This window comes from Actinokineospora enzanensis DSM 44649 (genome assembly GCF_000374445.1).
Taxonomy (GTDB): domain Bacteria; phylum Actinomycetota; class Actinomycetes; order Mycobacteriales; family Pseudonocardiaceae; genus Actinokineospora; species Actinokineospora enzanensis.
This window is the reverse complement of the sequence record NZ_KB894429.1, coordinates 1-57,017: the sequence shown is the minus strand read 5'-3', so window position 1 is coordinate 57,017 and position 57,017 is coordinate 1. Positions and strand designations below refer to the sequence as shown.

55 protein-coding genes and 2 pseudogenes are annotated in these 57,017 nt (G+C 70.9%); 34 read left to right on the top strand and 23 right to left on the bottom strand.

Annotated features, from left to right (window positions below; translation table 11 throughout):
- The first annotated feature begins 55 nt into the window (after positions 1–55).
- The 4 genes from C503_RS0126540 (at position 56) to C503_RS0126525 (ending at position 3,650) form a co-directional block, all read left to right on the top strand.
- A complete protein-coding gene (locus C503_RS0126540) occupies positions 56–1,306 on the top strand; it encodes an MFS transporter (RefSeq protein ID WP_169514618.1) in 1,251 nt (416 codons plus the stop codon).
- Between the two features lie 29 nt (positions 1,307–1,335).
- Positions 1,336–1,821 carry a GNAT family N-acetyltransferase gene (locus C503_RS0126535; RefSeq protein ID WP_018685255.1) on the top strand — a complete coding sequence of 162 codons (486 nt, stop codon included), beginning with the start codon at positions 1,336–1,338 and terminating at the stop codon, positions 1,819–1,821.
- A gap of 69 nt (positions 1,822–1,890) precedes the next feature.
- Positions 1,891–2,808 carry a hypothetical protein gene (locus C503_RS0126530; RefSeq protein WP_018685254.1) on the top strand — a complete coding sequence of 306 codons (918 nt, stop codon included), beginning with the start codon at positions 1,891–1,893 and terminating at the stop codon, positions 2,806–2,808.
- 425 nt (positions 2,809–3,233) lie between these two features.
- Positions 3,234–3,650 (top strand): hypothetical protein, encoded by a 417-nt coding sequence (locus C503_RS0126525; RefSeq protein ID WP_156893506.1) that lies wholly within the window; start codon positions 3,234–3,236, stop codon positions 3,648–3,650.
- Here C503_RS0126525 and C503_RS40960 read toward each other — a convergent pair.
- Positions 3,589–4,749, bottom strand: a complete 1,161-nt coding sequence (locus tag C503_RS40960) for a cytochrome P450 (protein ID WP_084477335.1) — start codon at positions 4,747–4,749, stop codon at positions 3,589–3,591. The two genes, C503_RS0126525 and C503_RS40960, sit on opposite strands and share 62 nt — an antisense overlap.
- Before the next feature lie 44 nt (positions 4,750–4,793).
- Here C503_RS40960 and C503_RS0126515 point away from each other — a divergent pair, with 44 nt between their 5' ends.
- Positions 4,794–5,252: a GNAT family N-acetyltransferase gene (locus C503_RS0126515; protein ID WP_033401093.1), complete on the top strand. Its 459-nt coding sequence runs from the start codon at positions 4,794–4,796 to the stop codon at positions 5,250–5,252.
- A gap of 75 nt (positions 5,253–5,327) precedes the next feature.
- Positions 5,328–5,645 carry a divalent-cation tolerance protein CutA gene (gene cutA / locus C503_RS0126510; protein ID WP_018685250.1) on the top strand — a complete coding sequence of 106 codons (318 nt, stop codon included), beginning with the start codon at positions 5,328–5,330 and terminating at the stop codon, positions 5,643–5,645.
- Here cutA and C503_RS40955 read toward each other — a convergent pair.
- Entirely contained in the window at positions 5,642–6,043 is a 402-nt protein-coding gene (locus C503_RS40955) for a hypothetical protein (RefSeq protein ID WP_018685249.1), read from the bottom strand. The genes cutA and C503_RS40955 overlap by 4 nt on opposite strands.
- A 120-nt stretch (positions 6,044–6,163) precedes the next feature.
- Here C503_RS40955 and C503_RS0126500 point away from each other — a divergent pair, with 120 nt between their 5' ends.
- Both C503_RS0126500 and C503_RS0126495 read left to right on the top strand, forming a co-directional pair.
- Positions 6,164–6,883 (top strand): Type 1 glutamine amidotransferase-like domain-containing protein, encoded by a 720-nt coding sequence (locus C503_RS0126500; protein ID WP_018685248.1) that lies wholly within the window; start codon positions 6,164–6,166, stop codon positions 6,881–6,883.
- Positions 6,884–6,952: 69 nt separating this feature from the next.
- Positions 6,953–7,990 carry an amidohydrolase family protein gene (locus tag C503_RS0126495; protein ID WP_033401084.1) on the top strand — a complete coding sequence of 346 codons (1,038 nt, stop codon included), beginning with the start codon at positions 6,953–6,955 and terminating at the stop codon, positions 7,988–7,990.
- Here the strand turns inward: C503_RS0126495 and C503_RS0126490 are convergent.
- Entirely contained in the window at positions 7,980–9,395 is a 1,416-nt protein-coding gene (locus C503_RS0126490) for a DHA2 family efflux MFS transporter permease subunit (protein ID WP_018685246.1), read from the bottom strand. The genes C503_RS0126495 and C503_RS0126490 overlap by 11 nt on opposite strands.
- Positions 9,396–9,440: 45 nt before the next feature.
- Here C503_RS0126490 and C503_RS0126485 point away from each other — a divergent pair, with 45 nt between their 5' ends.
- Positions 9,441–9,878, top strand: a complete 438-nt coding sequence (locus tag C503_RS0126485) for a MerR family transcriptional regulator (protein WP_018685245.1) — start codon at positions 9,441–9,443, stop codon at positions 9,876–9,878.
- A gap of 131 nt (positions 9,879–10,009) precedes the next feature.
- Here the strand turns inward: C503_RS0126485 and C503_RS0126480 are convergent, their stop codons facing one another.
- Positions 10,010–12,268 carry a catalase gene (locus C503_RS0126480; RefSeq protein ID WP_018685244.1) on the bottom strand — a complete coding sequence of 753 codons (2,259 nt, stop codon included), beginning with the start codon at positions 12,266–12,268 and terminating at the stop codon, positions 10,010–10,012.
- Between the two features lie 119 nt (positions 12,269–12,387).
- Here C503_RS0126480 and C503_RS0126475 point away from each other — a divergent pair, with 119 nt between their 5' ends.
- The gene (locus C503_RS0126475; protein WP_018685243.1) at positions 12,388–12,945 is read left to right on the top strand and encodes a DinB family protein; all 558 of its coding nucleotides are present in this window, start codon (positions 12,388–12,390) and stop codon (positions 12,943–12,945) included.
- 75 nt (positions 12,946–13,020) lie between these two features.
- Here the strand turns inward: C503_RS0126475 and C503_RS0126470 are convergent, their stop codons facing one another.
- The 4 genes from C503_RS0126470 to C503_RS0126455 all read right to left on the bottom strand — a co-directional run bounded on the left by C503_RS0126470 (position 13,021) and on the right by C503_RS0126455 (position 16,643).
- Positions 13,021–13,854, bottom strand: a complete 834-nt coding sequence (locus C503_RS0126470; protein ID WP_156893504.1) for a hypothetical protein — start codon at positions 13,852–13,854, stop codon at positions 13,021–13,023.
- 113 nt (positions 13,855–13,967) lie between these two features.
- The gene (locus C503_RS0126465; protein ID WP_018685241.1) at positions 13,968–14,264 is read right to left on the bottom strand and encodes a DUF3040 domain-containing protein; all 297 of its coding nucleotides are present in this window, start codon (positions 14,262–14,264) and stop codon (positions 13,968–13,970) included.
- Entirely contained in the window at positions 14,261–15,166 is a 906-nt protein-coding gene (locus tag C503_RS0126460; protein WP_063710846.1) for a universal stress protein, read from the bottom strand. Before C503_RS0126460 ends, C503_RS0126465 begins: the two co-directional genes overlap by 4 nt.
- A gap of 139 nt (positions 15,167–15,305) precedes the next feature.
- On the bottom strand, positions 15,306–16,643 hold the full coding sequence (locus C503_RS0126455) for a PQQ-dependent sugar dehydrogenase (protein WP_026316724.1): 1,338 nt from the start codon (positions 16,641–16,643) through the stop codon (positions 15,306–15,308).
- Between the two features lie 229 nt (positions 16,644–16,872).
- Between C503_RS0126455 and C503_RS0126450 the strand changes: the two genes are divergently transcribed.
- Entirely contained in the window at positions 16,873–17,826 is a 954-nt protein-coding gene (locus tag C503_RS0126450) for an arsenic resistance protein (protein WP_018685238.1), read from the top strand.
- Between the two features lie 186 nt (positions 17,827–18,012).
- On the opposite strand, the pseudogene C503_RS48100 reads toward C503_RS0126450, so the two are convergent.
- Together C503_RS48100 and C503_RS0126435 are read right to left on the bottom strand one after the other, a co-directional pair.
- Positions 18,013–18,510: pseudogene (locus C503_RS48100) on the bottom strand (aquaporin); the annotation flags it as partial.
- Positions 18,507–18,824, bottom strand: a complete 318-nt coding sequence (locus C503_RS0126435; RefSeq protein ID WP_018685235.1) for an ArsR/SmtB family transcription factor — start codon at positions 18,822–18,824, stop codon at positions 18,507–18,509. The gene C503_RS0126435 and the pseudogene C503_RS48100, both read right to left, overlap by 4 nt.
- An 83-nt stretch (positions 18,825–18,907) precedes the next feature.
- Here C503_RS0126435 and arsM point away from each other — a divergent pair, with 83 nt between their 5' ends.
- Positions 18,908–19,747, top strand: a complete 840-nt coding sequence (arsM, locus tag C503_RS0126430) for an arsenite methyltransferase (RefSeq protein WP_018685234.1) — start codon at positions 18,908–18,910, stop codon at positions 19,745–19,747.
- Between the two features lie 213 nt (positions 19,748–19,960).
- Here the strand turns inward: arsM and C503_RS0126420 are convergent, their stop codons facing one another.
- Positions 19,961–21,160, bottom strand: coding sequence for a hypothetical protein (locus C503_RS0126420; protein ID WP_018685232.1), 1,200 nt, complete (start codon positions 21,158–21,160; stop codon positions 19,961–19,963).
- Between the two features lie 375 nt (positions 21,161–21,535).
- On the opposite strand from C503_RS0126420, the gene C503_RS0126415 reads away from it, so the two are divergent.
- Together C503_RS0126415 and C503_RS0126410 are read left to right on the top strand one after the other, a co-directional pair.
- Positions 21,536–21,847 (top strand): hypothetical protein, encoded by a 312-nt coding sequence (locus C503_RS0126415; RefSeq protein WP_018685231.1) that lies wholly within the window; start codon positions 21,536–21,538, stop codon positions 21,845–21,847.
- 83 nt (positions 21,848–21,930) lie between these two features.
- On the top strand, positions 21,931–22,155 hold the full coding sequence (locus C503_RS0126410) for a hypothetical protein (protein WP_018685230.1): 225 nt from the start codon (positions 21,931–21,933) through the stop codon (positions 22,153–22,155).
- Positions 22,156–22,200: 45 nt separating this feature from the next.
- On the opposite strand, the gene C503_RS0126405 is transcribed toward C503_RS0126410, so the two are convergent.
- Positions 22,201–22,929, bottom strand: a complete 729-nt coding sequence (locus tag C503_RS0126405) for a hypothetical protein (RefSeq protein ID WP_156893500.1) — start codon at positions 22,927–22,929, stop codon at positions 22,201–22,203.
- A gap of 141 nt (positions 22,930–23,070) precedes the next feature.
- Here C503_RS0126405 and C503_RS0126400 point away from each other — a divergent pair, with 141 nt between their 5' ends.
- The gene (locus C503_RS0126400) at positions 23,071–23,550 is read left to right on the top strand and encodes a hypothetical protein (protein WP_156893499.1); all 480 of its coding nucleotides are present in this window, start codon (positions 23,071–23,073) and stop codon (positions 23,548–23,550) included.
- Positions 23,551–23,860: 310 nt separating this feature from the next.
- Here the strand turns inward: C503_RS0126400 and C503_RS0126395 are convergent, their stop codons facing one another.
- The 5 genes from C503_RS0126395 to C503_RS0126375 all read right to left on the bottom strand — a co-directional run bounded on the left by C503_RS0126395 (position 23,861) and on the right by C503_RS0126375 (position 28,916).
- The gene (locus C503_RS0126395) at positions 23,861–25,144 is read right to left on the bottom strand and encodes a helix-turn-helix domain-containing protein (protein WP_245572591.1); all 1,284 of its coding nucleotides are present in this window, start codon (positions 25,142–25,144) and stop codon (positions 23,861–23,863) included.
- Between the two features lie 193 nt (positions 25,145–25,337).
- Entirely contained in the window at positions 25,338–26,438 is a 1,101-nt protein-coding gene (locus tag C503_RS40950) for a serine hydrolase domain-containing protein (RefSeq protein ID WP_018685226.1), read from the bottom strand.
- Between the two features lie 200 nt (positions 26,439–26,638).
- A complete protein-coding gene (locus C503_RS0126385) occupies positions 26,639–27,301 on the bottom strand; it encodes a maleylpyruvate isomerase family mycothiol-dependent enzyme (protein WP_018685225.1) in 663 nt (220 codons plus the stop codon).
- Positions 27,298–28,554 (bottom strand): RNA polymerase sigma factor, encoded by a 1,257-nt coding sequence (locus C503_RS0126380; RefSeq protein WP_018685224.1) that lies wholly within the window; start codon positions 28,552–28,554, stop codon positions 27,298–27,300. Before C503_RS0126380 ends, C503_RS0126385 begins: the two co-directional genes overlap by 4 nt.
- Positions 28,555–28,565: 11 nt before the next feature.
- Positions 28,566–28,916, bottom strand: a complete 351-nt coding sequence (locus C503_RS0126375; protein WP_018685223.1) for a YciI family protein — start codon at positions 28,914–28,916, stop codon at positions 28,566–28,568.
- 298 nt (positions 28,917–29,214) lie between these two features.
- Here C503_RS0126375 and C503_RS0126370 point away from each other — a divergent pair, with 298 nt between their 5' ends.
- The 4 genes from C503_RS0126370 to C503_RS0126355 all read left to right on the top strand — a co-directional run bounded on the left by C503_RS0126370 (position 29,215) and on the right by C503_RS0126355 (position 34,082).
- A complete protein-coding gene (locus C503_RS0126370; protein WP_018685222.1) occupies positions 29,215–29,751 on the top strand; it encodes a hypothetical protein in 537 nt (178 codons plus the stop codon).
- Positions 29,748–30,731 (top strand): histidine decarboxylase, pyruvoyl type, encoded by a 984-nt coding sequence (locus C503_RS40945; RefSeq protein WP_018685221.1) that lies wholly within the window; start codon positions 29,748–29,750, stop codon positions 30,729–30,731. The genes C503_RS0126370 and C503_RS40945 overlap by 4 nt, the downstream gene beginning before the upstream one ends.
- A gap of 40 nt (positions 30,732–30,771) precedes the next feature.
- Positions 30,772–32,766 carry an NAD-dependent DNA ligase LigA gene (ligA, locus tag C503_RS0126360; RefSeq protein WP_026316722.1) on the top strand — a complete coding sequence of 665 codons (1,995 nt, stop codon included), beginning with the start codon at positions 30,772–30,774 and terminating at the stop codon, positions 32,764–32,766.
- 110 nt (positions 32,767–32,876) lie between these two features.
- Positions 32,877–34,082 (top strand): glycosyltransferase, encoded by a 1,206-nt coding sequence (locus C503_RS0126355; RefSeq protein ID WP_018685219.1) that lies wholly within the window; start codon positions 32,877–32,879, stop codon positions 34,080–34,082.
- Here C503_RS0126355 and C503_RS48955 read toward each other — a convergent pair.
- Positions 34,064–34,150 (bottom strand): annotated as a pseudogene (locus C503_RS48955) (hypothetical protein); the annotation flags it as partial. The gene C503_RS0126355 and the pseudogene C503_RS48955 overlap by 19 nt on opposite strands.
- 55 nt (positions 34,151–34,205) lie before the next feature.
- Positions 34,206–34,616, bottom strand: coding sequence for a hypothetical protein (locus C503_RS0126350; protein WP_018685218.1), 411 nt, complete (start codon positions 34,614–34,616; stop codon positions 34,206–34,208).
- A 110-nt stretch (positions 34,617–34,726) separates the two neighbouring features.
- Between C503_RS0126350 and C503_RS0126345 the strand changes: the two genes are divergently transcribed.
- The gene (locus C503_RS0126345) at positions 34,727–35,524 is read left to right on the top strand and encodes a helix-turn-helix domain-containing protein (protein ID WP_018685217.1); all 798 of its coding nucleotides are present in this window, start codon (positions 34,727–34,729) and stop codon (positions 35,522–35,524) included.
- Here C503_RS0126345 and C503_RS0126340 read toward each other — a convergent pair.
- Entirely contained in the window at positions 35,514–36,716 is a 1,203-nt protein-coding gene (locus tag C503_RS0126340; protein WP_018685216.1) for a cytochrome P450, read from the bottom strand. The genes C503_RS0126345 and C503_RS0126340 overlap by 11 nt on opposite strands.
- Before the next feature lie 146 nt (positions 36,717–36,862).
- On the opposite strand from C503_RS0126340, the gene C503_RS0126335 reads away from it, so the two are divergent.
- Positions 36,863–39,988: an ATP-binding protein gene (locus C503_RS0126335; protein WP_026316721.1), complete on the top strand. Its 3,126-nt coding sequence runs from the start codon at positions 36,863–36,865 to the stop codon at positions 39,986–39,988.
- On the opposite strand, the gene C503_RS0126330 is transcribed toward C503_RS0126335, so the two are convergent.
- Both C503_RS0126330 and C503_RS0126325 read right to left on the bottom strand, forming a co-directional pair.
- The gene (locus C503_RS0126330) at positions 39,972–40,721 is read right to left on the bottom strand and encodes an ABC transporter permease (protein ID WP_018685214.1); all 750 of its coding nucleotides are present in this window, start codon (positions 40,719–40,721) and stop codon (positions 39,972–39,974) included. The genes C503_RS0126335 and C503_RS0126330 overlap by 17 nt on opposite strands.
- On the bottom strand, positions 40,718–41,662 hold the full coding sequence (locus C503_RS0126325) for a daunorubicin resistance protein DrrA family ABC transporter ATP-binding protein (RefSeq protein WP_026316720.1): 945 nt from the start codon (positions 41,660–41,662) through the stop codon (positions 40,718–40,720). The genes C503_RS0126330 and C503_RS0126325 overlap by 4 nt, the downstream gene beginning before the upstream one ends.
- Positions 41,663–41,849: 187 nt before the next feature.
- Between C503_RS0126325 and C503_RS46235 the strand changes: the two genes are divergently transcribed.
- Positions 41,850–42,017 (top strand): hypothetical protein, encoded by a 168-nt coding sequence (locus C503_RS46235; RefSeq protein ID WP_018685212.1) that lies wholly within the window; start codon positions 41,850–41,852, stop codon positions 42,015–42,017.
- A gap of 54 nt (positions 42,018–42,071) precedes the next feature.
- On the top strand, positions 42,072–42,797 hold the full coding sequence (locus C503_RS0126315; protein ID WP_018685211.1) for a CPBP family glutamic-type intramembrane protease: 726 nt from the start codon (positions 42,072–42,074) through the stop codon (positions 42,795–42,797).
- Positions 42,798–42,809: 12 nt separating this feature from the next.
- Here the strand turns inward: C503_RS0126315 and C503_RS0126310 are convergent, their stop codons facing one another.
- On the bottom strand, positions 42,810–44,693 hold the full coding sequence (locus C503_RS0126310; protein ID WP_018685210.1) for a potassium transporter Kup: 1,884 nt from the start codon (positions 44,691–44,693) through the stop codon (positions 42,810–42,812).
- A gap of 286 nt (positions 44,694–44,979) precedes the next feature.
- On the opposite strand from C503_RS0126310, the gene C503_RS40940 reads away from it, so the two are divergent.
- The 11 genes from C503_RS40940 to C503_RS0126255 all read left to right on the top strand — a co-directional run bounded on the left by C503_RS40940 (position 44,980) and on the right by C503_RS0126255 (position 56,999).
- Positions 44,980–45,771: an aminoglycoside phosphotransferase family protein gene (locus tag C503_RS40940; RefSeq protein ID WP_018685209.1), complete on the top strand. Its 792-nt coding sequence runs from the start codon at positions 44,980–44,982 to the stop codon at positions 45,769–45,771.
- Between the two features lie 477 nt (positions 45,772–46,248).
- Positions 46,249–47,247: an acetamidase/formamidase family protein gene (locus C503_RS0126300; RefSeq protein ID WP_018685208.1), complete on the top strand. Its 999-nt coding sequence runs from the start codon at positions 46,249–46,251 to the stop codon at positions 47,245–47,247.
- A 50-nt stretch (positions 47,248–47,297) separates the two neighbouring features.
- Positions 47,298–47,660 carry a cupin domain-containing protein gene (locus tag C503_RS0126295; RefSeq protein WP_018685207.1) on the top strand — a complete coding sequence of 121 codons (363 nt, stop codon included), beginning with the start codon at positions 47,298–47,300 and terminating at the stop codon, positions 47,658–47,660.
- A complete protein-coding gene (locus tag C503_RS0126290) occupies positions 47,657–49,219 on the top strand; it encodes a class I tRNA ligase family protein (protein ID WP_018685206.1) in 1,563 nt (520 codons plus the stop codon). The genes C503_RS0126295 and C503_RS0126290 overlap by 4 nt, the downstream gene beginning before the upstream one ends.
- Positions 49,220–49,263: 44 nt before the next feature.
- Positions 49,264–50,325, top strand: a complete 1,062-nt coding sequence (locus C503_RS0126285; protein WP_018685205.1) for an FAD-dependent oxidoreductase — start codon at positions 49,264–49,266, stop codon at positions 50,323–50,325.
- Complete coding sequence (locus tag C503_RS0126280) at positions 50,319–50,660, top strand: avidin-fold protein (protein WP_018685204.1); 342 nt, start codon at positions 50,319–50,321, stop codon at positions 50,658–50,660. The genes C503_RS0126285 and C503_RS0126280 overlap by 7 nt, the downstream gene beginning before the upstream one ends.
- A gap of 37 nt (positions 50,661–50,697) precedes the next feature.
- Positions 50,698–51,681 (top strand): TauD/TfdA family dioxygenase, encoded by a 984-nt coding sequence (locus tag C503_RS0126275; RefSeq protein WP_018685203.1) that lies wholly within the window; start codon positions 50,698–50,700, stop codon positions 51,679–51,681.
- A 27-nt stretch (positions 51,682–51,708) separates the two neighbouring features.
- A complete protein-coding gene (locus C503_RS0126270; RefSeq protein WP_018685202.1) occupies positions 51,709–53,043 on the top strand; it encodes a lysine N(6)-hydroxylase/L-ornithine N(5)-oxygenase family protein in 1,335 nt (444 codons plus the stop codon).
- Entirely contained in the window at positions 53,036–54,079 is a 1,044-nt protein-coding gene (locus tag C503_RS0126265) for an NAD(P)/FAD-dependent oxidoreductase (protein ID WP_018685201.1), read from the top strand. Before C503_RS0126270 ends, C503_RS0126265 begins: the two co-directional genes overlap by 8 nt.
- A gap of 1 nt (position 54,080) precedes the next feature.
- The gene (locus C503_RS0126260; protein WP_018685200.1) at positions 54,081–54,842 is read left to right on the top strand and encodes a sulfite exporter TauE/SafE family protein; all 762 of its coding nucleotides are present in this window, start codon (positions 54,081–54,083) and stop codon (positions 54,840–54,842) included.
- Positions 54,843–55,793: 951 nt separating this feature from the next.
- Positions 55,794–56,999, top strand: coding sequence for an IS110 family RNA-guided transposase (locus C503_RS0126255; RefSeq protein ID WP_018685199.1), 1,206 nt, complete (start codon positions 55,794–55,796; stop codon positions 56,997–56,999).
- The last annotated feature ends 18 nt before the right edge of the window (positions 57,000–57,017 follow it).

The following is a 57,017-nucleotide window of genomic DNA, read 5'->3' as shown; positions in this document are numbered from 1 at the left end:
ATCGAGGCGTGTGCTGCCGATACGGTGAGCAGGAGGTCGCGTCGAGAGGATCCCGGTGCCTCAAGCCATAGAGGAGCGATCCCGAGTCCTGCGAGATCCCGCTTTCCTGCGTCTCTGGACCGCGAACGGCTTTCGTGACGCGGCCGCGCAGGTCGCCGGTTTCTCCCTATCGGTCACCGCCGTCCTGGTGCTGCACGCGCAGCCGTTCCAGATGAGTCTGGTGTTCGTGTGCAGCCGGTTGGGCTACCTGCTCATCGGCCTCCCCGCAGGCGTCTGGGTCGACCGTCTCCCGAAGAAGCGGGTGCTGGTCGGCGCCGATATCGCGTACGCGGTCGCGTTCGGCAGTATCCCGGTGGCCTTCGCGCTGGGCGTGTTGACGATCTGGCAGCTGGTCCTCGTCGCGCTGGCGCTGAGCGTGGCGGGCGTGTTCTTCGATGTCGCCCACACCAGCATCCTGCCCGAGATACTGCCGAAACGAGCCATCTCGGACGCCAATGCCAGATTGCAGACGACCGACAACACCATTCAGGCCATATCGCCTGGTATCGCCGGAGTGGTGACGCAGGCCGTCGCGGCACCGTTGCTGTACACGTTCGCCGCGCTCGGCCACCTGTGTTCGGCCCTGATCGTCAACCGTATTCCGACAACCGCGCACCCCGCGACCGAACGGGACTTCCGCCGTGAAATCGGCGACGGACTACGTTTCCTGTTCGGCCACCCGCTACTCCGGTTGCTGCTGTCCCAGGCGGCACTCATCAACCTGGGCGCGGGTATCTTCCTCTCCGTTCTCCCCGTCTTCCTCCTCCACGACCTCGCCCTGCCGTCCTGGCTGTTCGGCCTGCTGTCGTCCGTCGGCGCCGTCGCGGGCGTGGCCGCGTCCCTGGTGTGCCCGCCGCTGCGCCGCAGGTTCGGTGAGATCCGGATGACCCTGCTGTTCTCCGCGTTGACACCGTTCGCCGTGGTGGCCGCGCCCCTCGCGGGGACGTTCCCGGCGGTCGCCGTGCCGCTCGTGGCCGCGGCCCAGGTCCTGGTCGTCTTCGTGGTCATCGGTCGCTCGGTCGCCGCCGCGGGCCTTCGCGCGCGGGTCACGCCGAGGGAGTTCATGGGTCGGGTGTCCGCCGCCAACAGTGTCGTGATGCAGGGCGCGACCCCGCTCGGCGGTCTGGTCGGCGGACTTGTCGCGGACACGTGGTCGATTCCGACGGCCCTCTGGCTGGGGGTCGTCGCGTCCCTGGTGTCGTTGGTGCTGATAGTGATCTCCCCATGGCGGTCCCGGCGATCACTGCCGCCGGAATGGGAAGTCTGACTGTCGTACCCCCGCGCCAGCGTGCGCCCGTGATCGAGATCCGACCCGCGCGCCCCGGCGACGCCGACGCCCTGGGCGAGGTGCACGCCGAGTCGTGGGCCGCCGCCTATGCCCCGTTCTACGCGGCCGAGTTCGCCGACGCGGGTGTCCGGGACCGCCGGACCCGGTGGCACGCGCGGATCGGCGGCGCGGGTGTGCTGCTGCTCGGCCTGCTCGACGACCGACCGTCGGCTCTCTCCTACACACTGCCCACGGAGTCCGGCGCCGAGATCCACAGCTTCTACACCCACCCGGACGGCTGGGGCTCCGGCGTCTCCCCCGCGCTCATGACCGCGACACTGGACCACTTGCGCGCCAACGGATTCACCCGTGTACACCTGTGGACGCTGCGCGACACCCCGCGAGCCCGTCGCTTCTACGCCAAGGCCGGTTTCGTCGAGACCGGGGCGACCCGCGCACACGACTTCGGCGACGGGACGCCCCTGCCGCAGGTGGAGTTCGCCCGCGAATGCTGATCACCCGCGTGCGGGCCTGCGGCACGACCACTAGAGTGCTCAGCCTCTCGACCAGCGAGGAGACGCCCGGTGATCACGGTGGCAGGACTGGTGGCCGATCTCAAGAGGCTGCGCCACGGGACCGGCCTGCACGCGGACGAACTGCCCGGCCGGATCTCGGACTCGCTGCGCGAGGTGTTCGACCTGCCGCAGGACGAGTGCCGGGTCCGGGCCGCGCTGCGGAAGGCGATCACGGACATCGCCGGGACGATGCAGGACGACCGACGGCTGGCGGTCCAGTACGCCTTCGGGTTGCTCGACGACTCCGGGTCGTCGTTGCTCACGGAGCGCAAGGTCCGGCTCGCGAAGCGGATCGAGCGGGACCCGCGCACCGCGACGCGGCGGATGGACGGGGCGATCAGGGTGCTCGCCGAGAACGCGCTGGCCCGCCACACGCACACACCCGAACCCGACGACTCGACGGCGCCGTGGCGGACGACCGCGCTGGAGACCTCGGTGGTGTTGGACAGCGGGGTACCGGAGATCTACGAACGACGCCGGATCACCACCCGGGGCGACCGGCTCGACGAGGTGGAACTGCAGTTCACCGCCGGGCGGGGGCCGCGGGTCGAGGTGGTGCACGGCGGCACCCTTGGCCTCCCCAGACGCCACTCGCGGACCCGGACCGGATACGTGCTGTCCCTGCCGCGGCCGCTCGACGCGCACGCGGAACACGAGTTCATGCTGCGGCTCCGGTTCGACGATCCGGGCGCGTTCGAGCCGTACTACGTGTGCACGCCACAGTTCCCGTGCAGGTCGTTCGACCTGCACCTGCGGTTCGGTCCGGTGCCCGCCGAGGTCTGGCGGATCGAGGGCGTGCCGGTCAACGAGGTGCTCGACCATTCCGCGCCCCGGGACCGGGTCGCGGTGGACTCGGCGGGCGAGGTGCACATGTCGTTCCAGGACCTGCGCGGCAACCTGTCGTGCGGGGCGGTCTGGTCGGTCTGACGGCGCACCCGGGCAGATAGGTATCCGGCCCGGTCGCGGTGACGATCTGGCGGATACTCGCTGGGGGAAGGGGCACCGACACAGCAGGCAACAACACAGCAGGCAACAACACAGCTGGTAGCAACAGCGCAGGCAACGACACCGAAGACCACGCCGCCACCGGCGAAAACGGCGATCACACCGGCCACGAGACCGGCGAACCTGGCGCAGACCACGCCACCGGCAGGAACGGCGCCGCGGGCGCGGGCCGGTGAGTCCTGGCCGGGTGGGGGCCGAGATCACCTTCGCTTCGTCCACCCCGGTAGTCTTGCCGCGTTTTTCTTCCGGGAGCGGCAAATCCACCTAGGATGACCCGGTTCCGGTTGTCTGAACATGGGGGCACGGTGATATACCGGCGCACGGGGTGGGCTGTCACGATCGCCTGGTTGGCCGCTGTCGTCACGGCGGCGGCGGTATTGGTGCTGCCGTGGTGGCCGGACGGTCTCTCGGATTCCACCCTCCTGGGATTCCGGGCCGCGCTGCTGCGCGACCACGACATGTCCGGCAGCTACGCGGGCACGAACAACGCGATCCCGTTGGCGTACTACAGATTCGGCTACCTCATCCAGGTCATCGCCGCCATCGTCGCCCCCGCGGTGCTCAACAACCGCGGGGAATGGCACTGGCTGACCCTGGGCGTGGCGTTCACGACGGTGTGGCAGTTCATCGCGGTAGTGCCGTTCGGCCTGCTGCACGTCACCATCGTGCCCTTCCTGCCGATGCTCGCGGGCCTCACCGCGATCATCTGCTGGGCGACCGCGCGGGCCCAGCACCGCGCTCGGCCCACTGTGGACCAGCACTGAACGCCACCGGCAGCTCGGCGACACCGTGCACGAACACGCTGTCCCGGCGTCGGAGCAGGTCGGGCGGGGTGGTGAGGCGGAGATCGTCGAGGCCGAGCACGGCCGTGACGGCGGTACGGGCGATGACGCGGCCGAGATGCGAGCCGGGGCAGTGATGCGGCCCGCGCCCGAACCCGAGGTGCGGGATGTGCCCACGATGCAGGTCGATCCGGTCCGGCCCGGGAAACCTGGTCTCATCGCGGTTGGCGACACCGATGCAGAGGATCACCTGCTCTCCCTTGGGAATCAGCACACCGCCGATCTCGATGTCGGTGGCGGTATACCGGGTCAGCCCCTCGACCGGGCCGCGGTATCGAATCAGCTCCTCGACCGCGTGGGGTACCAGGGCCGGGTTCGCCCTCAGCTCCGCCAACTGCTCCGGAAAGCACAGCAACGCAAGCAGACCATTCGCGATGACGGCCGCGGGCGCCTCGCTGCCCGCGAACAGCACGGCGGTGGCCAACTCGGTGATCTCGTTGTCCGAGAGTTCCTCGGTTCGAACCAGCTCACTGAGTAGATCGGCTTCCGGACGCGCGCGTCGACGCGGGATGAGTTCGGCCAGATAGTCGGCGGTCTCGGCAAGCACCCGGTTCATCGCCGCGAGCGCGTCCGCGTCGACAATGGGCGCGAGCGACGCGTCCAGCCAGGCCTGCACGCGGACGTGGTCGCCTTCCGGCACCCCGACGACCTCGCACATCGTGATGGTGGCGAGCGGCGCGGCGAACTCGGCGACAAGATCGGCCTGTCCCCTGCTCGCGAAGCGTGCCACCAGGTCGTCGGCTCGCTTCGCGATCTCCACGTCCCTGCGGCGGGACAGCGTGGGGATGATCGGAGCGCGCAACCGGGCATGCTCCGACGCGTCCGCCGTGAGAAGGCTCGCCCGCAGGTCCGGCCGGTCGACCGCCTCCGGCCCGAGCACCTCGGCGAGCACGGCCGCCCCGTGGCGCGGATCGCACCGCAACCCGCCGTGCCCGGCGAGGTCCAGGATTTCGTCATATCGGGTGACAAGCCAGGCAGGCACTCCCCCGGTGAGCACGGTCCGCCTCGGCGGTCGCGCCATCGTGCACCTCCCGACTGTCGTACCCGCGGCCCAGTATGGCCGCCATGCTGAAGATCAGCCTCCTGACCGAGCCCGACCACACCCGCTGGGAGCAACTCACCCGTGCCTTCCACACCCACTTCGGCAACGACCACGACGACGCCGCGTACGCCCGCACCTGGCAACGCATCCTCGACGGAGCCCCGACCCGGGGCATCGCGGCGTGGCTGAACGGCGAAATGGTCGGAATCGCCCACTACGTCTTCCACGCGAGCGTCTGGCACACGAGGGGGCGGTGCTATCTGGCGGACCTGTTCGTGGACCCGACGGTCCGCCGCCAGGGCATCGCCACCGCGATCCTCGAATGGGTGGCCTCGGACGCGGACGAACACGGCTTCCCCGGCCTGTACTGGAACACGCTGGAAGACGCCCCGGCCTGCGCGCTATACGACAAGCTCGCCAAACACAACCAGGGACTCATCGTCTACACCTACCGCCGCGACCGTGCCCGGTCCGACTCCTGACACCCGCCTACTGCCGAACCAGGACGGCACGAGCGGCGGCCCACCGCTGTTCGGACTCGGCTTGGGATCGAGAACATGGCTGCGGACTACTACCAGGTCGTCACGACGACCGACTCCCCGGACGAGGCGGACACGCTGGCGTCCGGGATCGTGGACAACCACCTCGGCGCCTGCGTGCACGTGATCCCGATGACCAGCGTGTACCGCTGGGAGGGCAAGGTCACCAGAGAGCCCGAACTGCGCCTGGTGGTCAAGACCGCGGCCGACCGGCTGGACCGGCTCATCGAGTACATCAAGAACAACCACAGCTACGACATCCCCCAGGTCGTCGTCACCGAGATCGGCGGGACCGACGAATACCTGAACTGGGTACGCGACGAGACCCGCCCCTAGGAAGTCCGGCCACCGGACGCGAGCGTGTCGGTCAGCCACTCTCGAAGCCGGAGCGGTCGACCGCCGCGGTCGTCAGGCAGCACTTCCACCAGATCCCACAACCTGTCGACCGCCAGGCTCGCCTCGGTGCGCACCGCGAGGGGGGCGGATTCGGCGACGAGATCGGCCGCCCGGTCCAGATCACCCTGGTTGACCGACGTCGCGGCCAAGTCGACGAGCACAAGCGCGCGGACCTTGTTCTCGGTGGGCGACAACGAGTCCAGCAGCGACTTGGCGGCAGTCTCGGTCTCCCGATAGCCGAGCCTGCCGTAGGTCGAGACGGTCAGGCTGCCCAGGCGACTGGCGGTGAAGAACGCGGTCCAGGTTCGTTCCGCACTCGGTTTCGCATAGTCGAACACCGTCAGAGCCCGATCGAGCGCCCGCAGCGAGTCGGCCTAGGACGACAACGAGCAAGCGACCACTGTCATGCACGGCGAAGACCATGCGGCTCGGTCGTATTCGGCTTACTGTCATGAGCCATGGTGGAGACCGCCGCCCACATTGTCGCGACCTGCATGGGCTTCAACCGGGCTCGCGACCCGTGGCGGCCTTCACCGGTTTTCCGCTACGCCTTCGACCTCGCCGGTACCCCCGCCCGGCCCCGCCTGTGCTTCATCCCCACGGCGAGCTCCGACGACACGGACAGCATCAACCGCTTTCACGCGGCCTTCGTGGACACGCCGGTCATCACCAGCCACTTGGCGCTGACCGCGACAAGCAGGCCCCGAGACCTGGCAGGCTACCTCCATGACCACACCCTCGTCTGGGTCGATCGCGGCAACCTGGCACACGCACTCACCATCTGGCGCGCCCACGGCCTCGACGAGGCGCTCCGCACGGTCGCACGACATGGAGTCATCCTGGGCGGCGAGTCCGCAGGCTCACTCTGCTGGTTCTCCGGCGGCGTCACCGATTCCTTCGGCGACACACAAGCACTTCGGGACGGACTGGGACTGCTGCCCTACGCCAACGCCGTCCACTACGCCGATCGACGCGACGTCTTCCACACTGCGCTACGAAACGGTTCACTACCGGACGAGGGCTATGCCATCGACGCGGGCGCGGGCCTGCATTTCCAAGACGGAGAACTGAAACAGGCAATCGGCGACCGGAGCGCCACAGGCGCCTACCACCTCACTGTCGAGCGCGGCAGAGTATGTGAGGAGAAGCTGCCCGTAACCCGCCTCAGCCGGTCGTAGCCCCACGTCGGTGTCGTCCTGGCCGGCCGACCGTGTCCGGCCAGAGTCGTTTCGTGCCAACATTGGGCGATGGAGCTGTGCGGGACAGTATTGCCTGAACGTGAGAAGAAGATCCTGCGAATCGAGGGCGACCGCCTCCACGTGAGTCCGGCGCCCGACACGGCCGAGAGTGACCTCTGGCTGCTCCCCGGCCTGGTCGACGTGCACACACATCCCGGCATGATCGAGCCCGGCGACCCCTACGACGAAGACCTGTTCCGTGCCCAGCAACTCGACCACGTGAACGCGGGTGTGCTGCTCATCCGCTCCCCCGGCACCCCCGAGCCGGACTCGCACCGCAAGCACGACGAGGTCGACCTCCCCCGGGTCGTCCCCGGCGGACAATGGCTGGCCACCCCCGGCCGCTTCTTCGACGGCTACGGCAGACATGTCGAGGAGCACGAGTTGGTGGCCGCGGCCGTCGAGGAGGCGACCGCCACCGGGGGCTGGTGCAAGATCATCGGGGACTGGTTGCCCGGTATCCCGGTCGTTCCCGGTGATCTGATGGCCGCGACGGTCGCCGCGGTGCACGCGATCGGCGGGCTGGTGGCCGTGCACGGGGTGTCGGCCGAGTGCACGCGTAATGCGGTGTCGGCGGGGGCGGACAGCATCGAACACGGTCTGTATCTGGAGCACGACCTGTTACCGCAGATGGCGCGGCAGGGAACCGTGCTGGTCCCGACGTTCAGTGCGTTCGCCCAGAACCTGGCACGGATGCGGGCGGCGGGCGCGCGGCCGGACATCGTGCGGTGGACCGCCGATGGGGTCGATCGGGCGCTTGGCACGGTGAAGGCCGCGCACGACGCGGGTGTCACCGTGCTCGCGGGTACGGACATCAAGCCGTGCGGTGAGATCGTCGGCGAGGTCGAATGGCTGCTCAAGGCCGGTCTCCCCGCCGAGGCCGCCATCGGCTCCGCCTCCTGGACCGCCCGTTCCTGGCTCGGCTTCCCCGGTCTCGTCGACGGCGCCCCGGCCGATGTCACCGCCTATCGCGCCGATCCGGTCGCGAACCCCTCGGTGCTCCGCGATCCGGCGCACATCATCCTGCGCGGTCAGGTCATCCGCTGAGGAGAGGATCAACGTCACGTGAGCGCTCCGGTGCGGCGTCCATGTCGTCGAACAGGGCGGCGGCTTCACGGGCGGTGCGATCGGCCCACTGGCCGGTGCCGAGGAAGGCGAGGACGACCACCGCGGCACCGAGGGCGAGGATCAGCCACCAGATCGTGTGGAAGCCCGACAGCGACGGACCGATGACCGTGCCCACGATGGCCACGCCCAGGGTCGTGCCGACCTGGCGGGCGGTGGCGGCGAGGGACGCGGCGACGCCGGTCATCGAGGTGGGCATGCCGGAGACGGCGGTGTTGGTGATCGGTGGGGCGCTGGTGCCGATGGCGACGCCGATGAGCAGGTAGGTCGGCAGCGGTTCGTCGAGACACAGCGCCGTGACGGCGGCCAGGGTGAGCGCGGTGCCGGAGGTCAGCAGGGGGATGCGCGGGCCACGGGTGGCGACAAAGCGGCCGGTCAGTGGGGCGAGGGTGGCGATCAGCGCGCCGACAGGGATCAGGCGCAGGCCCGCGGACAGGGCGGACATGCCCTGGACGTCCTGTAGGTAGAGCGAGGTCATGAACAGGAACGCGCCGAACGCGCACAGTGTCGACAGGGCCATCAGGATCGCGGAGGTGAACGGGACGCTGCGGAACAGGCGTAGTTCCAGCAGCGGGTCGGCGCGGCGTGGTTCGTGGATGACCAGGGCGATCGTGGCCAGGACGGTGATCGCGAGCAGGGCCAGGATCAGCGGGGACGTCCAGCCGTAGGCGTGCGACTCGATGATCGCGAAGACCAGGCAGCCCAGGGCCGACACCACCAGGACCTGGCCGACGGGGTCGGCCCGGCGGGGTCGGGGCGCGCGGGACTCGGGGACGAACAGCGTGGCGCACACCAGGGCGACGGCCACGATCGGCACGTTGACCCAGAACACCGCGCGCCAGCCGAGGCCGTCGACCAGGGCGCCGCCGAGCACCGGGCCAAGGCCGAGGGCGAGGCCCGCCGTCGCACCGAAGACGCCGATGGCGCGGGCGCGTTCGGCCCGGTCGGGGAAGGTGGCGGCGACGATGGCCATGGCGACCGGGTTGAGCATCGTGCCGCCGACGGCCTGCACCACGCGCGCGGCGATGAGCCAGCCGATGCCCGGGGCCAGCCCGCACAGCAGCGAGCCGAGGCCGAACACCGCGAGGCCTGCGCGGAAGACCCGGCGACGGCCGATCCGGTCGGCGGTGGACCCGGCGAGCACCAGGAACCCGGCCAGCACCAGGCTGTAGGCATCGACGATCCATTGTAGACCGGACAGTGGGGCGTCCAGTTCCGCCCGGATGTCCGGAAGTGCGACGTTGACGATGGAGATGTCCATCATCACGACCATCATGCTGGCACACGCGACGGCCAGCACCATCGGTCGGCGGCTCCGGTCGAGCACTCGGTCCTCCCCTCCATCGGATGGACCAACGCTAGGATTTAGAGCGTGCTCGAAGTCAACCCGCACGACCCGGTCCCCCCGGAGGGGCTCGGCATCGCCGAGGCCGCGCGCCGGACCGGCGTGAGCGTGCACACACTGCGCTACTACGAACGAGCGGGCCTGGTCATCACCGATGTCGACCGCACGACCGGCGGACGACGGCGCTACCGGCAGTCGGACCTGGACTGGATCAAGGTGTGCACGCGGTTGCGGGACACCGGGATGTCCATTCGGGACATCCGCCGCTACGCCGACCTCGTCGCGGGCGGACGGGGCAACGAGCACGAGCGGCTCGCCCTGCTGGCGGCCCACCGCACCGAGCTGGCGGAGCGGATGGACGAGCTGGCGCGGAGCCTGGCGATGATCGACCGCAAGATCGGCATCTATCGCGAGCGGATGGCGACGGGAGACGCGGACCGACTGTGGGCGCCGGAGACCCGCTAGGCGCCATATCGGTCCACTATGGATGCAAAGCGTTCCGACAGGAACGCAACTCCCCCGCGACGGGGCGTCCATCGACGGAACGGAAACCACCCTCCGCACCGGAGTGGCCCGGTGCGGAGGGTGTCGTCCAGTCAGTTCACCGCCGCCGGGAACCGCTCCCACACGCGATGCGCTCCCAGGAGCCGCTGGACCTCGGTGAACACCTCCGCCGGATCCTCCCCGGACACCACCCCGGCCCCATCCGGCAGGATCCCCGCGGCGGCCAGTGCCGAGGAACCACCACCCCAGACACCGATGACCTTGGCGTGCCGGTAGGTCTCCGCCAGCATCAGCACGACGCGCGGGTCGACGGCCCCCGCCTCCGCGTCACGGCCCGCGAGCACGTCCGGGGCCGGAGCGGGTGCGGCGGCGACCAGGATGGCGTCGAACTCCACGGAACGGGCGGTGAGGAATGTCCGCTGCGCCACCAGCCCGTCCGCCAGGTCCCCGCCGCGCGCCGCGATGAACAACGGGGTCATGTTCGCGGCGGCGATCGCCTGGCGCAGGCCGCGCAGGCCCTGGAAGCCGTCCGGGTCGTCCACGTCCACCACCACGCCGACCACCCGGCCGTCGATCGGCCACTCCCGGCCCAGCTGCGAGAGCGCCGAGCTGGGCATGGCGTCCGGCACGGTGACGGTCGGCTCCGGCGCGGGCAGACCGAGACCCGCCGCGACGCGCGCGCACAGTTCGGTGTCCACATTGGCCAGGACGCGCAGCTGCCGTTCCTTGATGACCTGCTCGTAGCACTTGCCCAGCTCGAAGATGAATGCCTGGATGATGTGCTCGCGCTCCACCGGGGTCAGGCTGCGGTAGAACAGGCGCGGCTGGCTGAAATGGTCCTCGAACGACGCCGGAGACTGCCGTTGTTTCACCGACGCCGCCACGGCCGCGGGCACCTCGACGAACGCGCCCATATCGGCGCCCGCCTGGAACGGACATCCGCCGTCGAGGCTGTTGGGCTTGTACGGGGCCACACCGCTGTGCACGGCGTGCTGGTGGAAGCCGTCGCGGAGCATGTCGTTGACCGGCGCGTGCGCGCGGTTGACCGGGATCTGGTTGAAGTTCGGCCCGCCCAGGCGGGTGAGCTGGGTGTCGACGTAGGAGAACAGCCGCGCGTGCAGCAGCGGGTCGTCGGTGACGTCGATGCCCGGCACGAGGTGCCCGACATGGAAGGCGACCTGCTCGGTCTCGGCGAAGAAGTCGGTGGTGTTGCGGTTGAGGGTGAGCATGCCGATCGGCTGCACCGGGGCCAGCTCCTCGGGCACCATCTTCGTCGGGTCGAGCAGGTCGATGCCGTCGAACACCTGCTCCGGGGTGTCCGGGAAGACCTGGATCCCCAGCTCCCACTGCGGGAACGCGCCGGACTCGATGGCGTCGAACAGGTCCCGCCGGTGGAAGTCGGGATCGAAGCCTGCGAGCAGCTGCGCCTCCTCCCAGACCAGCGAGTGCACGCCGAGCCTGGGCTTCCAGTGGAACTTCGCCAGCGACGTGCCGCCCTCGGCGTCCACCAGCCGGAACGTGTGCACGCCGAAGCCCTCCATGGTGCGGAGGGAGCGCGGGATGCCCCGGTCGGACAGGTGCCAGAACACGTGGTGGGTGGCCTCGGTGTGCAGGGAGACGAAGTCCCAGAACGTGTCGTGCGCGCTCTGCGCCTGCGGGATCTCCCGGTCCGGGTGCGGTTTGGCGGCGTGCACGACGTCGGGGAACTTGATGCCGTCCTGGATGAAGAACACCGGGATGTTGTTGCCCACCAGGTCGAAGTTGCCCTCGCCGGTATAGAACTTCGTGGCGAACCCGCGTGTGTCGCGCACGGTGTCGGCGGAGCCGCGGGACCCCACGACGGTGGAGAACCGCACGAACACCGGTGTGGTCACGCCTTCCCGGAGGAACGCGGCCCGACACACCTTGGCCGCGCTGCCGTAGCCGACGAACACGCCGTGCGCGCCCGCGCCGCGGGCGTGCACCACGCGCTCCGGGATGCGCTCGTGGTCGAAGTGCGTGATCTTCTCACGCAGGTGGTGGTCCTGCAGCAGCGTCGGCCCGCGCTCCCCCGCCTTGAGCGAGTGGTCGGTGTCGCGCAGGCGCGTGCCGGTCGAGGTCGTCAGGAAGGCACCCTGCTGCTCACGCACCTCGTGCCCGGCACCGGCTTCCGCCCCGGTGGCGGTCCGGGTGTCCGGCGACCCCTGGTCGGCCTTGCGCGGCAACGGATCCCGTGGCCGCGTGGGCTCCTCCAGCGAGGGCGGCTCGCTGCCCGGCACCCCGGGCACGTCGGGGGTGACCAGGTCCGCGACCTTCGCCACGGCCTTGTCCAGGGCCTCCTTGACCGCCTGCACGGGCTTACCGGCGTCCATATGCCTCTCCTCATCGTCGACCGCCCGCCGACTACCCGGCCGTGGACGCGTCTACACCCGTACGGCGTCGCCCGACCCCGACGGGAACCGGTACGCAGTGCATGGCAGGCTCGGGTTCCATGATCGACGACGTGGTGAAGGCCTACCTGCACGAAGACCTGCGCGAGCTGCGCGAGGCGGTGGTCGAGCGGCTGGACGGGCTCACCGAGTACGACATCCGACGTCCGCTGACCGCGACCGGGACCAACCTGCTCGGGCTGGTCAAGCACCTCGCACTCTGGGAGTCCCGCTACCTCGGCGAGGTGTTCGGCCGACCGTTCCCCGAGCCGCTCCCCCGCTGGGACGACGTCGAGCAGCGCGGCAACGACCTGTGGGCGACCGAGCACGAGACCCGGGCCGAGATCGTCGACCGCTACCACCGCGTGTGGGCACACGCGGACGCGACCATCGCCGCGCTCCCCCTCGACGCACCCGGCCACGTGCCGTGGTGGCCGCGACCGGACGTGCGGCTGTACGGGGTCCTGGCCCACCGGCTCACGGAGACCGCCAGGCACGCGGGCCACGCCGACATCCTCCGCGAACAACTCGACGGCACGACCGCCGCCCCCGCCCGCGACGCCGCCTACTGGGCGGACCGACACGCGGAGATCGAACGCGCCGCGCGGGCATACCCCTGACCGGGTGCCGTCCGACCTGGACTGTCGCATTCCGGACAGTTCGCCACCCTGCGGAATCGGCGAACTCATGACCGGTCAGGCTTGCAGGCAGCCGCCGTAGACGAGGTGGTCGCGGGGGCTGGTGGCGGTGGCGCAGGCGACGGTGCGGACGTCGCCGTCGAGCATCGGGGTGTGGTAGTTCGTGATGGGGACGGCGGTGAGTGAGCAGTCCAGTGGGAGGCAGACCGCGATGCCGCCCTTGCTGGGCAGGCTGACCACCAGGCGACCATAGGCGTTGCCGAACGCCTGCCCCCAGTCGCGGTTGCACGCCTTGGAGTGCCAGATGCGCACGCCCAGTAGCGGGTAGCCGCCGCCGTCACGCAGCGCGCCCTCGGCCATCACCTGCGCGTCACGGGCGCAGCCGCTGGTCACCGGGTCCGAACTCACCGGCTGCTCGGCGGCGACGGACGCGGGCGGCGGCTCGGACGTCGGCGGGGTGGCGGCGGTGATGTCACCGTCGGTGACGGTGATGAGGGTGGCCGCGTCGGTGATCACCAGGGTCGTGACGCGGTCGGTGAGGCGCAGGTCGAACACTCCGTCGAGGTGCACGTTCAGCGGCTTCTCGGTGTCCAGCCGGTAGGCGTCCTGCTGTTGCACGCCGTCCACCGGGTGCTGGATGAGCAGCACGGAGTGGTCCTCGTCGCCGCCCAGCTCGGACTTCCACTCCACGCCCGCGCTGATGCTCACCGGCCCCCAGTGCGCCTCCAGCCGCTTCGCCGCCCCGACCGAGATGTGCCCGCGACTGTCGATCTTGAACTCCAGAATCCCCAACCCTACCGTGACATCGGCGACCGGACCGTCCGCCACCAGGTCACACGCGGACACGCCGCAGAGCAACAATGCGGCCATCGCCAGGCGCGGAAACCTCACGAACATTCGGTCGCCGGGGAGATCACGACCGTTACCGGCGACAAACACACGAGCCTGGTTCGCATTGTCGCCACATTCCGCTCGAATACGGAATTCGAGGACGGGTCAGCAATTCACCACGGATAGGGCGAGTCGTCCGGGTCGTCGTCATCGGTCGGTGGGTGCTTCAGGCGTGGGGCGAGCAATGCGGCGGCGCTCGCGGCCATGCCGAGGAAGATCAGGAAGGGGAGGCTGCCGAGCAGGCCGACCAGGGCGGCGACGAGGCCGAGGCTCAGCACGCTCAGTCGGTGCAATGGGTTCGGCGGCTCGGGGTCCTTCTCCTTGAGCATCGACGCGAGTTCCGGCGCGTCCACGCCGAGCCGGGCCGCGATGGCGGCGAGCTGTTGCTGTTCCCGTCTGCTCAGGCTCATCCGGGCGCTCCCGCGATGATGGCCACCGGACAGGGTGCGTGGTGCACGACCGCGTGGCTCACCGAGCCGAGGGTGAGACGGGCGGCGAGGCCGCGGCCGTGACTGCCGACAACGAGCAGGCGCGCACCCGTCGCGGCCTCGACCAGCGCGTCGGCCGGTCGGTCCACTCGGTGCACTTTCTCGACCGCCAACCCGGGGTGAGCGCTCATCACCCCGGCCAATTGCTCCTCGACCAGGTGCTCGGCGGCGACCTCGGGGTGGTTGTCGCCCAAGCCCGCGAAGAAGCCCGCGACCATGTCGCTGATCGGGCGGTCCGACCACGCGTGCACCGCCACCAGGGTGGCCCGGTGACGCTCGGCGTAGTCGGCGGCGAACTCGACCGCCGCCTGACCGGTGTCCGAGCCGTCGATGCCCACGACGACCCGACCGGCGGTCGGTGCGACACCGCGCACGATCACGGTGGGGATCGCGGGGGAACGCAGCACACCTGACGTGGTCGATCCGAGGATTGTGCCGAGGAATGACCGTTCGCCTGCGCCGACCACGAGCAGGCGCGCGGACTGTTCGTGGGCGAACTCCCCCAGCCGCACGCCGGGCGAGCCGTCGATGAGCACCGTGTGCACGTCGGGTACACGGTCCCGTACGCGCCGCGCGGTCTTGTCGAGCATCTCGGCCGCCGAGCGGCGCAGGAGCTCGCTGTCGAAGGCGAAGTCCGTGCTCGCCATCATCGGGAACCGGGTGACCGGCCAGATCAGCTCGACCACCCGCACCAGCACCAGCGGACGGCCCGCGGCCTCCCCGACCGCCCAGTCGACGGCGTGCTCCGACGCCTCCGTGCCGTCCACTCCGACCACGATCGCACCGACAGGCACCCGGCGGGCGGCCTCATCGCTCCCTGCCATGTGGACGGGGTACCCCGAACCGGGCCACCGCACACGTACGGAGGACAAGTTCGCCGCAACCGACATCAGGTACGTAACGGGCGAAGAGGAGAGCGTAACCAAGCCTGCGCCATGTTCGTGACCGCCGTTCCCTGCCGCGCTAGCCGACGAGAGGCGGCGTCAGTCGATAGACAGCGCCCGCCTGATCATCGGTGATGTACACGGCCCGGTCCGGGCCGACCACGGCGGCGACCGGGCGACCCCAGCGGGTTCCGTCGGCCGCCTGGAATCCGCCGACCAGGGTTTGCTGGGCGTCCAGGTTCCCATCGCGCCAACGGAAGAACGACACCTCGGGCGCGCGCGGCGGGGACGCGTTCCATGAACCGTGGACACCGACGAGAGCGCCTCGGGCGTAGTCACCGGGGAGGCCACCATCCACGAAGGACAGTCCTAATGGGGCGGAGTGGCCTGCAAGGGATTGCTCGATCCTGGGAAGGGTGGCACAGTCCAGCCGATGACCGTCCGGATTGGTCTGGATGTCCGGGGTGAACGGCACGTCCGAACGGCGTTGGGCGCTGCCGCGCACGCCCGGGTCCACGTCCGGATCCGGGTTGCAGTACGGCCAGCCCAGGTTCCGGCCAGCGGTGAGTTTCGCCAGCGGCTCGACGGGGTGGTCGCGCACGTACTCGTCGATCACCCGTCCCCTGGCCGATCCCGGCGTGTCGCCATACGGGCGGTCGAAGGGGTACTGGATGTTGTCCCGGTTGTTCACCGCCGTCCACACCGCGCCGTCGGGTGCGATCGCCAGGCCGGTGCCGTTGCGGACCCCGACGGCGAACGGTTCCGGCGCGCCGCCGCCGGGTGGGACGCGCAGGATGGCGGCGCGGGGTGGGGTCGCGGCGAGGTCTTCGGCGGAGATGTTGCCGGTCGAGCCGACCGACACGTACACCGCGCCGTCCCGCCCCACCGCCACGCTCTTCAACGCGTGCGCGTACTGCCCGCCCAGCTCCGGGCTCTTGGCGTCGGGCAGGCCGGTGACGATCGGTCGCGGGTCGGTCGCCTTGCCCGACCCGTAGTCGTAGGCGTCCACGCGGTCGCTCTGCGCCACGTACAGGGTGGAACCGGCGAAGGCGAGGCCGTGGGGTTGGTTCAGGCCGTCGAGCAGGGGGAAGACCGTCGCCACGCCATGACCGTCCGGGACCAGCCGCACCACCGTCCCGGTCCGGGGCACCGAGACGAGCAACTCGCCGTCCGGTGTCCACGCGGCGAGCCGGGCCGACGGGACGCGGGCGAAGACCGACAGTGACCAGCCCTGGGGAATGAGCACCTGTCGCGGGACGTCGAACGGGGCCGCGCCCATCCCCTCGTGCAACGCTACGGGGAGCGAGACCAGGCCGTTCGGCGCGGCAGCGGTGTTGCTCGGGCCTGCGGGCTCGGCCGTGCACGCGGACGCGAGCAGGGCGACCGCCACCAGCAGGGCACGACGTCGGGCAGCCATGCGACTCCTTCCCCCGGTATGCCTCTCCAGTCAACCAGCTCGTCCGTTCATGTTGGTGATCGTCCGTACCGAACGCCCTGAACCAGAGGCAAAGTGACTCAGGTCTCGTCGTGGCGGGAAGCGATCGACCGTGACATCGCCACGGTTCGGATTGTCGCCGGAGACGCCGGGGCGACACGCATGCTCGGATAAGGCATGCTCGTCGAAATGACGTACCGGAGGTGACGGGTTGGTCGCGTGGCTGGAGCGGCACCAGGTCCCGGTCTACCTCGGCGCCATCCTCGCCGGTGTCCTATTCGGACTGTTGGTCCCGGTCGCCGGGCCGGGCCTGGAGACCGCGATCAACCCGGTGCTCGGCGTCCTGCTGTATGCGACCTTCCTCCAGGTACCGGCCCGCGAACTGCTGCGATCACTGCGGGCGGGCAGGTTCCTTGGCGCGGCACTGGTGGTCAACTTCGTCGCGGTGCCGTTGGTCGTCGCGGTCATGTTCGGTTGGCTGCCCACCGATCCCGCCGTGCGTATCGGTGTGCTGCTGGTGCTGCTCACCCCATGCGTCGACTACGTGATCGTCTTCAGCGGCCTCGTGGGCGGTTCCGCACGACTGCTCGCCGCGACACCGGTTTTGCTGGTCGCGCAGATGTTGTTGCTGCCGGTGTTCCTGTGGCTGTTCCTGGGTTCCGACCTGGTAGGCATCGTCGAGTTCGGACCGTTCCTGCGCGCGTTCCTGACGCTGATCGCGATCCCGCTCGCCCTGGCCTGGGCGACGCAACGCTGGACGACCGTCACCCGGGTGGCGGGTGCGGGAGTGGTGCCGTTGATGATCGCGACCTTGCTGACGGTCGTCGCCTCCCAGGTGCCGAAGCTGGGAGATTTCGGCACGGTTCTCGGCGTGATCCCGTTCTATGTCGCCTTCCTGCTCGTGATGCCCGCCCTCGGCCTCGCCACCGCCCGCCTGTTCCGACTCGACACCGCCGACAGCCGCGCGATCACGTTCACCGGGGCGACGCGCAACTCGCTGGTCGTGCTCCCCCTCGCCCTCGCCCTACCGGACACACTCGGCGTCACGGCCATCGTCGTGGTGACGCAGACGCTGGTCGAGGTACTCGGCATGGTCGTCTACGTCCGCCTGGTCCCCGCTGTCATCCGTGCGCTGTGGACGCAGCCGAACGGGGCAGGCGGGTGACGGGCGGGCGAAGAGGGTCACGGCGAGGCCGAGACCGATGGCCGCGCCGACGAGTTGGGCGGCGACGAAGGGCGGGACGGAGGCCGGGGCGATGCCCGCGAAGGTGTCGGTGAGGGCTCGGCCCAGGGTGACCGCGGGGTTGGCGAACGCGGTGGACGAGGTGAACCAGTAGGCGGCGCCGATGAACGACGCGATCGCTGCCGGGGCCAGGCGGTCGCGGCCGGTGCGGCCCAAGGCCAGGACGAGGAGGACCAGGCCGGTGGTGGCCACCAGTTCGCCGAGCCACAGGTGCGGGGCAGAACGGTCCTGTGTGGACCAGGTGACCAGCGGGTGCGCGAACATGGCGTTGGCCAGGACGGCGCCACCGAGGGCGCCCGCCACCTGGGCGACCGCGTAGGCGGCGAGGTCGCGGCCGGGCAGGTCACCGGTGAGGCGGGCGGCCAGGGAGACGACGGGGTTGAGGTGGGCACCGGAGATCGGGCCGAACAGGGCGATCAGCACGCCCAGGCCGAGGACGGTGGCCAGCGCGTTGGCCAGCAACCGCAATGCCACGTCGTCGGTGAGGACGGCGGCCTGGATGCCGGAGCCGACGACCACGGCGGCCAATGCCGCAGTCCCGAGTGCCTCGCAGCAGGCCCGACGGGTGAGGGACGCGCGCGCAGGCGCTTCTTGCCGCCGGTTCACGTGGCGAGGAAGGCGGCGAGCCGGTCGAGGGCGCCGGGGACGACCCGGTAGTAGACCCAGGTGCCGCGGCGTTCGGAGTCGATGAGGGCCGCTTGGCGGAGCAGCTTGAGATGGTGCGAGATCGTCGGCTGGGACAGATCGAACGCCGGGGTCAGCTCACACACGCAGACCTCGTCTCTGGCCGCGATCATCGACAACAGCCGCAGCCGCACAGGGTCGCCCAGCGCCTTGAACTGCGCGGCCAGGTCGTCCGCCCGCGCGGCGTCCAGGGCGGTGATCCCGGCGCAGCACGCGGACTCGGCTTGTTTCGACATGCTTCTATATTGACACCCCTCGATTCAGGGCGCAAGATGTATAGACATTCATCGATGCAAGCTGGTCAACACAGGAGCGGACCATGACACTGCGAGAGACCGTCCGGCTGCGCTACGCCGCCGCGGCACTCCAGGTGAGCGAGGGCGGCAGTGCCTGCTGCGAGCAGCCGGACTTCGGCTCCGCCCAGTACACCGGCGATGAGCGCGACGCCCTGCCCGCCGACGCCGTCGCGGCCTCGCTCGGCTGCGGCAACCCGACCGCCGTCGCCGAGCTGCGCGAGGGCGACCGGGTGCTGGACCTGGGCTCCGGCGGCGGCATCGACGTGCTGCTCGGCGCCCGCCGGGTCGGCCCCACCGGCAAGGTCCACGGGCTGGACATGACCGACGAGATGCTCGCCCTCGCCCGAGCCAACGCCATCGCGGCGGGCGCGCCGAACGTCGAGTTCCACCGGGGCACCATCGAGGCGATCCCGCTGCCCGACGCGACCATCGACGTGGTGATCTCCAACTGCGTCATCAACCTGTCGGTCGACAAGCCCGCCGTGTTCGCCGAGACCTTCCGCGTCCTGCGGCCCGGCGGCCGCGTGGGCGTCTCGGATGTCGTGGCCGACGACGCCCTGACCCCCGCGCAGCGTGCCGAACGCGGCGACTACGTCGGTTGCATCGCGGGCGCTCTCTCCTTCGCCGAGTACCGCGAAGGCCTGACGGCCGCCGGGTTCGCCGACATCACGATCATGCCAACGCACGAGGTCGCCGACGGCATGCACGCCGCGATCATCCGGGCCGCCAAGCCCGACATCTGTTGCGGTGTCGGATCCTGCTGCACGCCTGCCGAACAGTCGGTCACACCGGGCCTGACCGTGGCGGAGGCCAAGTCCGCGAACGGCTGTGGCTGCCTGGACCGAACAACCACCCTCGGCTGAAGCCGATCATCAGGGGGACGCGGTGGCAGAGCTGTACGACCGGATCGGCACCGGGTATTCCCTGGGCCGCCGCACCGATCCGCGGTGGATGAGCGTGGGATGCGGCGGCTGCGGGCGGACCTGGACACCGGGCGCCTGCACGACGACCACCGGGAGCTGCTCGGGCTCGATCAGTGGGACGCGGGCTTCCGGCTCGTCGTGGCGCGGGGCTGATCACGCCCGGTAGCGGAAGATCGCCATCAGGGCGGGGGTCACGTAATAGCCGCAGGTCCGCACCCACGACCAGCGCGCGTCATCGACTCCCCGGTGACGCAGGGCGATGAGCAGCGGTCGCCAGCCCAGCCACACCCCCGCGAGGAACGGTGCGCTGCCGATCAGCAGCAGGAACGGCAGCATGAGCACCTCGCCGCCGACGCCGAACCACGGCACGCCGTGGATGAACGAGGGCAGGGTGAGTGCCACGACCGTCAACACGGCCACCGGGAGGGCCACCGCGTAGGCCCACTCGATCCCGCCGAACACCCGCCGTGCCGCGGGCGAGCCGACCGCGGACTGGTGGACGGCCACCGAGGACAGGTACAGGGCAGCGCCGATCAGGGCGAACGTGATCAGGATGTCCACGACCACGCCCGGCTCGTCCCAGCCCGGGAGCGGATGGGTCCGGTGGCGCCGGACCGCGGCCCAGCAGAACACAATGGACACCGGATACCAGAACCACGCCGGGTGCAGGTCGTTTCCGCGTAGGCGAACCAGATTCACGCCCGCGACCAGCACGCCGACGACCGCGACGATCACGGCCTCCCGGGAGCCAGGGACACCGGCTGCCGCGTACCAGGACAGCCAGGCGGCCACGGCGAGTACCAGGCCGACTACTGCCGTGGGCACACGGGGGAACACGAAGCTCCGCAGTAGACAAACGATGGCGACAGGTCCCAACAGGACGGCCACCCCGACCCACAACCGCGCTGTGTCACCGGTCAGGTCGGTCCCGTAACGCCACAGCCATGCCTCGCCGCCCAGCCACCGCACGCCCGCCAGCGCGTAGATCAGGACGAGGACGCCGCCGACCGCCCGGACGAGGAAGTTGGCGAGGCAGCCGACCAGCGGGTCCTCCACCAGCATCCGGTCGACGGCCCCGGCGAACGACCCCGGCCGGTCCGCGAGCGCGGGGATCGCGCTGCCCCACGAGTCGGTGGTCAGATCCCCGGCCGGTATCCCCTTGACCACGGTCGATCCGAACCGGACGTCGTAGCGGGTCGACCCGAACAGCGCCTCGTGCCGGGCGACGATGACCCCGTGCTCGCCCGGCGCGACCCGGAGGCCGTGCGGTCGCTCCACCGCGCCCGACATCCCGGGTCGCGTGCCTACATAGGTGACCGCCGCGCCGGGGTCCCGACCGTTGAACAAGCCCACGACCGGGCATCGTCGCGCGCCCCCGAAAGGTAACAACGCGGGAAAGTCTCCGACGATCTCCCCGGTGCGTCACAGGGTTTCGGTAACGGCACCGCGATCGGCATCGACTTCGTCGATGCGATGGCCGAGGAGGCACCTTCACCTCGCTGGCGTCCTGTGTGGCCGGTTACCAGGCCACCAACAAGAAGTTCGTCGCCGCGGACGCCGACGGCGGCTCGTTCGAGGCGATCCTGCAACCCGACAGCCCGAGCGGCACCCCGACCTGGTCGGCGTCGCCCTGCGCGCGGCCGCGGCCATGGGACAGCAGCCGCCGTTGCTGCCCGCCCCGGGCACCGCGACCACCAAGGGCGCACCGGGTCGAGCCCGGCCTCCGGCGTGTGGCGGGGGCGGTACCGGTGTCTGCAGGGCGAGACCGGCCTGGAACTGGTCGTCGCGGGCGACGACCCCGCCGACCTGACCGCGTCGTTCCGCTTCCACGCGCTCACCACCAACCCGTCCGTCCCTTCCGGACGCTTCCTGATGACCGGCGCGCTGACCGGCTCGACGCTCGCCATGAAGCAGTTCCGCTGGGTGGACGCGCCGCCCGGCTACATCATGGTCGACATCACCGCGACGATCACCGACAAGCACCTCGCGGGCACGGTGACCGGCCCGGGCTGTACCGACATCACCCTTGACCGTTCGTGACCGACGCACGCTTCAGCGCCGGACAGGCCCCCGATAGGGTGACGCCCGTCATGATCACCCCCCCTCCCGGAGAGGAACCCGCTGTGGCGATCTCGCTGGACCTGGCCAAGCAGCTCGACAAGGCATACGAGGAACTGAGCCTGACCGAGGTCCTGGACGCCCCCGTCGCCGCCCTCTCGGGCGTCAGCGAGGGCGACGCGGAGAAGCTCGACGCGGCCTTCGGCATCAAGACCGTCCGCGACCTGGCGACCAGCAAGTACTTCACGCTCGCCGCGGCCCTGCTGCACCTGGAGCAGGCGAGCAGGTAGTCCCCTTGCCCGGTCGGGCCGCCACCGCGCGGCCCGACCGGTGGCTCAAGGGCCGAACAGGTCGAGGGCCAGACCACGCACGGCCCGCATCAGCGAGCGGTCCCGCACCGGCGGGGGCGTCGGCAGCACGAGCCGGAGTTCGTCGTCGGTGGCCGGGCGCGCGGTCAAGGCGGCGGTGCGCAGCACACTCCGATCGACGCCCATCCCGGCCACGACGCTTACCTGCCGCGAACCCACGATCCGCGCGTAGACCTGGGTGTTGTTGGTGTAGTGCGCGTACATCAGCGAGGGCGACTCGATTTCGCAGTCCTCGGTGTCGATCCCGTATTGGCATCGGAGCGGGGCCACCGAACCCTGGGTGTGCAGCTCGATGTTCCGCGCGCCGGGAAGCCGGGTCTTGTCCTCGGGCTCGAACGTCGTACCGTCCGGGGTGGCGCCGTTGGTGGTGAAGCCCGGGATGGCGGTGGTGACCGAACCCGGCGGATCGGTCGCGTGGACGGCCAGCACGGCTTCGCGAAGCACCCCGCGGTCGACGGAGTCGGGCGCCACGAGCACCATGCGACTGTCCCCGACGTGGTGGACATAGGCGTTGCGGCCTGCGATTCCCTGGATGAAGAAGAGTCCCGGACTCTCGACCACGCAGCTCTGCGCGCTCGGATACCGGTAGCCGGACCGGTCGAACTCGCAGTCCGGCTGCGCGGCGTCCGGCAGTCGAAGAGATCGATGTACGGCGACGGCTGGTTCGGTTGGTAGTCGTCCGGCAGCAGCTGCCACACCTTCTGCTGGGCCACCGGGTGGTAGCCGGGAACGGCGGCCACCATGATGTCGTCCCGGGTGACCTGCGAGTGCGCCAACAGCTTGTCGATCTCGGACGGCTGGGCCGCGGCGAGGGACCGGAGCAGGAGCAGCCCGACCGTGACGAGCACCGCGAGCGAGCCGAGCGCGAGGTACCAGCGCCGCGACAGCATGCCCGCCACCAGTAAGAACGGCACGACACCGAACAGCACCGGATGCTGGTGGAACCCCAGCCCGGCTTCATTGCCGATCGACCACCCCAACCCCCAGACAACCAGCCCGACCCCGCCGACGAGCAACCCCCAGCCGACCCGCCCGCCCCGGCTCTCCGGCAGCCACGCCCCCTCCGGCGCCAGCCTGGCCACGATCGCGAACGCGGCCACCAACAGCACGAACAGCACGGGCACCACGAGGACACCCGCCAAGCCGCCGGAGAGCATCGCCATGAACGAGACATTGATCCCGATCAACATCGCCACCGCACCAACCAGCCCGGCCACGCCGACCCGCGCCAACTCCATCCAGATTCCGCGCCGCACGGGCACGACGGACTCCCCAGTCTCCACCACGTGGTCACTCTCGCACGGCAAACCCCTATGAGGACAACCGTGGAACTACTCAGACACAGTGCAGCACACCTCGACAAGCCTCACACGGTGATCGCGAGCCCCGGCCGGACTCAGCAGCCCCGTCATAGATCGTCCACGTACACGCGACCCGGTCCGGCAAACCCCACCCCCCACCTCAACCACCCCAACCCAGCCACCCCTGACTCGCCCCCCCGTGCGGGATCGCGCCGGTCTCTTCCCACCCGATCCCAGGAGGCCCCCAGGGCCGAGTGGGATCGGGTGGGAAGAGACCGGCTGAAGGCGATCCCGCCGCGAGGCGAAGCCGAGCCAACAAACACAGCTCAACGCCCACGCAACGTGCGCGAGGGCGTCTCGCCATAGGTCGCGCGGTACTGCGCGGCGAAAGCGCTCGGCCTACCGAACCCCCAGCGCGCCGCCACCCGGGTGACGGTGTCCCGGCTCGGGTCACCCGCCCACAGCTCGGCCCGCACATGGTCGAGCCGGACCCGGCGCAGGTAGGCCATCGGGGTCGTGTCGAGATGGCGGCGAAAGGCCAGCTGCACGGCCCGGACCGTGACGCTCGCCGCTCTGGCGACATCCGCGACGCTCAGGTCCTGGTCGGCGTTGGCCTCGATGAACGCGATAGCCCGGCGCAGCGTCCTGGGGTGGGCGTCGTGCCGGTCCTCGATGGTCGGCTCGGTGATCGCGGTGTTGGGGAAGGTGGCCAGCGCGGTGGCCGCCAGCAGCCGCGCCGCGTTGCCCACGACCAGCGGGTGCGCCAGCACCTCGGGGTCGCCGAGCAGGTCGTCGCGCAGGTGCCGGTAGGTCGACCGCCAGCTCCGCGCCGCCCGGGTCGACACGGCGGCGCGGTCGGTGAACCGGACCGGACCGGAGGCGACGCCGTCGATCACCTTGGGGTCGATCACCGCCAGCCGGAACGAGCTCTCCTCCACGGTGGCGTCGTAGGGGGCGTCGGGCGACCCGGACGGGAACACGTCCCCGGTCGAGTACCGCTGCTCCACCCCGTCCGCCCGGTAGGCCAGTCGCCCGGAGAGCACCTCGGCGAACACGTACTTGCCCAGCGGGCAGGCGACGGCGTGGAACCGCATCCGGAAGCCCAGCTCGTCGAGCCGGACCGCGCCCAGGTCCGCCGAGATCAACCACATCCCGCGCTGCTCGCCCCTCGGCTCGATCCGCATGTTCGTGTAGCTGTTGCTGAGCACCTGCTCCGCGGCCGCCGAGTCGACGATGTCGGAGGTCACCTCGGGCAGGCCGCACTCCCCGTGGACGGCCTGTTCCAGCTCGCCGTACACCGGCACCGAGCCACCCGGGTCGGCCACCTCCATCACCCGGGCGGCCACCCCCGTCCGCCGGAGCACCAGCGCGCACCGGTAGCCCCGGTCCTGCCCGGCCTGGACGAACTCGACCAGTGCCCGCGCCATGGCCGCGGACAGGACATCCACCCGTCGCGCATCGAGTACCAGCAGCGGGGCGGCCGGGAGGGACCCGGCGTCGGCCAGCACCCGGACGAGGTCGGCCTGGGAATCACAGGCACGGGTGGGCAGCGTCAGCACCAACGCCTGTCCCATCCGCGAGAGGGGGATCTCCACATCTGTCACTGTCACACAAACTCCCACACCCCACAGCGCGTGGACAACCGCAGGCCACAAGCCGGCAAAGACGCGACCACCACGACGCACAACCCTCGCCAAAGGGTCGGACATCCCACCCGCTATCCGGCGTATTCCCATGTTCGGTCATCGGTGTGGCAGGCGCGCCCGCCTGCCACACCGATCTTCACCGCCCGATGGCCCGCGACTAACCCTGTCGGCCCATCATCCGACAGACCATGGTGTTCACCGTCCGGTCGAACAACGACCCCGGCTCCTGGTCGATATCGGTCGCCACCATCAGGATCGCGCTACGGCGGCCGTCGCGGTCCTGGTAGGCGATCGTGTGATAGCCGGGAAAGTCACCCGCGTGACCCCAGACCCGGCCGCAGGGGGTGTCGACGTAGTAGATGCCGAGGCCATAGCCGCCGTGGTGCTCGTCGACCCGGACCGTGGTGAGCATGTCGCGCAGCTGAGCCTGGTCCAGCAGCTCACCGGAGAGCAGGGCGCGGTAGAAGCGGGCGGTGTCCTGCGGGGTCGACACCATCGCACCGGCCGCGCCCGCCATGGTCGGGCTGTAGGTGGTGGTGTCGGTGTAGCCGCCGTCCGGGTCGGGGGTGTAGCCGTGGATGTGGTCGGGGCGTACTCGCGCGTCGGTCGCCAGGTAGGTGTCCCGCAGCCCCAACGGTTCGGTGATCCGGTCGGCCACGGTGCGGGCCAGGGCGCGCCCGGTCGCCTTCTCGATGACCAGCCCGGTCAGCAGGTAGTTGGTATTGCTGTACGCCCACCGGGCACCCGGCGCGAACACCGGCGGGTGCGCCACGGCCACCGCGATCAACTCACGGGCCGACCAACTCCGCGTCGGCCTCGCCAGCGCGGTCGTCAGCCATTCCTGGTCGTCGTTGTAGTCGAAGAGGCCGCTGGTCTGGTTGAGCAGCTGCCGCAGGGTGATCCGGTCCCCACCGGGCACCACCCCCGGCAGCCAGCGCTCGACGGTGTCCGTCAACCGCAGTCGGCCCTCGCCCACCAGCTGCAACACCACTGTCGCCACGAACGACTTGGTGACACTGGCGATCCGGAACTGGTCGGACGTCCCGATCCGCCGCGGCGGATCAATCGTGGCCACGCCACTGCCGAGCGTCCGCACCCGCCGCCCGTCGTCCACCCGCACGACCACACCGGTCGCACCGGACCGCGTCAACGCCTCCAGCGAGTCCCGCAACCTGTCCGTACCACTGTCCGCCGACGCCGTTCCCTCGGGCGCCACGACCAACACGGCCGTGATGCCCGCGGCAATCCATTTGCGCATCCTGGTTTCCCCTTGTCGTAAGGAACTCGGTGACACCAGGACACCGCAGCGCCTGGCTCCTCGCCTCGGGGATCCGCCGGAGATCCGCCGTAGTCCCCAGGGGGTATTGCGCCCGTTGTCGACTGTCAAGCTCACCGCCAGAACGAAGAGTCCAAATTGGACGGACAACCGCCCTGTGCCACCATCGACGCCCGACTACGCTACATCTCGGCCTGGTGGGAAAGTCGGAGATCGGCCACGCCCCGGCCGGACAGGGCGGCCAGGCCCGCGGGTCGTCCCGTCGCCACGAGGAGCAGGTCGCCGATCGGGCCGCGGATCTCCTCGCCCGGCCCGTGTCCGGGGTTCGCCGAAGCCGTCCAATCACGGTCGGTGGCGATCAGCGTGGTGAGCCCGAGCCGCTTGCGGGCGCCATAGAAGGGACTGGCCAACACATGTTCCAGCGCGGCCTCCGCCTGCGGTCCCGGCATGGCGCGGAACCGTCCCAGCGGACGCGCGATGTCCTGTCCATGCACGAGCGCGTCCACCAACGGGTCCGCCGGAGCGGCCAACGGTGCCCGGCGCGGTGAGTCGGCCGTCGCGCGTAACTGGTCGATCAGCTCGGCCGGGCTGAACCGGGCCGAGCGTTCCAGCGCCGCCGCCGCGACCATGCGGTCGAAGTTGCCCCGGGCACGCCAGATTCTCCTGAGTACGAACGGAAGCGTGGTGCGGGTGGACAGGGTGAGGTGGGCCGCCAGATCGTGCATCGTCCAACCGGCGCACAGGGACGGCGACCGCCATTCGGCGTCGGTGAGGTCGTCGAGGAGATCGGCGAGGCCGAGGCGTTCGGCCGTGGTCCAGGGCAGCATCGGGGCAGTGGCGTTCATGGTCGTTCCTCTCGGATGGCGTCGAGCCGGGCGCGCAGGTGCGCGCGGTCGGGCTCGGTGCCTGCGGCGTCCAGCGCGAGCCGGTAGGCGTCGGCGGCCTCGGGGGCGCGGCCGAGGCGGGCCAGCAGGTCGGCGCGGGCGGCGAGGTATGGGTGGTGGTCGCGCAGGCGGGGGTCGTCGGCGAGCCGGTCGAGCAGGTCGAGACCGGCCGACGGGCCGTCGCGCATGGCAATGGCGACCGCGCGGTTCATCGCGACGATCGGGGACGGGGTGCGGGCGAGCAGGACGTCGTAGAGTGCGACGATCTGCGGCCAGTCGGTGGTGGTCACGTCGGCGGCCTCGTCGTGCAGGGCGGCGATCGCGGCCTGCACCCCGTACGGGCCGGGCGGGCCGCCCGCCAGCGCGACCGGCACCAGCGCCAGGCCCTCCTCGATCATCGCCCGGTCCCACCGGCCCCGGTCCTGCCGGTCGAGCAGCACCGGCAGGCCGTCCGGGCCGGTCCGCGCGGCGCGCCGGGCGTGGACCAGCAGCAACAACGCCAGCAGGCCGGTGACCTCGCGTTCCGCGGGCAGCAGGCGGTGCAGGATGGTGGCCAGCCGGATCGCCTCCTCGGCCAGGTCCAGCCGTTGCAGGCGCGGTCCGGAGCTGGCCGCGTAGCCCTCGGTGAAGATCGAGTACAGCACCTGGAGCACCCCGGGCAACCGCTCCGGCAGCTCGTGCGCGTCCGGGACGCGGAACGGGATGCGCGCCTCGCGGATCTTGCGCTTGGCCCGGGTGATCCGCTTGGCCATCGTCTCCACCGGCACCAGGTACGCCCGCGCCACCTCCGGCGTGGTCAACCCGGCCAGACACCGCAACGTCAACGCGCCCCGGTCCGGCTCGGCCAGCGCCGGGTGCGCGCAGGTGAAGAACAGCCGCAACCGGTCGTCGGGCAGCCCGCCGGGCTCCTCGGCCTGCGGCACCGGCTCGGCCCGCTCCGCCTCGACCCGCAGCTCGGCCAGCCGCGCGGTGTAGGTGAGGTCGCGGCGCAACCGGTCGACCGCCTTGCGCCGGGCCGTGGTCATCAGCCAGGCGCCCGGGTTGGGCGGCACGCCGTGCGCGGGCCAGTGCGCCAACGCCGCCTCCACGGCCTCCGACGCGGCCTCCTCGGCCAGGTCGAGATCGCCGAACCGGCGGACGAGCGCGGCCAGCAACCGCCCGTGCTCCTCCCGGAACACGGCTTCCACCGAGGCCCCGGCCCGCTCGTCACCCACCTCGGCCGCCCTCAGGCGCCGAAGTCGGCGATCGGCCGGACCACGATCGACCCGCTGCCGCGCGCCCCCGGGCACCGCGCCGCCCAGTCCAGCGCGACATCCAGATCGGGCACGTCGATGACGTAGAACCCGCCAAGCACCTCGCGGGTCTCGGCGAACGGCCCGTCGGTCACGGTCCGCCCGCCGTCCTCGGCGACCCGCACGGCGGTCGCGGTGACCAGGTCGGCCAGCGACTCACCGGACACGAACACGCCCGCGTCCTTCACCTCCTTGTCGTAGGCCATCCAGTCCTCGACCGTGCACTCGGCCGCCCCGCCCTCGGCGTCCACCGCACCCGCGTTGATCAACAGCATGTACTTCACGTCGGCACTCCCTCGTCGCTCACCCGGCAGTATCACCGGACGACATCTCTACGGACGGGACACCGTCGGATGGACACCGCCCCCGACTTTCTTTCGAATGGACTCTCGGTATCGCCCGGAGCGATCGAGTCGAGCACGACAGCGGCCTGCCCGACGAGCGTCATGGGCCCGACCGGTGCCAGGTCGGCATGATCGACAACCGTCAGCCTTTGGTGTGACACGGGCTTACGTGCCTCGACGGCGGAGACCTATAAAGGGCCCCGATGGTAGGCCCGATCCGGCTTCGTACGGAGGAATCATGCGGATCCCGCGGCTCGGCGTCATCGCACTGATGGCGGCGTTGGTGGTGGCCGGTACGACGGTGGCCCTGCAGACCGACGTCGTCGCGGCGCCCGCGGCCGCCCAGGGCATCCGGAAGCTGGACGCCTACATAGACCTTCCCGCGGGCGTCTGGACCGACACACCACTCCAGGTGACCCTGCCCGACGCGGGGACGTACACGATCGACGCCGACGTCCGCGGTCGCCTCGACGGTGTCCCGCCGTTCAACACGTTCATCACCGCCCGGCTGTTCGACGTGACCGCGGGCGCTCCGGTCCCGGACAGCGAACGGCTGGTCGACCAGGTCATCGACGTCAACCCGGGCAACGCGCGCACCGGGAGCAACGCCACCGCCCCGATCGACCAGCTGATCAGTGTCGGCAAGCGGACCGTCATCCGCCTCCAGGCCATCCGCGTGGACGCCACCGGCACGGCACAGATCGCCCAGATCTACTCGGACGGCTACGGCCGCACCACCCTCCGCTTCTCCCGCGCGGTCGAGCCCGGCCGATGACCGCGCCCACGCTCGGCGAGGTCATCGACAACGCCGTCGGCTCCTACACCGACTACGCCACGGGTTACGGCAACCCCCCGCACGGCATGGACGCCACCCGGTTCACCAGCGACGGCAGCGGCTACATCGCCACCATGAAGCTGTCGGTCGCCACCGTCGACATGGCGGGCCTGGACTGGGGCACCGAGTCCATCGTCAGCCACGACCGCTGCGAGACCGCCGACGCCAACATCGGGCAGATCAACATGGGCACCGCCGCGTCGTTCTGCGGTCCCGGCGGCGCGCTGTGGGGGCTGCACCTGGCCAAGGCGGACCTGGGTGCGCACCGCAACACCCTCGATCTCTACACCGCCGACGAGCTGGACGCCCTGACCGCCACCGACCGCGAGCCCAGCGGCCTGGCCTGGGCGTCGGCTGGGCCGCTGCTGGTCGCGACGGAGCGGCTGTTCGGCCACGCCGCGGACGACCGGCGCACGCCGCCGCTGCCGGGCTCGCATGTCGTCTGCGGCAACAAGAGCGCCACGATCCAGGGTCCCGCGTACGCGTGGGCGCTGCTCGCCGTCGCGGTGCCCGAGGACCCGACGATCGCCGCGCACCTGTTCATCGGGGACTGCGGCACGATCACGCCCTACGACCGCCGCGCCCTGCCGACCGCGGAGCAGGTGCGGCGGCAACTGGTGCAGCACCGGGACAACGTGCTCAAGAGCATCGAGCTGTGCGGACAGGACTACGACCACGTCACCTACAAGGCCGCCTACGTCGCGGGCAAGGCGATCCTGGCCAAGGACGACCAGGTCGCGTGCGCGCTGGCCTGCGCCCCGTACATCCAGCTGCCCCAGCGCGCGATCCCGGCCGACATTCGGCCACGCGACCTCGCCGACCTGTCGATCACCGAGTGGGAGCGGCGGGTGTGGGGCGAGCGGCCCTTCCCGGCGAGCCCGACGGGCGAGGACGGGATCCACGTCCGATCGGCCGGGTGACCTGGTCGGAATGTCGGTGGCCGCGGGTAACGTCTACGCCGTGAACGTGGAGGAACGGATCCGGGAGCTGGCCGACCAGGTGGTCGTGCTGCGCGACGCCTACTACCGGGGCTCGCCGCGGGTGGCCGACGCCGAGTACGACGCGATCGAGGACGAGCTGCGGGGGCTGATCGAGGCCAACCCGGAGCTGGCCCCGGACCCGAACCCGCTGGACCAGGTGGGTGCGCCCGCGGTGCTGCACGCGCCGGTGCGGCACTCGCGGCCGATGCTGTCGCTGGAGAAGGCGACCAAACCGGAGCAGGTGGCGGCGTTCTTCGCGCGGTTCCCCGGCCAGTCGGTGGTGGTCATGCCGAAGCTCGACGGGCTGTCGCTGGCGCTGGTCTACGAGGACGGCAGGCTGGCCCGCGCGGTCACCCGCGGTGACGGGACCACCGGCGACGACGTGACACCGCTGGTCCGGGCGCTGACCGCGGGCGTGCCGGACCGGGTCGACGCGCCCGGCCGGGTGGAGGTGCGCGGCGAGGCGGTGATGCTGCGCTCGACCTTCGCCGCCTACAACGCGGCACACCAGGACAAGCCGCTGATCAACCCGCGCAACGCCGCCGCGGGCACGCTGCGGGCCAAGGACCCGGCCACCGTCGCGGGCCGAGACCTGTTCTTCTTCGCCTTCGACCTCGATACCTCCACCCCGGACAGCGCCGACGCCGACCTGGAGCAGGGCCTGCGCACGCTCGGCTTCAGCGTCGCCGACATGCGCCACTGCGACGACGCGGAGGCCGCGCAGCAGGTCATCACCACCATCGAGGCCCAGCGCGACCAGCTGGACTACGACCTCGACGGCGCCGTCCTGCGCCTGGCCGACCGCGTCGCCTACGCCGCCGCCGGGACCAGGTCGAACTCGCCGCGCGGGGCGCTGGCGTTCAAGTTCGCCGCCGAGGAGCGCACCACGGTGCTGACCGACGTGGTGTGGGACGTGGGCAAGACCGGCAAGATCGCCCCGGTCGCGCACCTGGAGCCGGTGTTCGTGGGCGGCACCACGGTCACCCGTGCCACCCTGGCCAACCAGGAGGTGATCAGGGCTCGCGGCATCCGGATCGGCGACGTGGTCCTGGTCCGCCGCGCCGGTGACGTGATCCCGTTCGTCGCGGGGGTGCTCGACGAGTCCCAGCGCACGGGCGCGGAACGCGAGATCGTGCCGCCGGTGGTGTGCCCGTCGTGCGGGCAGGCGCTCACCGAGCAGGGCAACAGCCGGGAACTGTTCTGCACCAACGTCGCCTGCCCCGCCCAGACCGTCCGCAGGCTGATCCACTGGGCCTCCCGCGCCGCCGCCGACATCGAGGCGGTCGGTCCGGTGTGGATCGAACGCCTCGCCGAGGCGGGCCTGCTCGACAGCCCGTCCGACTTCTACACCCTGACCAGGGAAAAGCTGCTGGAGTTCGACCGCGTCGGCGAGGTCTCGGCCACCCGCATGATCGACTCCATCGCCACCAGCCGCGCCGTCGGCCTGCGCCGCGCGCTGATCGGCCTGGCCATCCCGATGGCCTCCGAGGGCACCGCCGCCCGGCTGTGCCGCGCGGGCTTCACCTCCCTGGAGGAGGTCGCCGACGCGGGCGAGGAACGCCTGGTCGCGGTGGAGGACATCGGCCCGAAGGTCGCCGCCTCCCTCACCGAACACCTGGGCCGCCTCCGCCCTGAGCTCGAACTGCTCCGCGAACACGGCGTGTCCCTGGACGTCCGCGAGGAGGACCTGCCCCCGGTGGTCGCCTCCGACGCGCCGCTGGCGGGCAAGACGGTCGTGGTCACCGGCTCCATCAACGACCCCCGCTCGGGCGAGAAGGTCCCCCGCCCGACATTCCAACGCCTGTGCGAGAAGGCGGGCGCCACGACCGCGACCTCGGTCTCGGCCAACACCGACTACCTCATCACGGGCGCGGACGTCGGCGCGAGCAAGCTGACCAAGGCGGAGAAACTGGGCGTGGAGGTCGTCGACCAGGCGGAGATCTGGAAGCAGCTCATCGCCGCCGGGATCGTGTAGGCGCCGCGTTTCGCCCCCCACTTCAACGTATAGCGGAGTGGGGGGCTTGCGGCAAGACCCCCGTCGTCCCCCAGAATCGTTGAAAGCCAAGGGACATGGGGGATTCGCCAGTGCGGGTGTTGTTGACGGCGTGGGGATCGCGCGGGGACGTCGAGCCGTTGGTGGGGCTCGCGGCGGCGTTGCGGGGACTCGGCGCCGAGGCGCGGTTGTGCGTACCGCCGGACGAGGAGTTCGTGGCGTTGTCGGCACGGGCCGGTGTTCCACTGGTTCCGTTGGGACCGGCAGTCCGGTCGGTGGTCAGCGGTCCGAAACCGACCGTGCTGGACGCGTTCCGGCTCGCCGACGAGCTGGTCACGACGCGGTTCGGGACACTCGCGGAGGCGGCCGAGGGCTGTGACGCGGTGGTGGCGACCGGTCTGATGCCTGCAGGCGCGCGGGATGTGGCCGACAAGCTGGGCATCCGTTACGTCTGCGCGTGCTACCACATGCGCGGACTGCCCTCGCCGCACTTCCCGCCGGGGAGGCGGCCGGGCCGGGCGTCCCCGGCGGGCGAGACCGACAACCGGGTGCTGTGGCAGCAGGACGCCCAGCGGGTGAACGACTTGTACGGTCCCGCGCTCAACCGGCATCGCGCCGCGATCGGACTGACGCCGGTGGACAATGTCCGCGACCACGTGCTCGGCGACCGACCATGGCTGGCGGCGGACCCGACGCTCTGCCCGTCCCAGGGGATGACGGACCTCGACGTCGTCCAGACCGGCGCGTGGATCCTGCCCGACGACCGCCCGCTCCCCCATGACCTGGAAGCATTCCTGGACGTGGGCGAGCCACCGGTCTACGTCGGATTCGGCAGCATGGCCGCACGCGCCCCCGAGGACATCGCCCGGACAGCCATCGAGGCGGCCCGCGCGCACGGCCGCCGAATCCTCCTCGCCCGAGGCTGGGCGGACCTGTCCCCGACCGACTGCTTCGTCGTCGACGAGGTCAACCAACAGGCCCTGTTCCCCCGCGTGGCCGCCGTCATCCACCACGGCGGCGCGGGTACCACCACCACGGCCGCGCGAGCCGGAACGCCCCAGGTGGTGATCCCCCTGGTCGCCGACCAGCCCTACTGGGCCACCCGCGTATCGGACCTGGGCATCGGCGTCGCACACACCGACCCGCCCCCGACCGTCGCGTCCCTGTCCGCCGCGCTCACCACCGCCCTGTCCCCCGAAACCCGCACCCGGGCCAGGTCCACAGCCGACACGATCCGGACCGACGGCGCCACCGTGGCCGCGAAACTGCTCCTCGACAAGGGATCCGGCAGGCCGTAGACCAACGGGCTGTCCGGCACCCAGACGGTGTCGAACCCCGCCGCCTCCGCCTGGAGGCCCAGTTCCACGGCGGCGTCCGGCTCGGTGGCGAAGGTGGGCAGGAGATATCCGAACGACACCGGTTCAGCTCTCGATGAACTGGTAGTCCGCGACGATCCGGCCGTGCGCGTCCAGGAGCAGGAACTCTCGACCGACGCCCGCGATCTCGCCGTCGGACGAGACCATCTCCCAGGTGAACTTGACCGCGTCGCGCAGTCTGGCGACGTCGTCGCGGCGGCGGAAGGCGAACTCGCCCGGGGCCACGAACTCCTCGTACGCCAGCCGAACCCGGCGTTCCAGCTCGGCATGGCCGTGCGCCTCGAACGTGGTGGTCAGGCCCAGGCCGGTCGCCGACCGCACGACCTCTCCCGGCGGTTGCAGGATGTGGCGGCCGTCCTCCGCCCACAACCGGCCCACAGCGGCCCGGCGCGCTTCGGCGTCCTGCTCGTTCCACACCGCCACATAGCGGTCGGCCAACTCGGTCGGGTCGGTCATGGCTCCTCCTCGGCTCGTCCTGTGCGCCGCCAAGGTGCCGGTGCGACCCGCACCGCCGCAATTCCCGACGGGGAATAGCCCAGCAGCACCCGATCGACTACACAGGACACGTGTCCACCCCGCGCCTCGCCGACGACCTGCGCACCTGGCGCCACCGCCGCAAGGTCAGCCAGATCGAGCTGGCGCTGCGCGCCGGGACCACCCAGCGGCACGTGAGCTTCATCGAGAGCGGTCGCTCCACCCCCGGCCGGGCGATGATCATCCGGCTGGCGGAGTCGCTCGACATCCCGCTGCGCGAGCGCAACGCCCTGCTCCTGACCGCCGGTTTCGCTCCCGCCTACCCGGAGACCCCCTGGGCCGACGGCCACCTGACGCCGGTGCGCGCCGCCGTCGAACAGGTGCTCGCGGCCCACAATCCGTACCCGGCCATCGTCGTCGACCGCCACGGCACGCTCGTCTCCGCCAACACCGCCTTCCATGCCCTCACCGCCGACGTCGCCCCCGAGCTGCGCACGCCCCCGGTCAACATTCCCCGTCTCCTGCTCCACCCCACCGGACTCGCCCCGCACATCACGAACTTCGACGAGTGGGCCTGCCACGTGGTCGACGCCCTGCGCGCCCAGGCCGCCCGAACCCCCGACCCCGTGCTGGACGCCCTGATCGCCGACCTGGCCTGCTATGTCCCGACCCGCCCCATCCCGCCGTCCCACCTCGGCTTCGCCACCCCGCTGCGGCTGCGCACCCCGGCGGGCGACCTCCACCTGCTCACCACGCTCACCCACTTCGCCACCGCACTGGACGTGACCGTCGCCGAGCTCCGCCTGGAGGCCTTCCTCCCCGCCGACGAGCCGACCGCGACCCGGCTGGCCGCCATGGCCGACCCGGGCAGGCAGGCGGCTACCAGGTGACCGGCAGCTCGTGGACGCCGTAGATGTTCATGTCCGACCGCAGCCGCACCTGCCCCGCCGGGATCGCCAACGCCAGCCCCGGGAACCGCCGCGCCAGCCCCTCGAACCCAGCACGCATCTCGATGCGGGCGAGCTGCTGGCCCAGGCACTGGTGGATGCCATGGCCGAACGACAGGTGCCCGCGCGCCTTGCGGTGGATGTCCAGCGTGCCCGCGTCCTCGAACCGGGCCGGGTCGTGGTTGGCGGCCAACAGCGACACCACCACCGTCGATCCCTTGCCGATCGTCTCGCCACCGACCTCGATGTCCTCGGTGGCGTAGCGGTAGAAGATGTCCGCGATGGACAGGTAGCGCAGAAGCTCCTCCACCGCATCCGGGACCAGCCCCGGGTCGGCGCGCAGCCCGGCCAGCTGCGACGGGTGCTCCAGGAGCGCGAACGTGCCCAGAGCGAGCATGTTGGCGGTGGTCTCGTGGCCTGCGAGCAGCAGCAGGAACGCGACGCCGGTCAGCTCCTCGATCGTGAGGTCGTCGTGCCGGGCCAGGTCGGACAGGATGTCCTCGCCGGGTTCGGCGCGCTTGCGCGTGACCAGTTCGGCCAGGTAGCCGGTCAACGCGACCAGCGCCGCCATCTTCTCGGCCAGCGGCTGGTCGCGGACCAGGAACCTCGCCGAGTCGGCCTGGAAGGTCTCGCGGTCGGCATAGGGCACGCCGAGCAGCTCGCAGATCACCAGGGACGGCACCGGCAGCGCGAACTCCGCGACCAGGTCGACCGGCGGCGTCAGGCCCGCCAGGTGGTCCAGCTGCCGCTCGGTGATCTCGCCGATGCGCTCCTCCAGCGCCTTCATCCGCTTGACGGTGAACGCGCCGGTCAGCCGCTTGCGCAGCCGGGTGTGGTCCGGCGGGTCCATGGCGACGAACACGCCCGGCATCGGCGGCGACGGCTCGGTGGCCACCGGCATGCCGGGCGTCTCGTAGGGCACGTGCACGACGTCGAGGTCCAGCCGGGAGCTGAACCGGGTGTCGGCCATGACCTGGCGGACCGCGTCGTAGCCGGTCACCAGCCAGCCCTGGTGGCCGTCCGGGAACACCAACGGACTGACCGGGCGGGACTCACGCAGCGTGGTGATCGCGCGGGGCGGGTCGAACGGGCCCGCGTCGCGGTTCATCGGCAGGCCGTGCGGGATGGCGGTCATCGGGATGTCCTCTCGTGGTCGATATGGCCACGGTCGCCGACCCCGCTGACACCCGGCTGACACGGCCCGGACACCGACCGTCATCGGCGACACGGCGCCGCGGCAGGGCGAGCCTGCGGCCGGAACGCGCGTGGCAGACTCAGCCGGTGCGGATAGGGGTGCTGGGGTCGTTCGAGGTGTGCGCGGACGACGGCGTCCCACTGGACGTGCCGGGCGCCCGCCTGCGCGCACTGCTCGTCGCCCTCGCGCTGGAACCCGGCCGCGTGGTCCCCAAGTCGACCCTGGTGGACTGGATCTGGGGCGAGAACCCGCCTGCCGACGCGGCGAACGCCCTGCAACGGCTGGTGTCCCGGCTGCGGAAGGTGCTGCCTGCCGGATCGGTCGACGGGCAGCCGAACGGTTACCGGCTGGTCACCGAACCCGACACCGTCGACGCCGTGCGGTTTGAACGCCTCGTCGCGCAGGCCCGCGACCACGCCGATCCCCGACGGCTGCGCGAGGCCCTCGCGCTGTGGCGGGGCGCGGCCATGGCGGACGTCGGCCTGCAGGACAGCGACGCGTTCGACGCGGCCGCCACCCGCCTCGAAGCACTCCGCCTGACCGCCCTGGAGGACCGGTTCGACGCGGAGGTCACGCACGGCGACGGCGCGAAGGCGATCACCGAGCTGACCGACCTGGTCGCCGCGCACCCGGTGCGTGAACGCCTGGTCGCCGCGCTGATGCGGGCCCTCGTCTCGACCGGCCGCGACACCGAGGCCCTGCTGGTCTACGAGCGCGCCCGCGAGGCCCTGGCCGACGCGCTGGGGGTCGACCCGTCGCCGGAGCTGTCCGAGCTGCACGTCGCGCTGCTGCGCGGCGAGCTGGGACGGCGCGAGGAGAGCAGGCCGACCAACCTGCGCGCCGAGCTGACCAGCTACGTCGGCAAGGACGCCGACGTAGCCGTGGTCGGCGGGCTCGTCACCGGACACCGGCTGACCACCCTGGTCGGACCGGGCGGCTCGGGCAAGACCCGGCTCGCCGCGGAGACCGCGCGCACCCTCCTCGACGGCCTGCCCGACGGCGCCCGCCTGGTCGAGCTCGCCCCCATCGGCGCCGACGCCGACGGGCGCGCCGTCGCGCAGGCGACCCTGGCCGCACTCGGCCACCGGGACGCGCTGCTCGGCGGCGCCCCGGACGCGGAGCCGACCGACCGCGTCATCGCCGCGATCCGCGACCGGGAGATGCTGCTCATCCTGGACAACTGCGAGCACGTCATCGAGTCGGCCGCGGCCTTCGCGCACCGGGTGCTCGGCGAGTGCGGGCGGCTGCGGATCCTGGCCACCAGCCGGGAGCCGCTCGGCATCACCGGCGAGGCGCTGTGGCCGGTCGCGCCGCTGGTCCTGCCCGCGCCGGACGCCGACCCCGCGGCGATCGAGTCGTCCCCGGCCGTGCGGCTGCTGCGGGACCGGGCGGGCGCGGTGCGCACCGACCTCGGGACCGACGCGCACACGGTGTCGACGCTGGCTCGGGTCTGCCGGGCGCTGGACGGGATGCCGCTGGCCATCGAGCTCGCCGCGGCCCGGCTGCGCACGATGACCCTGGACCAGCTCGCCGCCCGGCTCGACGACCTGTTCCGCCTGCTCACCGGCGGCAGCCGCACCGCGCTCCCGCGGCACCGCACGCTCCGCGCGGTGATCGACTGGAGCTGGGAGCTGCTCGGCGAGCCCGAGCGGGTCGTGCTGCGCAGGCTGTCGGTGTTCTCCGGCGGCGCGAGCCTGGAGGCGGTCGAGCACGTCTGCGCGGGCGAGAACGTGCTGGACCTGCTGACCGCGTTGACCGAGAAGTCGCTGGTGGTCGCGAGCGGTTCCGGGGCGCCCCGGTACCGGATGCTCGGCACGATCAAGGAGTACGCGACCCAGCGGCTGGCCGAGGCGGGCGAGACGGACCTGGCGCGGCGCGCCCACCTGGCGTACTTCACCGGGCTCGCCGCCACCGCCGAGCCGCACCTGCGCGGCGCCGAGCAGCTGACCTGGCTCGCCGGGCTGGCGGTCGAGCACGACAACATCGGCGCCGCCATGCGCTGGGCGCTCGCGGCGGGCGACGCCGACGGGGCGATGCGGCTCGCCGCGGCCGCGGGCTGGTACTGGTGGCTGGCCGGGCACAAGGCGGAGGGCGACGAGCTGGTCATGGCGGCCGCCGCGGTGCCGGGCGAGGTGGCCGACGAGGTCCGGGCCGTGGTGTACGCGTTCGTGGTCACGTTCGTGGTGTCCGGGCGCAACGACCAGTACCAGGCCGCGGAGTGGATCAACCGCGCGTACGAGGCAGGCCGGGACGTGCCGCCCGGTGTGCACCCGGCGATCAGGTTCGCCGCCCCGGTCCGGAGCATGCTCGACACGCCCGACGGCTACCTGCCCGCCTACGAACCGCTGCTCGCCGACGACGACCCGTGGGTGCGCGCCCTGGCCCGGCTGCAGCTCGGCAAGCTGCGGGCCATGCTCGGCCACGAGGGGACGGACGCGGACGAGTACCTCGCGGCGGCGCTCGCCGAGTTCCGGGTGATCGGCGACCGGTGGGGGATGTCGTTCGCGCTGACCGAGGTGGCCGAGCGGATGGCCGTGCGCGGCGAGTTCACCGGCGCGTGCGCGCACTACGAGCACGCGATCGCGGTGGCCACCGAGGTCGGCGGGCTGGAGGACGTGGTGCGGATGCGGCCGCGGCAGTCCCAGCTGTACTGGCTGGCCGGTGACGACGAGTCCAGCGCCGCGGCCATGGCGGAGGCCCGACGGCTCGCGCGACGGGTCGCCTGGCCGGAGGCGCTGGTCGAGCTGGCGCTGGTGGAGGCGGAGCTGGCGCACTGGCGTGGTGACGCCGCCGAGGCGGTCAGGCAGATCACCGTCGCCACCACGATGCTGGGCGACCAGGCCGAGCGGGCGGGCACGCACGCGATGACCCACGACCTGCTCGGTTACCTCGCCACCGATCTGGCCGAGGCCCGCGCGCACCGCGCGACGGCGTTCCGGGCGGTGTCCGGGCACGCGGCCGCGCCGTTGACCGCGCAGGTGCTCGTCGGGATCGCCGACCTGGCGCTGCGGCAGGAGCAGTACGAGCAGGCGGCCCGGCTGCTGGCGGCGAGCACGACCGTGCGCGGCCTGCCGGACCGGTCCCGACCGGACATCGCCCGGATCGAGCGGACCGCGCGACGTCGCCTCGGTGACACGGGGTTCACCGAGGCGACGTCGGAGGGGGCGCGGGCGGACTGGCGCGAACTGGCCGCGGTCACACTCGCTTGGTGAACTTGTCGAGCGACCACACGTAGCCGATCACGCCGATCCCGACGCACCAGCCGATCGCGGCGAGCGTGGAGCCGGTCGACGGGGTGCCCGCGAACAGTCCGCGCACGGTCTCGATGATCGGCGTGAACGGCTGGTACTCGGCGAACTGCCGGATACCGGGCCCCATCTTCTCCGCCGGGATGATCGCACTGCTGAAGAACGGCAGCATGATCAGCGGCACCGCGAAGAACCCGGCCGACTCCGGCGACTTCGCGGCCAGTCCGAACGCGATGGTCAACCAGGTGACGGCGACGACCGTCAGCGCCAGGATCCCGGTCACCGCAAGCCATTGCGGGAAGCTCGCGGCCGGGCTGAACCCCATCGCGAACGCCACCCCGACGATCACCGCCATGCCGATCAGCGTGCGGACCACAGTGGACACTACGTGTCCGGTGAGGACCGCGCCGCGGGAGATGTTCATGACCCGGAACCGGTTGATGATGCCCTTGGTCATGTCGGAGTTCACCGCCGTGGCGGTGGCGCCCATGCCGTAGCAGAGCGCCAGCATGATCATGCCAGGGGCGGCGTAGTCGATGTAGTCGCCGCCGCCGACGTCGAACCCGTCGCCGAGGACGTAGACGAACATGAACATCATCACGATCGGGAACAGGATGGCGTTGAACAGGACGACCGGGTCGCGCATCGTGTGCTTGACGTTGCGGCGCAGCATGGTCGCGGAGTCGGTGATGCTCATGCGGAAGTGACCTCCGTGCTCGAATGTCCGGTGAGGGCGAGGAAGACGTCGTCGAGATCCGGCGTGTGCACGGAGAACTCCTCGACGTCGATCGAGTACTCGTCGAGCCGGTCCAGCAGGAACCGCAACGACCGCACATCGCCGTCGCCGGGCACCCGCAGCACCAGCCCGTCACGATCCGGGGTCGACCCGGCGAGCACCCGCGCGGCCGAGTCCAGTCGCCCCGCGTCGGCGAACCGCAGCCGGACGTGGCTGCCGGGCACCTGCCGCTTCAGCTCGGCCGCCGTGCCCTCGGCGACCAGCCTGCCCTGGTCGAGCACCGCGATCCGATCGGCGAGCTGGTCTGCCTCCTCCAGGTACTGGGTGGTGAGAAAGATCGTCATCCCGTCCGCGACCAGCTCTCGGACGATGTCCCACATGGTCCGCCTGCTGCGCGGGTCCAACCCGGTGGTCGGCTCGTCCAGGAAGATGATCCGCGGCCTGCCCACCAGGGTCATCGCGAGATCCAGCTTCCGCCGCATCCCCCCGGAGTAGGTCGACGCCCGCTTCCCGGCCGCCTCCCCCAGGTCGAACCGGGCCAGCAGCTCGTCCACGACCCGCTTGCCCGCGCGGCCGCCGAGGTGCTGCAGGTCCGCCATCAACCGCAGGTTCTCCGCCCCGGTCAACAGGTCGTCCACCGAGGCGAACTGCCCGGTGACCCCGATCGCGGCCCGTACCGCCCTGGTCTCCCCGCCGATGTCGTGCCCGGCCACCCGGGCCGTGCCGCCGTCCGGCCGCAGCAGGGTGGTCAGGATGTTCACGGTGGTGGTCTTGCCCGCCCCGTTCGGCCCGAGCAGGGAGAAGACCGTGGCCGCCGGAACATCCAAGTCGATGCCGTCGAGCACGATCCTGTCCCCGTAGGCCTTCCGCAGCCCTGAGGCGACAATCGCTGAACTCGTCATGGCCTTACTGTCACGGCCCGCGCTGACACCGCCCCGCCCCAGCCCTGACATGGTGTCCGGTGCCCTGTCAGCGACCTGACCAGCACCGATCCCCCAACCGAACCCCGAGGCTGGTCCATTCGCTTGCTTTCCCCGCCGGGCCGCCTGGCGGAGAATGGCGGGTGCCCAGGCAGGGAGGGAGAGACACATGACCAAGGCACAGCCGACCCGTCGAACGCGGCGAGCCGGAATCGCGTTCGCGGCGGCACTGTCCCTGGTGGCGGTGTTCGTGACGACCCCGGGACCGGCGGTCGCGGGCGGGGTGAGCGGACCTGCCGCCCGAACCAACGGAATCGAGGGGACAGGCAGGTACTGAGCCCACGCCGCCGTCCTGCGTGGACCATGAGGTCGCGGGCATACTGACGGTGAGATGGACACCGCCACGCCCGATGTCGACGTAAGTGCTGGTCGTCGCATCATCGCTGTGGTGGCGGCGGTTGCCGCGCTCACGGCGACCACCGTGCTCGCCAACCGAGTGGTCGCAGGCTGGGCCTACCCGCTGTGCGGAGTCGGAGCCACGGCGCTCCTGCTCGGCCTGGCCCGCTGGTGCGGGCTCGGCGCGACCCAGGTCGGTCTGGGCCAACGCACCCTCCGCCGTGCGGCTTTGTTCGGCTTGTTCGGCTCCGGCATCGTGGCACTCCTGCTGGCGACCGCCCTCATCGTCCCGCCCCTGCGCCCGGTGTTCACCGACGGCCGCGTCGGCACCTACGGTGTCGGCACCCTGCTGTGGATCATCCTGCTGCGCATCCCCCTGGGCACGGTCCTCATCAAGGAAGTCGCGTTCCGCGGCGTACTCCCGGCCCTACTCGGCCCAGCCGACCGATGGCGCCGGCTGCCCGCACTGACCTCGGCCGCCCTTTTCGGCCTCTGGCACGCCCTACCCTCGCTGGCCCTCACCCGCAACGCCGCAGTCGCGGCCACGTTCCCCGATACTCCACTATGGATCGTCTCCGCCGTGGCCATGACAGCCGCGGCAGCAGTCGGCCTACTCCTCCACTGGTGCCGACACATAGGTCAAGGCGTACTGACCCCCATCCTCATCCACCTGACCCTCAACTGCGGCGGTCTGCTCACCGCCTGGCTCCTGCACCCCTGACGGACACCCGCACTACACATCAATATGCGCACCCATGATGACAGTCCGATCCCGTGGCAACCCAAAATGCTCGGCAGCATCCGCCGTGATATACGAGGTAGCGATAAACAGCCGCTTCCGCCACAACGCCATACTGGGCGTCGCCCCCCGATGCAGCTCGATCTTCGACAGGAAATACGAAGCCCGCCCCAGATCCATCTCCCCTTCGGCAAGCCTCAGCCCGGCCAACGCCCCCACCACATCCGGCGCCTCCATATACCCGAACCGCGCCGTGACATGAACGATCCCGTCATCGCCATACCCCAGATCGTCGACCACGAGCCGTCCCTCCGCGGGCACCCGAGGAACCGTCTCCGTACTCAACGACATGATCACCACACACGCATGCCGGGTACGGTTGTGCTCGACATTGGCCCGCATGGCCAGCGGCGCGGTCTCCTTCCCTCGATTGAGAAACACCGCCGTACCGGGAACCCGGACCAACCCCATCCCCCGCATCTGCTCGACAAACTCCCGCAGCGACCCCTCTCGCCGCTCACGCTCCGCAGTGACAATGCACCGCCCCCGCTGCCAGGTCGTCATGACGGTGAACGCAGCCAACCCGATCAACAACGGCAACCAAGCCCCATGCAGGAACTTCGTCATATTGGCACCGACGAACAACAGATCGACCGCCAACAGAACGGAACCACCCGGAACAAGCACCCAGAGCGAAGTCCGCCACCGCCACCGCGCATAGAACAGAAACAACAACGTAGTGATGGAAATCGTCGCAGTGACAGCCATGCCGAACGCGAACGCCAACGCGGCAGACGCACGGAACACGAACACCAAGGCCAACACCGACAGCATCAACAACCAGTTGACCCACGGCACGTAGATCTGCCCCATGGTCGACTCGGACGTATGCGCGATCCGCAACCGGGGCAGATACCCCAACTGAGCAGCCTGCGACGTCACCGAGAACGCACCGGTGATCACCGCCTGCGCCGCGATCACCGTGGCCGCCGTCGCCAACACCACCATCGGCAACCGCCCCCACCCCGGCACCAGCAGGAAGAACGGGCTGCCGATGTTCTCCGGGTCGGCCAGGATCAACGCCCCCTGCCCGAAGTAGCTCAACGTACAGGCCGGGAACACCAACACCAGCCAGCCCCGGGTGATGGCCCGGCGACCGAAATGCCCCATATCGGCATACAGCGCCTCGGCACCGGTCACCGCGAGCACCACGGCGGCCATGGCGAAGAACGCGATATCGAAGTGACCCACGAGAAACCCCAGCGCGTACGTCGGCGACAACGCCCGCAGGATGCCCGGGTGATCGACGATCCCGACCACCCCGCACGCGCCGACCACCCCGAACCAGACGATCATCACCGGCCCGAACAGCCGCCCGACCGCCGCCGTCCCCCGCCGCTGCACCAGGAACAGCCCCACGATGATCACCGCCGTGGCAGGCACCACGACCCCGTCCAGCCCGGTCGAGACGACCTTGAGCCCCTCCACCGCCGACAGCACCGAGATGGCGGGCGTGATCATGCTGTCGCCGAAGAACAACGCCGCCCCGAAGATCCCCAGCGCGGCCAGCACCGCCGAGGCCCGGCCCCGCCGCGCACCCCACCGGCGCAGCAGCGTGATCAGCGCCATGATCCCGCCCTCGCCGTCGTTGTCGGCGCGCATGGCGAGCAGCACGTAGGTGACGGTGACGACGATCGTCACCGACCAGAAGACCAGCGACACCACCCCGTAGACGTTCTCGGTGCTGACCGGGACGGGATGCGGGTCGGCGGGGTTGAACACCGTCTGCAGGGTGTAGATCGGGCTGGTCCCGATGTCCCCGAACACCACACCGAGCGCTCCGACGACCACCGCGAGCCGGGCCGGGCCCTGATCCATCGTTTCCCCTCATGGACGGCACATCTCAGCCGTGACCATGCAGGGTGACGACGAGTTCCCGCCACTCTGTCGATGCGTCCTTAACACCTTCGAGTGCCCCACCACACCGCGACCACACACCGGCGCTCGCGACCGGGTACGGTGCCGCCGCGCCGTGACCAGGCAGCGGACACCGGCGACGCCGGGGCAGTGGGTCGGCTACCGAATCCGGTAGGCGTTTCCTCCCGTCCACGATAGGTTCGAGCGGGTTTCGGACCGGTGGTACGGCGAGGCGAGGGAGTCCGGTGTGGACGAGCGGGTTCGCGGTGCGGGGCTGGTCGAGCGCGGGGTGACCGTCGGTGCCGACGTGGTGACCCGGCCCGCCGGGCACTGGACGGCGTCGGTCCACCACCTGCTGCGGTCGCTGCGGGCAGGCGGTTGCGACCTCGTGCCGCGGCCGGTCGGGCTGACCGCCGGGCACGAGCAGCTGACCGTGCTCGCGGGCCGGGACCAGGGCTGGCCGTTCCTGCCCGAGATCCAGTCGCCGCGTGGCGCGTTCGAGTGCGGGGTGCTGGCCCGCAGGCTGACCGAGGCGTTGGACGGCTACGTGTGCCCGCCCGACGCGGTGTGGCAGAGCGCGGCGGGGGCGCCCGGCGCGGGCATGCGGGTCCAGCACGGCGATCTCGGTCCGTGGAACCTGCTGTGGTCCCCGACCGGTCCCGAGGTGTGCGGTGTCATCGACTGGGACATGGCCGAGCCCGGCTACCCCACCTACGACATCGGGTTCCTGGCCTGGTTCATCATCCCGGTGATGGACGACGAACGCGCACGGCAGCGCGGGTTCGCCACGCCGCCCGACCGGCCGACCCGGCTGCGCGAGTTCGCCCGCGGGGTGGACTGGTCGCCGGGCGACGTTCTGGCCGAAGTGGACCGTACGCAACGCGAGTTCGCCCGCCGGGTGGTGACCCGTGCCGAGAGCGGCCCCGCCCCGGTGTGGCGCACGCTGCGCGACCGGGACTTCCACCGCCACACCGAGTCGGATGTCGAGTACGGCCGGAACTTCGCAAACTCCTGGTATGGCAGGGAAAGCGCCGAATAGCCGATCCTGTCCCAGCCCGGCCGGGACATCGGACACCCCACCTCCGTCGCGCGCACCCGACACACAATCAGGCGCACGGCACCGACGGCTACCACCGAAAGTCGGGTCACACCCGGGATTGCACCGATGCCCTCGACCCAAGTGGTTGACCCGCAAGACGTATGGCATCCGCACCTCGCGCGGGCGCCGCGGCCTGCCGAACCTCCGTGCGGCGCGGTAGATTACCGGCCCTTGAGGTGGATCGACTGCCCCGCAAAGGGTTCATTGTGGGTGGACGTTGCCCTCGGTTTACCCACATGTGAACTTTCCACCTGAGCCTTACCCCATTTCGGTGATCACCGACCGGACGTCTTGCGGTCGGTCGTCCGCCCCTGTTTACGTTAGTGCCGCAACGGCCGCACTGTCCCGGGGGCCGCGGCTGGGGGTCATGGACGTGTCCGCCGTGCGCGAGGGCCGGGGGTTCGCGGAGGGGTTCCAATGGAGGTAGTCGAGTTTCGACCGACGCGTGAGCAGTACCGGTACACATTCGGCGGCGCCGAGCCGGTCGCCGTGATCGACCCGGGCACCGCGCTGCGACTGTGGACGGAGGACGCGTTCGGCGGTCGCATCCGGCGTCACGGCGACCTGTTCACCGCCGTCGTCGGCGACCTGCCGGTCAACCCGCAGACCGGACCGTTCCACGTGCGCGGCGCGGAACCGGGCGACACGCTCGTGCTGCACATCGCCGCGCTGTCCCCGGCCCGGGACTGGGGTGCGTCCTGCGCCATTCCCGGCTTCGGCGGCCTCACCTCCACCGGCCGCACCGCGACCCTGCAGGACCCGCTGCCGGAACGAACCTGGATCTACTCCGTCGACCGCGCCCGTGGCACGGTCGGTTTCTCCGCACTGGCCACGGACTTCACCGTCGACCTGCCGCTGGCCCCGATGCTCGGCACGGTCGGCGTGGCCCCCGCGCAGGGCGAGGTGCGCACCTCGATGGCCGCGGACGCGTTCGGCGGCAACATGGACTCGCCGGAGGTCCGCGCGGGCACCACCTGCTACCTCGGCGTCAACGTGCCCGGCGCGCTGTTCTCCGTCGGCGACGGCCACTACCGCCAGGGCGAGGGCGAGTCCTGCGGCACCGCGGTGGAGGGCGCCATGGCGGTAACCCTCATCGTCGACCTGGTCAAGGGGCACGCGCCCGCCTGGCCGCGGCTGGAGAGCGACGACGCGCTGGCCGTGATCGGGTCCGCGCGCCCGCTGGAGGACGCCTGGCGGATCAGCCAGGTCGACATGGTCCACTGGCTCGCCGACCTGCACCGGCTCGACCTCATGGACGCCTACCAGCTGCTGTCCCAGACCGCCAGGACACCGCTGGCCAACGTCGTCGACACCAACTACAGCTGCGTCACCAAGGTGGACAAGGCGCTGCTCCCGCGCGTCGAGGTGCACGAGGGCGTGCACGACACCCTGCGCCTGCTCGCCGCCACCGTGTGAACCGTCCAGCGTGTGAACCGTCCGACACCACGACCAGAGATGGGGGAACTGTGGAGCTCCGCAGCCTCGACCGTTCGAAACTCGGACCGGACAACGGTTTCTCGCAACCCTTGGTGCCGTGGCCCGCGCTGAACGCCCCGTTCAAGGGCGCCTGGTGCGTGGTCCACCCGGGAGGGTCCTCGACCAAGCACGCGCACCACGACTACGAGATCTTCATCGCCGTCTCCGGCGAGGCGGTGCTGGAGTCGAACGGCGAGCGGGTGGCGTTCCGGCAGGGCGACATCGTGCACTTCCCGCCGCACACCGAGCACCAGGTGTTCAACCACGCCGACGAGGACTTCCAGATGTACACGGTGTGGTGGGACACCGACCTGGCGGCCGCGTTCGCCGAGCGGCACGAGGCGTCGTCATGACCCGGCGGCCCGCGGTGGTCATCGACACCTCCCCCACGCCCAACGGCGACCTGCACATCGGCCACCTCGCGGGCCCGTTCCTCGGCGCCGACGTGCACGCCCGCTACCTGCGCGCCCGCGGCCGCACGGTCGTGTTCTCCACCGGCACCGACGACAGCCAGACCTACCTCGTCCCCAGCGCCGCCCGGCAGGGCACCACGCCGGAGGAGCTGGCCGCGCGCTCGCACGACGCGATCGGCCGGACCCTGGAGCTGGCGGGCATCTCCATCGACGGCTACGCCCCCTACGACGACGACTACCGCGAGAACGCCTACCGGTTCGTGACCGAGCTGCACGACAAGGACAAACTGGAGCTGCGCACGGTGTCGTTCCCGTGCCGCTCGGACACCGGCGAGGTGCTGGTCGAGGGGTTCGTGGCGGGCTACTGCCCGGTGTGCGTGAGCGAGAGCCGGGGCGGGGTGTGCGAGATGTGCGGGCACCCCAACAACTTCGACCAGCTGCTCGACCCGTGGTCCACAGTGGCCCCCGACGTCCCGGTGGTGACCAAGCAGTTCGAGGTGCTCGTGCTGCCGATGGAGCGCTACCGGACCGAGCTGACCGCCTTCTACGAGGCCCGCACGGCCGAGCTGCGGCCGCGCACCCTCCAGTTCCTGCGCGAGGCCCTGGCCCGGCCGCTGCCGGACTTCCCGGTCACCTACCCGCTCTCCTACGGGCTCCCCTCCCCGCTGCCCGGCACCGAGGGCCAGGTGCTCAACGCCTGGGTCGAGGGCATCCCGGCCGCGATGTACTGCACCCGGTTCGCCGCGCGGGAGCTGGGCGGCGACGTGGCCGAGGTGGACCTCTGGCTGGCCGAGCAGGACCCGGAGATCATCTACTTCATCGGCTCGGACATCGTCTACTTCTGGTGCCTGACCCACCTGGCGCTGCTGATGGCGCACGACGGCCGCTACGCACTGCCGGACAAGATCATCTCCAACGAGTTCTACGAGCTGGACAACGACAAGTTCTCCACCACGCGCGGCCGCGTCGTCTACATCGGAGAGCTGCTGGAACGGCTGAGCCGCGACGCCGTCCGGTTCCACCTCGCGCTCACCGGGCCGGAGCACCAGCGCACCACGTTCGGCCGGGAGGCGGTCGAGCGGGTCACCGACACCCGGCTCGTGCACCCGTGGAACGAGCTGGCCGACGCGCTCGACGCCGTGCCCGCCGAGGGTGAGCTTCCGGTCGGCGAGGACGCCCGGCTGCGCGTGCGCGCCATGCTCGACCGGTTCATCGACTGCTACGAGGCCGAGCACTACAGCCCCTCGCGAGCCGCCGACCTGGTCGACGCCCAGCTCAACCGGCTGACCAGGGCAGCACGCGAAGGCGCCCAGGCGGGTGACCTGTTCCTGCAGGTCCGCGCGCTGATCGCGGGTGCCTCGCCGATCCTGGTCGACCTCGCCGAGCGGGCGCGGGCGGCGGGCGGCTGGGACGGCACGCTCGACCCGGCCGACTACGAGGTGGACACGGTGCGGCCGTTCGAGGTGCCGAGGTTGACGCCTGCCGCGCCGGTCACGTGAGGGTGACCGCGCGGATCTGAGCACAGTCGCCGGGGGGAGGAACTGTGGACGTCGTCGTCGTGGGAGGCGGCGTGGTCGGTGCGCTGACCGCGTTGGAATGCGCGCGAGCCGGGCACCGGGTCACGCTCGTGGAGCGGGGTCCGCTGCCCAATCCCGCCGCCTCCTCGCACGACCAGCACCGCAACCTGCGCGCGCTGCACCCGGGCGACCCGTCGACCAGTCTCGCGGGACTGCGGGCGCATGAGGCGTGGTTGCGGCTGGAATCCGTTCTGGGCAAGCGTTTCTATCATGTCGTCGGCGCGTTGTCCGTCGGACCGCGCGTGTCGGAGGCCACCGCGGTTCCCGGCGAGCGGCTCGACTCGGCGGAGCTCCGGCGGCGGTTCCCCCAGTTCGTCTTCCCGGACGGCAGCACGGGTTTTCTCGAACGGGACGCCGGTGTTCTGCTGGCGGACAAGGTGTTGGACGCGGTCGTCGCGTGGCTGCTCGCTCAACCCGACGTCGATCTCCTGCCGCACAACGAGGTCGTCGCCGTCGAGCCGGGGGCGGTGCGACTGGCAGGCGGCCGGGTGTTGCATGGTGACCGGATCGTAGTCGCGGCGGGACCGTGGACGCGTAGTGTGGTGAAAGACGACCAGGTGACCGTGCGTCGACAGACGATGCTCTACTGCTCGCCGCCCGCGTGGCCCGCGCTGCCCGCGATCCCTTCGCTGGGCACCGATTCCGGCGCGTGGCTGGTGCCACCGGTCGGGGGAACACAGCTGAAACTGTCGGCGGACAGCGCCTGCCGACCGGTGTCCGAAGTGGACGGCACCACGCCGACCAGGACCGACGCGCTGGTCGGGCTGTTCCGCGAGCTGGTCCCGGCGTTCGAGCCGGGCTGGGTGGTCGGGGCGCGCGACTGCCACTACACGATCGGCCCCGACGGCGGCGCCCGGCTGGTGGAGTTCGCCGGTGGGGTGCTCGCGCTCACCGCGTGCGGCGGCGGCTCGTTCAAGTTCGCCCCGCTGATCGGCCGGGCACTGACCGCTCGGATCGGCGGCGACCGAAGTGAACCGACCGGATTGACCGCGATGGACCACCCGGTACCCGGAGGAGACCCATGTTGATCGACTACGAAGGACGCCGGTTCCGCGGCGAGGTCGCGCCGGACGGCTCGGCCCCCATCGCCACCTACCACCAGGACGGCGACCTGGTGTGGGCGGAGTCCGGCGGCGGCCGGGTGCGCCGGTGCGTGCTGACCGGCGTCCGCGACGACCAAGGCGTGATCACCATGGGCTACACCATGGTCCTGGTCACCGGCGAGATCGTGCTGGGCCGCTGCGTGAGCACGCCGGAACCGCTGCCGGACGGCCGGATCCGGCTCGTCGAACGGTACGAGCGGTACCTGCCGTTGGCGACCAGCGGCGAGACCGTGATCGAGGAACTCCCCACCGAGACGTGACATCCGAAGTGCGAACGCCGAACCGGGGTGAGGTGTGATGACGCTGGCAACAGCACCCGATATCCGCGACCACGTCGTCGAACTCGACGACATGACCGCGAAACTGGTCGACGAGGCGGCCGAGCGCCTGGCGCGCAGCGGTACCCGCCTGGTGGACGACGACGACTGGGTCGACCGGGCCCGCGAGGCCTGGCACCAACTGCCCGCCGCGCTGCGCGAGCCGCTCGGCCGGTTCCGCCGCGACTCCGGACCGTTCGGCGCGGCGCTGCTGGGCGGGCTGCCGCTCGGCCCGGTGCCCGCCACGCCCACGGTGTCCGGCTCGGTGCAATCGCAGACCTCGGTGGCCGCCGCGGTGCTGGTCATGGTCGCCTGCGGGCTGGGCGACCCGGCCGCGTTCCGCGCCGAGAAGGGCGGCGCCCTCGTGCAGGACGTGGTGCCGGTGCCCGGCCAGGAGGACGTACAGGGCAACACCGGCTCGGTGCTGCTCTCCTTCCACACCGAGAACGCCTTCCACGAGCACCGGCCCGACTTCGTCATGCTGCTGTGCCTGCGCGCCGACCGCGAGGGCACGGCCGGGCTGCGCACCGCGTGCATCCGGCAGGCGCTGCCGCTGCTCAGCTCCGTGGACCGCGACGCGCTGTTCAGCGAGGAGTTCGTGACCACGCCACCGCCGTCGTTCGGCGCGTTCGACCCGGACAGCGTGAGCGCGCACGCCGTGCTCACCGGCGACTGGGCCGACCCGGACGTGTGCCTGGACTTCCACGCCACCACCCCGCAGACCGCGCGGGCCCGGCTGGCGATGGCGGAGCTGCAGCAGGCGTTCGGCGCGGTGGCGCAGACGATCCGGCTGCGGCCGGGCGAGCTGGCGATCGTGGACAACCGGGTCACCGTGCACGGCCGCACCGCGTTCACTCCCGGCTACGACGGCCAGGACCGCTGGCTGCAACGCACCTTCGTACTGGCCGACCTGCGGCGGTCGCGGCGTTACCGCCCGGCGGACGGCAACGTGCTCGTCCGGTAACGTCCCGACTACCACCGAGGTGGAACAATGCAGTCCACGCAGTCCACTCCCCTGCCGAGCCCGCGCGGCCCGCATTTCGGCTGCGTCGGCGTCGGCGTCGGCCCGGCGAACCTGAGTCTGGCCGCGCTGCTGCACGGGCGGCCGGAGACCTCCAGCCTGTTCCTGGACGCCAAGCCGACCTTCGCCTGGCACGACAACCAGCAGATCCCGGGCGCGTCGCTGCAGGTGTCGCTGTTCAAGGACCTGGTGACGCTGGCCGACCCGACCAACCGCTTCTCGTTCCTGGCCTACCTGCACTCGCAGGGCAGGATCTACCACTTCGTCAACGCGCAGTTCGACGCCATGCCGCGCCGGGAGTTCCGCAACTACCTGCGCTGGGTGTGCGAGAACAACGAGAACGTGCTGTTCGGCGAGCGAGTACGGGAGGTCGGGTTCGACGGTGTGTTCGTGCTGCGCACCGACAAGCGGACCATCACCGCGGACAACGTGGTCCTGGGCATCGGCATCCGGCCGTGGGTGCCGGAGGGGGTGGCGGACCTGCGCCGGGACACCCAGTTCCACGTCAACGACCACGTGATCCGGGCGGCCGACCTGGCCGGGCGGCGGGTGGCGATCATCGGCGGCGGCCAGTCCGGGGCCGAGGCGTTCCTGGACCTGGTCTCCCGGCCCGCGGACCGGCGGCCCGCGCGGGTGTCGTGGGTCTCCCGGCGGGCCAACTTCTTCCCGATCGACGACACGCCGTTCACCAACGACTTCTTCATGCCCGGCTTCTCGGATCATTTCGCCGGACTCGAACGCATTGATCGCGCGGCATTCAACGCGGCACACGTCCTGGCCAGCGACGGCATCTCGGCGCATACCCTGCGCGCCATCTACCAACGTTGCTACGAGCTGCGGTTCATCGACGGCGAACGCGACCCGTTCGCGCTGTACCCGGGTCGGTCGGTGACCTCGGTGCTGCCCGCCTCGGACGGCGGTTGGGAGCTGGTGCTGGAGCCCGCCACCGGACCGCCCGCGGTGGAACGGCTCGGCGCGGACACGGTGGTGTGGGCGACCGGGTTCCGCCCGCAGGGGCTCGACCTGCTCGCCCCGATCGCCGACCGGTTGCGGTGGGAGGGCGAGGAACCCAGCATCGACCAGGACTTCGCGGTGCGCTGGGACGGACCCGCCGAGCACAACATCTTCGTGCAGAACGGGGCACGCGCCCAGCGCGGCCTCGCCGACCCGAACCTGAGCCTGATCGCCTGGCGCAGCCAGCGCATCGTCGACCGGATCCTCGGGCGCAAGAGTGACGAGCAGGCCGCGTCGTTCCTGCGCTGGTCATCCGACCCGGCACTGGACGGCGTGACGGGCGGTGCGTGACCCCGTGGCGCGTGAGCGGATCGCCGTCGTCGGCGCGGGCATCATCGGCTGTCTGGTCGCCCGCGAGCTGGCCGAGCGCAGACCGGGCGCCGTGGTCACCCTGCTGGACCGGGACATCGCGGGCAGCGGGGCGAGCAGGCTGTCCGCGGGCACGCACATCCCGCGCGGCTACAGCGACCGCTTCCGGCGCATGACCGCGTACAGCCAGGACTGGTACGAGAAACTGGCCGCGGCCGACCCGTCCCTGCCGATCCACCCGGTCGCCATGCACGTGGTCACCGCCGCCGACGAGCTGCCGCCGGTCTACATCCCGGGCTCGCGGCCGACCCGGGTGCCCGGCATCGGCGCCCACATGCCCGCCATCGCCGAGTCCGCCCGGGTCTGGAGTGTCCAAGGTGGACACTACGCGGACGTGCACGGGCTGTCCCGTTCCGTTGCGCGGGAGTTGCGTGGTCGGATCGCGGTACGGGAGGGCGTGCAGGTCACCGCGGTGGAACCGGCCGCGGCCGAGGTGACGTTGCGCCTGGGTACCGACGACGACCTGGTGGCCGACCACGTCGTACTCGCGCCGGGACCGTGGCTGGACGCTCCTGCCTGGCGGGACCTGCTCGCACCGGTCGGCGCCCGGGTGAAGAAGGTCGTGGCGTTGCACGTGGACGAACCGGTGCCCGCGGACGCGGGGGTGGTGGTGTTCCAGGACGAGGACGCGTTCCTGATGCCGCTGGCGGGACACTGGCTGTTCAGCTACACCTGCCGCCAGTGGGACGTCGACCCGGACACGGTCACCCGCGGCCTGACCGCCCGCGACGTCATCGAGGCCAACGACGTCCTGCACCGTTGTGTGCCCGGCCTCCCCGGCCGATACAGTGCAGGACGTGTCTTCTGCGACGCCTACAGTGCGCACGGCGAACCCGTGGTCACCCACGTGGGCGACCGGATCGTCTTCGCGGGCGCGGCCAGCGGCTTCGGCTACCGCCTCGCCCCCGCCATCGCCGACGAGGTGGCCCAGGTGATCCCGACCGCCACGGGCCGGTGACATGGACCTCCTTTCCCTGGTCGTGGTGGTGGTCGCGGGCCTCCTCGCAGGCGCCGTCAACTCGATCGCGGGCGGCGGTTCACTACTGCTGTTCCCGGCCCTGCTCGGCGTCGGCCTGCCCACCCTGACCGCGAACGTCACCAACACGGTGGCCAACTGCCCCGGCTTCCTCGGCCAGGTCTGGGGCTTCGCCCCGGAACTCCGAAAACAACCGAAACACCGAATGATCGTCCTGTCCATCGCGACCGGCATCGGAACGGTGATCGGCTCGATCCTGCTGCTGTCGACGTCCACAGCGGCGTTCAACATGGTGGTCCCCGGCCTGGTCCTGTTCGCCACCGCCCTCCTCGCCGCCCAACGCCGGCTCCGCAAACTCGCCAAAACCACCGAACCCCGCAACGGCAGCCCCCTCCAAGCCGCCATCCTCCCCCTGGTCCTCCTGGCCGCAGGCATCTACGGCGGCTACTTCGGCGGCGCCCTCGGCGTGATCATCCTGGTCGCCCTGGCCATGACCACCGCCGAGGACCTCCGCCAGCTCAACGCCCTCAAAGCCGCCCTATCCCTGGTCGACTCCCTGATCAGCGTCGCCATCTTCGCCACCTGGGGCCCGGTGAACTGGACCGCCGTCCTCGCCGCCGCCCCCAGCTCCCTGGCAGGCGGCTACCTGGGCGCCCGGATCGCGCGGTGGATGAACGAGGAAGCCCTACGCTGGTCAGTGGTCACCATCGGCTGCACGGTCTCGATCTACCTCATGATCGCCTGACCCCTGACCACCGCCCGATTCAGCCCCCACCCAGGGCACCCTTATGTCCAAACCAGACACTCAACCACAGAGAATCACCCGCGCCTGCCCACCCCCGAATCGGCGCCCAGCCAGGCGAACAATCACCCCGCAACGGCATCTCCCAAGCGAGGCCCGGAACCGAGCGATGCCCGCACAACCACCAGCCCCGCCCCCAACACGGCCCTACAGCCGCCAGCCCAGGCACGCCCAACTCGCCCAGCTGCTGCGGCAGTTCGTACTCAACCCCACCGACCGCAGCCTCGCCGCCGCACACACCATCGCCGACCTGCACGCCATCGCCCGCGCCCCGCGCCCAATCCGATCTGCGCCCAGCCCGACATCCGACCAGCCCGACATCCGACCAGTCCGACAGCCGCCCAGCCCACCATCCGCACCAACCGAGGCTTCCGGGCCGTCCGGGGCGATCCACACCCAGCCGGAACTGACCCGCATCCGATCGGCGCCCGCCCCGACATCCTCATGATCCGCCCGACCTGCGCCTGCCCGGACCCGCACACCCACGCAAACACCCAGTCCCAGCGCCCTCCGTGATCAACCGACCGGATGTCCGCCAAGCCCCCGGGACCACCTGACCCACCGCCGACCCGGGACATCACCCTGATCACCCGCCCTACCGAATGGCCGCCGGCCGATCGAATGGGCCCTGATCAGGTACCTGGCCACAGGTCGGGCACCTGCCCCCGTTACCTTCTTCGTAGCTCCTGATCAAGGAGTTGTGGTCGCCAGGTCCGGCATGACTGACGCCCCCAGTCGAACCCATGATCCGGGGGGTGGTGTCACCGGGCCTGGTGGCATCGAGGGACCGCTGATAGGGACACGGCCGCCAACCTGGTAGGTCTCGTCGTAACGTGGGTGCCGGCCATCGATGCTCGACCGGCGACCATTCGCGACGAACGAACGGCATACTGGATGAGCAGCGGTTTCGGGGTGTTCCTCGGCCTGGACGTCGGTAAGGGCACCCACCACGCTGTGGGCTTGGACCCGACCGGCAAGCGGCTGCATGACGGGCCCCTGCCCAACAGCGAGCCCAAGCTGAGAGCGTTGTTCGACAAGCTCACCAAGCATGGCTCGCTGCTGGTGGTGGTCGATCAACCCGCGACGATCGGCGCGCTGCCGGTCGCGGTCGCCCGCGCCGCCGGCCACCGGGTCGCCTATCTGCCCGGCCTGGCCATGCGCCGCATCGCCGACCTCTATCCCGGGCGGGCGAAAACCGACGCCCGGGATGCGTTCATCATCGCCGACGCGGCCAGGTCGTTGCCGCACACGCTGCGCCCGGTCGACGTCGGCGACGACGCCCTGGCCGAGCTGGACGTGCTGGTCGGGTTCGACGACGACCTGGCAGGCGAGGCCACCAGGTTGTCCAATCGCATCCGCGGCCTGCTCACCGGCGTCCACCCCGCCCTCGAACGCGCCATCGGCCCGAAGATCGCCCACCCCGCCGTGCTGGAGATCCTCTCCCGCTGCGGCGGCCCGACCGGCATCGCCAAAGCCGGGCGCCGCAAACTCACAGCGATCGCCACCACACACGCGCCCCGCATGGGCGACAAGCTCGTCACCGCGATCCTGACAGCTCTGGACGAACAGGCGGTCATCGTTCCAGGCACCGCAGCAGCGGACACCGTGCTGCCCCGCTTGGCTGACAGCCTGAAAACCGTGCTCGCGCAGCGCAAACAGGTCGCCGCCGAGGTCGAGGGGATACTCGATGCGCACCCTCTTGCCGGGGTCCTGACGTCGATGCCCGGCATCGGCGTCAGGACCGCCGCCCGGATCCTTCTGGAGATCGGCGACGCCTCCAGCTTCGCCTCCTCGGCGCATCTGGCCGCCTACGCCGGGATCGCCCCGGTCACCCGCAGCTCCGGGTCCTCCATCAAGGGCGAACACCCCGCCCGCACCGGCAACCGCAAGCTCAAACGAGCCTTCTTCCTCGCCGCGTTCGCCGCCCTGTCCGACCCGGTCAGCCGGACCTACTACGACCGCAAGAGAGCCGAAGGCAAGAAGCACAACGCCGCGCTCATCTGCCTGGCCCGTCGCCGCTGCGACGTCCTGTTCGCCATGCTCCGCAACAAGACCCACTACCGGCCACCCGAGCCTGTTCCCGCCCCGGCTGCGGCTTGACAACCCCATAGGGACACC

What these genes read in the sequence shown, in the direction of transcription:
- C503_RS0126255 (WP_018685199.1), top strand. Translation starts at nt 55,794, where the DNA reads ATGAGCAGCGGTTTCGGGGTGTTCCTCGGCCTGGACGTCGGTAAGGGC.
- C503_RS0126460 (WP_063710846.1), bottom strand. Translation starts at nt 15,166, where the DNA reads ATGGCAGGGAGCGATGAGGCCGCCCGCCGGGTGCCTGTCGGTGCGATC.
- C503_RS40945 (WP_018685221.1), top strand. Translation starts at nt 29,748, where the DNA reads ATGACCGCGCCCACGCTCGGCGAGGTCATCGACAACGCCGTCGGCTCC.
- C503_RS0126310 (WP_018685210.1), bottom strand. Translation starts at nt 44,693, where the DNA reads ATGGATCAGGGCCCGGCCCGGCTCGCGGTGGTCGTCGGAGCGCTCGGT.
- C503_RS0126500 (WP_018685248.1), top strand. Translation starts at nt 6,164, where the DNA reads ATGGTGGAGACCGCCGCCCACATTGTCGCGACCTGCATGGGCTTCAAC.
- C503_RS0126385 (WP_018685225.1), bottom strand. Translation starts at nt 27,301, where the DNA reads ATGAACGCCACTGCCCCGATGCTGCCCTGGACCACGGCCGAACGCCTC.
- C503_RS0126290 (WP_018685206.1), top strand. Translation starts at nt 47,657, where the DNA reads ATGACCCGGCGGCCCGCGGTGGTCATCGACACCTCCCCCACGCCCAAC.
- C503_RS0126300 (WP_018685208.1), top strand. Translation starts at nt 46,249, where the DNA reads ATGGAGGTAGTCGAGTTTCGACCGACGCGTGAGCAGTACCGGTACACA.
- C503_RS0126325 (WP_026316720.1), bottom strand. Translation starts at nt 41,662, where the DNA reads ATGACGAGTTCAGCGATTGTCGCCTCAGGGCTGCGGAAGGCCTACGGG.
- C503_RS40960 (WP_084477335.1), bottom strand. Translation starts at nt 4,749, where the DNA reads ATGGCGCGACCGCCGAGGCGGACCGTGCTCACCGGGGGAGTGCCTGCC.
- C503_RS0126465 (WP_018685241.1), bottom strand. Translation starts at nt 14,264, where the DNA reads ATGAGCCTGAGCAGACGGGAACAGCAACAGCTCGCCGCCATCGCGGCC.
- cutA (WP_018685250.1), top strand. Translation starts at nt 5,328, where the DNA reads ATGGCTGCGGACTACTACCAGGTCGTCACGACGACCGACTCCCCGGAC.
- C503_RS0126455 (WP_026316724.1), bottom strand. Translation starts at nt 16,643, where the DNA reads ATGGCTGCCCGACGTCGTGCCCTGCTGGTGGCGGTCGCCCTGCTCGCG.
- C503_RS0126270 (WP_018685202.1), top strand. Translation starts at nt 51,709, where the DNA reads ATGCAGTCCACGCAGTCCACTCCCCTGCCGAGCCCGCGCGGCCCGCAT.
- C503_RS0126260 (WP_018685200.1), top strand. Translation starts at nt 54,081, where the DNA reads ATGGACCTCCTTTCCCTGGTCGTGGTGGTGGTCGCGGGCCTCCTCGCA.
- C503_RS46235 (WP_018685212.1), top strand. Translation starts at nt 41,850, where the DNA reads ATGACCAAGGCACAGCCGACCCGTCGAACGCGGCGAGCCGGAATCGCG.
- C503_RS0126435 (WP_018685235.1), bottom strand. Translation starts at nt 18,824, where the DNA reads ATGTCGAAACAAGCCGAGTCCGCGTGCTGCGCCGGGATCACCGCCCTG.
- C503_RS0126495 (WP_033401084.1), top strand. Translation starts at nt 6,953, where the DNA reads ATGGAGCTGTGCGGGACAGTATTGCCTGAACGTGAGAAGAAGATCCTG.
- C503_RS40950 (WP_018685226.1), bottom strand. Translation starts at nt 26,438, where the DNA reads ATGCGCAAATGGATTGCCGCGGGCATCACGGCCGTGTTGGTCGTGGCG.
- C503_RS0126475 (WP_018685243.1), top strand. Translation starts at nt 12,388, where the DNA reads ATGATCGACGACGTGGTGAAGGCCTACCTGCACGAAGACCTGCGCGAG.
- C503_RS0126315 (WP_018685211.1), top strand. Translation starts at nt 42,072, where the DNA reads ATGGACACCGCCACGCCCGATGTCGACGTAAGTGCTGGTCGTCGCATC.
- C503_RS0126515 (WP_033401093.1), top strand. Translation starts at nt 4,794, where the DNA reads ATGCTGAAGATCAGCCTCCTGACCGAGCCCGACCACACCCGCTGGGAG.
- C503_RS0126275 (WP_018685203.1), top strand. Translation starts at nt 50,698, where the DNA reads ATGACGCTGGCAACAGCACCCGATATCCGCGACCACGTCGTCGAACTC.
- C503_RS0126480 (WP_018685244.1), bottom strand. Translation starts at nt 12,268, where the DNA reads ATGGACGCCGGTAAGCCCGTGCAGGCGGTCAAGGAGGCCCTGGACAAG.
- C503_RS0126340 (WP_018685216.1), bottom strand. Translation starts at nt 36,716, where the DNA reads ATGACCGCCATCCCGCACGGCCTGCCGATGAACCGCGACGCGGGCCCG.
- C503_RS0126280 (WP_018685204.1), top strand. Translation starts at nt 50,319, where the DNA reads ATGTTGATCGACTACGAAGGACGCCGGTTCCGCGGCGAGGTCGCGCCG.
- C503_RS0126350 (WP_018685218.1), bottom strand. Translation starts at nt 34,616, where the DNA reads ATGACCGACCCGACCGAGTTGGCCGACCGCTATGTGGCGGTGTGGAAC.
- C503_RS0126330 (WP_018685214.1), bottom strand. Translation starts at nt 40,721, where the DNA reads ATGAGCATCACCGACTCCGCGACCATGCTGCGCCGCAACGTCAAGCAC.
- C503_RS0126370 (WP_018685222.1), top strand. Translation starts at nt 29,215, where the DNA reads ATGCGGATCCCGCGGCTCGGCGTCATCGCACTGATGGCGGCGTTGGTG.
- arsM (WP_018685234.1), top strand. Translation starts at nt 18,908, where the DNA reads ATGACACTGCGAGAGACCGTCCGGCTGCGCTACGCCGCCGCGGCACTC.